General features: G+C 62.5%; 61 protein-coding genes, 2 tRNA genes and 1 pseudogene (3 of these 64 cut by a window edge). 22 read left to right on the top strand and 42 right to left on the bottom strand.

The features are described from left to right. On the top strand, positions 1–460 hold the final stretch of the coding sequence (locus tag NKI20_RS09585; protein ID WP_352830067.1) for an FAD-dependent monooxygenase. It extends 782 nt beyond the left edge of the window; 460 of the gene's 1242 nt are visible here — the last part of the coding sequence; the start codon falls outside the window, past its left edge; it ends in the stop codon at positions 458–460. Positions 461–578: 118 nt separating this feature from the next. Here NKI20_RS09585 and NKI20_RS09580 read toward each other — a convergent pair whose 3' ends face one another. The 7 genes from NKI20_RS09580 to NKI20_RS09550 form a co-directional block, all read right to left on the bottom strand. Then, the gene (locus tag NKI20_RS09580; RefSeq protein WP_352830106.1) at positions 579–1247 is read right to left on the bottom strand and encodes a TIGR02117 family protein; all 669 of its coding nucleotides are present in this window, start codon (positions 1245–1247) and stop codon (positions 579–581) included. A 119-nt stretch (positions 1248–1366) separates the two neighbouring features. Continuing rightward, positions 1367–2116 carry an amino acid ABC transporter ATP-binding protein gene (locus NKI20_RS09575; protein ID WP_031260969.1) on the bottom strand — a complete coding sequence of 250 codons (750 nt, stop codon included), beginning with the start codon at positions 2114–2116 and terminating at the stop codon, positions 1367–1369. A 78-nt stretch (positions 2117–2194) separates the two neighbouring features. Further along, positions 2195–3352, bottom strand: coding sequence for an amino acid ABC transporter permease (locus tag NKI20_RS09570; RefSeq protein ID WP_352599003.1), 1158 nt, complete (start codon positions 3350–3352; stop codon positions 2195–2197). A 9-nt stretch (positions 3353–3361) separates the two neighbouring features. Further along, the gene (locus tag NKI20_RS09565) at positions 3362–4549 is read right to left on the bottom strand and encodes an amino acid ABC transporter permease (RefSeq protein ID WP_352599005.1); all 1188 of its coding nucleotides are present in this window, start codon (positions 4547–4549) and stop codon (positions 3362–3364) included. 63 nt (positions 4550–4612) lie between these two features. Continuing rightward, positions 4613–5641 carry an amino acid ABC transporter substrate-binding protein gene (locus tag NKI20_RS09560; protein WP_352599007.1) on the bottom strand — a complete coding sequence of 343 codons (1029 nt, stop codon included), beginning with the start codon at positions 5639–5641 and terminating at the stop codon, positions 4613–4615. A gap of 400 nt (positions 5642–6041) precedes the next feature. Beyond that, entirely contained in the window at positions 6042–6890 is an 849-nt protein-coding gene (locus NKI20_RS09555) for a DUF2182 domain-containing protein (protein ID WP_352830065.1), read from the bottom strand. Positions 6891–6899: 9 nt separating this feature from the next. Further along, entirely contained in the window at positions 6900–7535 is a 636-nt protein-coding gene (locus NKI20_RS09550; RefSeq protein WP_023761946.1) for a DUF1326 domain-containing protein, read from the bottom strand. Between the two features lie 587 nt (positions 7536–8122). On the opposite strand from NKI20_RS09550, the gene NKI20_RS09545 reads away from it, so the two are divergent. The 5 genes from NKI20_RS09545 (at position 8123) to NKI20_RS09525 (ending at position 12275) form a co-directional block, all read left to right on the top strand. Beyond that, complete coding sequence (locus tag NKI20_RS09545; RefSeq protein WP_352830063.1) at positions 8123–9307, top strand: cystathionine beta-lyase; 1185 nt, start codon at positions 8123–8125, stop codon at positions 9305–9307. A gap of 143 nt (positions 9308–9450) precedes the next feature. After that, on the top strand, positions 9451–10539 hold the full coding sequence (locus NKI20_RS09540; protein WP_352830061.1) for an HPP family protein: 1089 nt from the start codon (positions 9451–9453) through the stop codon (positions 10537–10539). A 104-nt stretch (positions 10540–10643) separates the two neighbouring features. After that, positions 10644–11315: an RNA polymerase sigma factor gene (locus NKI20_RS09535; protein ID WP_352830059.1), complete on the top strand. Its 672-nt coding sequence runs from the start codon at positions 10644–10646 to the stop codon at positions 11313–11315. A 115-nt stretch (positions 11316–11430) separates the two neighbouring features. Continuing rightward, positions 11431–11955, top strand: coding sequence for a DUF4142 domain-containing protein (locus NKI20_RS09530; protein ID WP_023761942.1), 525 nt, complete (start codon positions 11431–11433; stop codon positions 11953–11955). 11 nt (positions 11956–11966) lie between these two features. After that, the gene (locus NKI20_RS09525; RefSeq protein WP_352830056.1) at positions 11967–12275 is read left to right on the top strand and encodes a cupredoxin domain-containing protein; all 309 of its coding nucleotides are present in this window, start codon (positions 11967–11969) and stop codon (positions 12273–12275) included. On the opposite strand, the pseudogene NKI20_RS09520 reads toward NKI20_RS09525, so the two are convergent. Then, positions 12236–12532 (bottom strand): annotated as a pseudogene (locus tag NKI20_RS09520) (enoyl-CoA hydratase); the annotation flags it as partial. The gene NKI20_RS09525 and the pseudogene NKI20_RS09520 overlap by 40 nt on opposite strands. Between NKI20_RS09520 and NKI20_RS09515 the strand changes: the two are divergent. Then, the gene (locus NKI20_RS09515; RefSeq protein ID WP_502898070.1) at positions 12515–12652 is read left to right on the top strand and encodes a hypothetical protein; all 138 of its coding nucleotides are present in this window, start codon (positions 12515–12517) and stop codon (positions 12650–12652) included. The pseudogene NKI20_RS09520 and the gene NKI20_RS09515 overlap by 18 nt on opposite strands. Here NKI20_RS09515 and NKI20_RS09510 read toward each other — a convergent pair. From NKI20_RS09510 to NKI20_RS09490, 5 genes are all read right to left on the bottom strand, one after another. Then, complete coding sequence (locus tag NKI20_RS09510) at positions 12649–13875, bottom strand: anion transporter (RefSeq protein WP_352830054.1); 1227 nt, start codon at positions 13873–13875, stop codon at positions 12649–12651. The two genes, NKI20_RS09515 and NKI20_RS09510, sit on opposite strands and share 4 nt — an antisense overlap. A 192-nt stretch (positions 13876–14067) precedes the next feature. Next, positions 14068–14856 carry a GGDEF domain-containing protein gene (locus tag NKI20_RS09505; RefSeq protein ID WP_352830052.1) on the bottom strand — a complete coding sequence of 263 codons (789 nt, stop codon included), beginning with the start codon at positions 14854–14856 and terminating at the stop codon, positions 14068–14070. Positions 14857–15010: 154 nt separating this feature from the next. Next, positions 15011–15235, bottom strand: coding sequence for a hypothetical protein (locus tag NKI20_RS09500; protein WP_023761937.1), 225 nt, complete (start codon positions 15233–15235; stop codon positions 15011–15013). Positions 15236–15518: 283 nt separating this feature from the next. Continuing rightward, a tRNA-Arg gene (locus NKI20_RS09495) sits at positions 15519–15595 on the bottom strand. A gap of 46 nt (positions 15596–15641) precedes the next feature. Continuing rightward, positions 15642–15947 carry an ETC complex I subunit gene (locus NKI20_RS09490; protein ID WP_352487619.1) on the bottom strand — a complete coding sequence of 102 codons (306 nt, stop codon included), beginning with the start codon at positions 15945–15947 and terminating at the stop codon, positions 15642–15644. A 124-nt stretch (positions 15948–16071) separates the two neighbouring features. Between NKI20_RS09490 and NKI20_RS09485 the strand changes: the two genes are divergently transcribed. Both NKI20_RS09485 and NKI20_RS09480 read left to right on the top strand, forming a co-directional pair. Further along, positions 16072–16148 (top strand) — tRNA-Pro (locus NKI20_RS09485). Between the two features lie 381 nt (positions 16149–16529). Beyond that, positions 16530–17876: an IS5 family transposase gene (locus NKI20_RS09480; RefSeq protein ID WP_352830049.1), complete on the top strand. Its 1347-nt coding sequence runs from the start codon at positions 16530–16532 to the stop codon at positions 17874–17876. 64 nt (positions 17877–17940) lie between these two features. On the opposite strand, the gene hdaA is transcribed toward NKI20_RS09480, so the two are convergent. The 4 genes from hdaA to NKI20_RS09460 all read right to left on the bottom strand — a co-directional run bounded on the left by hdaA (position 17941) and on the right by NKI20_RS09460 (position 21563). Beyond that, entirely contained in the window at positions 17941–18645 is a 705-nt protein-coding gene (gene hdaA, locus NKI20_RS09475) for a DnaA regulatory inactivator HdaA (protein ID WP_352830047.1), read from the bottom strand. A 1-nt stretch (position 18646) separates the two neighbouring features. Next, positions 18647–19855 carry an AI-2E family transporter gene (locus NKI20_RS09470; RefSeq protein WP_023761933.1) on the bottom strand — a complete coding sequence of 403 codons (1209 nt, stop codon included), beginning with the start codon at positions 19853–19855 and terminating at the stop codon, positions 18647–18649. Further along, positions 19827–20384: a CDP-alcohol phosphatidyltransferase family protein gene (locus NKI20_RS09465; protein WP_352830045.1), complete on the bottom strand. Its 558-nt coding sequence runs from the start codon at positions 20382–20384 to the stop codon at positions 19827–19829. The genes NKI20_RS09470 and NKI20_RS09465 overlap by 29 nt, the downstream gene beginning before the upstream one ends. A 189-nt stretch (positions 20385–20573) precedes the next feature. Further along, a complete protein-coding gene (locus tag NKI20_RS09460; RefSeq protein WP_352830043.1) occupies positions 20574–21563 on the bottom strand; it encodes a methyltransferase in 990 nt (329 codons plus the stop codon). A 247-nt stretch (positions 21564–21810) separates the two neighbouring features. Between NKI20_RS09460 and purM the strand changes: the two genes are divergently transcribed. Genes purM through NKI20_RS09445 form a run of 3 tightly spaced genes read left to right on the top strand, consistent with a single transcriptional unit; the run spans position 21811 to position 24169 of the window. After that, a complete protein-coding gene (gene purM / locus NKI20_RS09455; protein ID WP_352729896.1) occupies positions 21811–22932 on the top strand; it encodes a phosphoribosylformylglycinamidine cyclo-ligase in 1122 nt (373 codons plus the stop codon). Continuing rightward, positions 22929–23642, top strand: coding sequence for a phosphoribosylglycinamide formyltransferase (purN, locus tag NKI20_RS09450; protein WP_352729894.1), 714 nt, complete (start codon positions 22929–22931; stop codon positions 23640–23642). The genes purM and purN overlap by 4 nt, the downstream gene beginning before the upstream one ends. Before the next feature lie 17 nt (positions 23643–23659). Continuing rightward, positions 23660–24169 carry a SixA phosphatase family protein gene (locus NKI20_RS09445; RefSeq protein WP_023761928.1) on the top strand — a complete coding sequence of 170 codons (510 nt, stop codon included), beginning with the start codon at positions 23660–23662 and terminating at the stop codon, positions 24167–24169. A gap of 209 nt (positions 24170–24378) precedes the next feature. Here NKI20_RS09445 and NKI20_RS09440 read toward each other — a convergent pair whose 3' ends face one another. Continuing rightward, positions 24379–24636 carry a DUF680 domain-containing protein gene (locus NKI20_RS09440; RefSeq protein ID WP_352729892.1) on the bottom strand — a complete coding sequence of 86 codons (258 nt, stop codon included), beginning with the start codon at positions 24634–24636 and terminating at the stop codon, positions 24379–24381. A 582-nt stretch (positions 24637–25218) separates the two neighbouring features. Here NKI20_RS09440 and NKI20_RS09435 point away from each other — a divergent pair. Further along, the gene (locus tag NKI20_RS09435; RefSeq protein WP_352599055.1) at positions 25219–25896 is read left to right on the top strand and encodes a response regulator; all 678 of its coding nucleotides are present in this window, start codon (positions 25219–25221) and stop codon (positions 25894–25896) included. Beyond that, positions 25893–27245 (top strand): sensor histidine kinase, encoded by a 1353-nt coding sequence (locus tag NKI20_RS09430; protein ID WP_352830040.1) that lies wholly within the window; start codon positions 25893–25895, stop codon positions 27243–27245. The genes NKI20_RS09435 and NKI20_RS09430 overlap by 4 nt, the downstream gene beginning before the upstream one ends. Positions 27246–27265: 20 nt before the next feature. Here the strand turns inward: NKI20_RS09430 and NKI20_RS09425 are convergent, their stop codons facing one another. From NKI20_RS09425 to NKI20_RS09400, 6 genes are all read right to left on the bottom strand, one after another. After that, positions 27266–28144 carry an ABC transporter permease gene (locus NKI20_RS09425; protein ID WP_023761924.1) on the bottom strand — a complete coding sequence of 293 codons (879 nt, stop codon included), beginning with the start codon at positions 28142–28144 and terminating at the stop codon, positions 27266–27268. 100 nt (positions 28145–28244) lie between these two features. After that, positions 28245–29099 (bottom strand): ABC transporter ATP-binding protein, encoded by an 855-nt coding sequence (locus tag NKI20_RS09420; protein WP_352830038.1) that lies wholly within the window; start codon positions 29097–29099, stop codon positions 28245–28247. 160 nt (positions 29100–29259) lie between these two features. After that, positions 29260–30273: an ABC transporter substrate-binding protein gene (locus NKI20_RS09415; protein ID WP_023761922.1), complete on the bottom strand. Its 1014-nt coding sequence runs from the start codon at positions 30271–30273 to the stop codon at positions 29260–29262. Positions 30274–30423: 150 nt separating this feature from the next. Beyond that, positions 30424–31218 carry a 4-hydroxy-tetrahydrodipicolinate reductase gene (dapB, locus tag NKI20_RS09410; RefSeq protein WP_352830036.1) on the bottom strand — a complete coding sequence of 265 codons (795 nt, stop codon included), beginning with the start codon at positions 31216–31218 and terminating at the stop codon, positions 30424–30426. An 8-nt stretch (positions 31219–31226) separates the two neighbouring features. Further along, entirely contained in the window at positions 31227–33320 is a 2094-nt protein-coding gene (locus tag NKI20_RS09405) for an ATP-dependent helicase (protein WP_352830034.1), read from the bottom strand. A gap of 84 nt (positions 33321–33404) precedes the next feature. Further along, a complete protein-coding gene (locus NKI20_RS09400) occupies positions 33405–33578 on the bottom strand; it encodes a hypothetical protein (protein ID WP_352729883.1) in 174 nt (57 codons plus the stop codon). Between the two features lie 93 nt (positions 33579–33671). Here NKI20_RS09400 and NKI20_RS09395 point away from each other — a divergent pair, with 93 nt between their 5' ends. Then, positions 33672–33818 carry a hypothetical protein gene (locus tag NKI20_RS09395; protein WP_352830032.1) on the top strand — a complete coding sequence of 49 codons (147 nt, stop codon included), beginning with the start codon at positions 33672–33674 and terminating at the stop codon, positions 33816–33818. A 220-nt stretch (positions 33819–34038) separates the two neighbouring features. Continuing rightward, complete coding sequence (locus NKI20_RS09390; RefSeq protein WP_352830030.1) at positions 34039–34233, top strand: hypothetical protein; 195 nt, start codon at positions 34039–34041, stop codon at positions 34231–34233. Between the two features lie 24 nt (positions 34234–34257). Here the strand turns inward: NKI20_RS09390 and NKI20_RS09385 are convergent, their stop codons facing one another. The 6 genes from NKI20_RS09385 to NKI20_RS09360 form a co-directional block, all read right to left on the bottom strand. Continuing rightward, positions 34258–36366 (bottom strand): molybdopterin-containing oxidoreductase family protein, encoded by a 2109-nt coding sequence (locus NKI20_RS09385; RefSeq protein WP_352830028.1) that lies wholly within the window; start codon positions 36364–36366, stop codon positions 34258–34260. Positions 36367–36553: 187 nt separating this feature from the next. Then, complete coding sequence (locus tag NKI20_RS09380; protein ID WP_352830026.1) at positions 36554–38431, bottom strand: ABC-F family ATP-binding cassette domain-containing protein; 1878 nt, start codon at positions 38429–38431, stop codon at positions 36554–36556. 135 nt (positions 38432–38566) lie between these two features. Further along, complete coding sequence (locus NKI20_RS09375; protein ID WP_023761547.1) at positions 38567–39025, bottom strand: Ros/MucR family transcriptional regulator; 459 nt, start codon at positions 39023–39025, stop codon at positions 38567–38569. A 152-nt stretch (positions 39026–39177) separates the two neighbouring features. Beyond that, the gene (locus NKI20_RS09370; RefSeq protein WP_023761548.1) at positions 39178–39381 is read right to left on the bottom strand and encodes a hypothetical protein; all 204 of its coding nucleotides are present in this window, start codon (positions 39379–39381) and stop codon (positions 39178–39180) included. After that, positions 39374–40294: an EamA family transporter gene (locus NKI20_RS09365; RefSeq protein ID WP_031260803.1), complete on the bottom strand. Its 921-nt coding sequence runs from the start codon at positions 40292–40294 to the stop codon at positions 39374–39376. The genes NKI20_RS09370 and NKI20_RS09365 overlap by 8 nt, the downstream gene beginning before the upstream one ends. Before the next feature lie 45 nt (positions 40295–40339). Further along, positions 40340–41173 (bottom strand): hypothetical protein, encoded by an 834-nt coding sequence (locus NKI20_RS09360; RefSeq protein ID WP_352830023.1) that lies wholly within the window; start codon positions 41171–41173, stop codon positions 40340–40342. Between the two features lie 110 nt (positions 41174–41283). On the opposite strand from NKI20_RS09360, the gene NKI20_RS09355 reads away from it, so the two are divergent. Next, complete coding sequence (locus tag NKI20_RS09355) at positions 41284–42243, top strand: LysR substrate-binding domain-containing protein (RefSeq protein ID WP_023761551.1); 960 nt, start codon at positions 41284–41286, stop codon at positions 42241–42243. A gap of 159 nt (positions 42244–42402) precedes the next feature. Here the strand turns inward: NKI20_RS09355 and NKI20_RS09350 are convergent, their stop codons facing one another. Then, a complete protein-coding gene (locus tag NKI20_RS09350) occupies positions 42403–42915 on the bottom strand; it encodes a DinB family protein (RefSeq protein WP_352830021.1) in 513 nt (170 codons plus the stop codon). 61 nt (positions 42916–42976) lie between these two features. Here NKI20_RS09350 and NKI20_RS09345 point away from each other — a divergent pair, with 61 nt between their 5' ends. Then, positions 42977–43669: a glutathione S-transferase family protein gene (locus NKI20_RS09345; RefSeq protein ID WP_352830019.1), complete on the top strand. Its 693-nt coding sequence runs from the start codon at positions 42977–42979 to the stop codon at positions 43667–43669. A gap of 73 nt (positions 43670–43742) precedes the next feature. Here the strand turns inward: NKI20_RS09345 and NKI20_RS09340 are convergent, their stop codons facing one another. Then, entirely contained in the window at positions 43743–43997 is a 255-nt protein-coding gene (locus tag NKI20_RS09340; RefSeq protein ID WP_352830017.1) for a DUF2934 domain-containing protein, read from the bottom strand. Between the two features lie 291 nt (positions 43998–44288). On the opposite strand from NKI20_RS09340, the gene ndk reads away from it, so the two are divergent. Continuing rightward, positions 44289–44711: a nucleoside-diphosphate kinase gene (ndk, locus tag NKI20_RS09335; RefSeq protein ID WP_023761556.1), complete on the top strand. Its 423-nt coding sequence runs from the start codon at positions 44289–44291 to the stop codon at positions 44709–44711. Between the two features lie 110 nt (positions 44712–44821). Continuing rightward, positions 44822–44965, top strand: a complete 144-nt coding sequence (locus NKI20_RS09330; RefSeq protein WP_352830015.1) for a hypothetical protein — start codon at positions 44822–44824, stop codon at positions 44963–44965. A 30-nt stretch (positions 44966–44995) separates the two neighbouring features. On the opposite strand, the gene NKI20_RS09325 is transcribed toward NKI20_RS09330, so the two are convergent. The 7 genes from NKI20_RS09325 to NKI20_RS09295 form a co-directional block, all read right to left on the bottom strand. Further along, positions 44996–45265 carry a hypothetical protein gene (locus NKI20_RS09325; protein ID WP_352830013.1) on the bottom strand — a complete coding sequence of 90 codons (270 nt, stop codon included), beginning with the start codon at positions 45263–45265 and terminating at the stop codon, positions 44996–44998. Between the two features lie 163 nt (positions 45266–45428). Further along, the gene (locus NKI20_RS09320; RefSeq protein WP_352830011.1) at positions 45429–46193 is read right to left on the bottom strand and encodes a YbaY family lipoprotein; all 765 of its coding nucleotides are present in this window, start codon (positions 46191–46193) and stop codon (positions 45429–45431) included. A 63-nt stretch (positions 46194–46256) separates the two neighbouring features. Beyond that, positions 46257–46733 (bottom strand): molybdenum cofactor biosynthesis protein MoaE, encoded by a 477-nt coding sequence (locus NKI20_RS09315; protein ID WP_352599083.1) that lies wholly within the window; start codon positions 46731–46733, stop codon positions 46257–46259. 1 nt (position 46734) lies between these two features. Beyond that, a complete protein-coding gene (moaD, locus tag NKI20_RS09310) occupies positions 46735–46992 on the bottom strand; it encodes a molybdopterin converting factor subunit 1 (RefSeq protein WP_352599085.1) in 258 nt (85 codons plus the stop codon). 1 nt (position 46993) lies between these two features. Continuing rightward, positions 46994–47590 carry a CDP-diacylglycerol--glycerol-3-phosphate 3-phosphatidyltransferase gene (gene pgsA, locus NKI20_RS09305; RefSeq protein ID WP_023761562.1) on the bottom strand — a complete coding sequence of 199 codons (597 nt, stop codon included), beginning with the start codon at positions 47588–47590 and terminating at the stop codon, positions 46994–46996. Between the two features lie 101 nt (positions 47591–47691). Further along, complete coding sequence (gene uvrC / locus NKI20_RS09300; protein WP_352830009.1) at positions 47692–49755, bottom strand: excinuclease ABC subunit UvrC; 2064 nt, start codon at positions 49753–49755, stop codon at positions 47692–47694. Beyond that, a complete protein-coding gene (locus NKI20_RS09295; protein WP_352830007.1) occupies positions 49752–50516 on the bottom strand; it encodes an SDR family oxidoreductase in 765 nt (254 codons plus the stop codon). The genes uvrC and NKI20_RS09295 overlap by 4 nt, the downstream gene beginning before the upstream one ends. Before the next feature lie 411 nt (positions 50517–50927). Between NKI20_RS09295 and NKI20_RS09290 the strand changes: the two genes are divergently transcribed. Next, positions 50928–51587 carry an outer membrane protein gene (locus tag NKI20_RS09290; RefSeq protein ID WP_023761565.1) on the top strand — a complete coding sequence of 220 codons (660 nt, stop codon included), beginning with the start codon at positions 50928–50930 and terminating at the stop codon, positions 51585–51587. Positions 51588–51692: 105 nt separating this feature from the next. Here the strand turns inward: NKI20_RS09290 and NKI20_RS09285 are convergent, their stop codons facing one another. Further along, a complete protein-coding gene (locus NKI20_RS09285) occupies positions 51693–52289 on the bottom strand; it encodes a glutathione S-transferase family protein (RefSeq protein ID WP_352830005.1) in 597 nt (198 codons plus the stop codon). A gap of 304 nt (positions 52290–52593) precedes the next feature. After that, positions 52594–53058, bottom strand: a complete 465-nt coding sequence (locus NKI20_RS09280) for a hypothetical protein (RefSeq protein ID WP_352830004.1) — start codon at positions 53056–53058, stop codon at positions 52594–52596. Between the two features lie 561 nt (positions 53059–53619). On the opposite strand from NKI20_RS09280, the gene NKI20_RS09275 reads away from it, so the two are divergent. Further along, positions 53620–53907, top strand: the 5' portion of a protein-coding gene (locus NKI20_RS09275; protein ID WP_352830003.1) for a transcriptional regulator. It continues 24 nt past the right edge of the window; the window shows 288 of its 312 coding nt (coding positions 1–288); its start codon is at positions 53620–53622; its stop codon lies off the right edge, out of view. Continuing rightward, on the bottom strand, positions 53884–53907 hold the 3' end of the coding sequence (locus tag NKI20_RS09270; protein ID WP_352830001.1) for a hypothetical protein. Its footprint extends 180 nt past the window's final position; the window shows 24 of its 204 coding nt (coding positions 181–204); its start codon lies off the right edge, out of view; it ends in the stop codon at positions 53884–53886. The two genes, NKI20_RS09275 and NKI20_RS09270, sit on opposite strands and share 48 nt — an antisense overlap.

Raw genomic sequence — 53907 nt, 5'->3', positions numbered from 1 at the left:
CGGCATCCTCGCCGGCGCAGTGCGCGGCACCGCGCCGGGCCTTGCAAGACTGGTGGAAGGGGCTGGCCCGTGGCTGACCTGGCCGCTCCATACGGTCGACCAGAAGCGACCCTGGACAATGCCGGACGGCATCGCACTGATCGGCGACGCCGCACATGCGATGACGCCGTTCGCGGCGCAAGGCGCGGCCATGGCGATAGAGGATGCGGCGACGCTTGCCGGTATCATTGCCGACTCCCCTGCCGATCCGGCACAAAGCCTACAAATCTGGGAGAACCTGCGGCGGCCGCGCGTCGCCAGGGTCGCACGCCGCGGCGCCATCAACCGCCTTGCCTGGCATGCCGCGGGCCCAGTGGCGATCGCGCGCAATGTGTTCCTGAAAATCCGCTCGTCGGAAAAACTCGCGGCGGATTTGGACTGGCTCTATGGGTGGCGGGCTCAGAAGATCATTCGACGCTGAGCGTACAAGCACAATCGGTTGGTGGGACAGCACCCCCCTCTGTCCTGCCGGATATGTCCGGCTGTACAGAGGGGGGTGTGAAGGAACGCGACGCTTGCCAATTCGCGGAATGCCCACGCTAATTGTAAAGCCGCATCGACAGGCCAAGCGATACGGGCAGCGGGTTCCACCAGCCGGTGCGCAGGCCGGCGGCGCGCAAGGCAGCCGCCGTCCAGATGTTGCAGCCGACCAATGCGTTGAAATAGCCATTGGCTTCGTAGAAGCCGTCGAACCTGGAATTGGCCGCATCCGGCACAAGGATCGGACCCGTCGGACCCCGTTCAAAACTCGCGTCGATGAAATCGAGCAGCGCCGTGAAGCGCTTCTCGCCGATATCGAAGCCGGCAATGTCGGGACTTTTGATGATGTCGCCGGCGACCTCGACATGCATGACCGATGCATCGACGGTCAGTGCCTTTATCACCGGCACCGCCTTCAACTCAGACCATGTCGGCGTCTCCAGATAGAAGGCGCGGCCACCCCAGCCGAAGACGATGTAGCGCACCTCCGGGCTATCGGCGGGTATGCCGGCGTCGACCAGGAAGTGGAAGCGCTGGCGCACGGCATCGTCGATCGGAATGGCGATGTCGGTGTGGATCGGGTTCTTCAACACCAGGATGCGGTGGGTGGCGGCGGGTGCCGCCGCGGCGGCCGACCGCAACAGCGGCCGCGGCACCAACGCACCCAGCGCAGCCGTCAGCGTCACCACCGCAACCACCAGGCCGAGAAATCGCCGGAGCCGCTTCATCGACGGCAGCCCTGCGATGGCGCTCCTGCGCAACACATCTGCCCCACCTCCTGGCGATCCATACGAAAAAGAGCCCGGCCAAGGTTTCGGCCGGGCTTCTTGCGTCCGTGGAAAAACGATCAGTGCAGTATCTGTGACAGGAACAGCTTCGTGCGCTCGTGGCGCGGGTGGTCGAAGAACTCGGCCGGCGTGTTCTGCTCGACGATCTGGCCCTGGTCCATGAAGATCACGCGGTTGGCGACCTTGCGGGCAAAGCCCATTTCGTGGGTGACGCACAGCATGGTCATGCCTTCTTCGGCAAGGCCAACCATGGTCTCCAGCACTTCCTTGATCATTTCCGGATCGAGCGCCGAGGTTGGCTCATCGAACAGCATGATGCGGGGGTTCATGCACAGCGAGCGGGCGATGGCCACGCGCTGCTGCTGGCCGCCGGACAGCTGGCCGGGATATTTGTGGGCCTGTTCGGGGATCTTGACGCGCTTGAGGAAATGCATGGCGATTTCCTCGGCCTGTTTCTTCGGCGTCTTGCGCACCCAGATCGGCGCCAGCGTGCAGTTCTCGAGGATAGTCAGATGCGGGAACAGGTTGAAGTGCTGGAACACCATGCCAACCTCTCGGCGGACCTCGTCGATCTTCTTGAGATCGTTGGTCAGTTCCTTGCCGTCGACGATGATCTTGCCCTTCTGGTGCTCTTCCAAACGGTTGATGCAGCGGATCATCGTCGATTTGCCGGAGCCCGAAGGGCCACAGATGACGATACGCTCGCCGCGCATCACTTTCAGATTGATGTCCTTCAGCACATGGAATTCGCCATACCATTTGTGCATGGCGATGATGTCTATGGCGACATCGGTGGTCGAAATCTGCATCTTGGCGGCGTTGACCTTGATCTCTTCCGCGCTGACGGCATTTTCGGTGGCCATGACGGGTTCCCTTTGTTCTTTTGTTTAGCGTTTGTGGCCGGTGTCGAGCCGACGTTCTGTGAACATTGAATAGCGCGACATGCCGAAGCAGAACAGCCAGAAGATGAAGGCGGCGAAGATCAGGCCGGACCTGGCCGTCTGCGCCGTTGCCCAGTTCGGGTCGGAGAAGTTCTGCTTCACAATGCCGAGCAGGTCGAACATCGAGATGATGATGACCAGGCTGGTGTCCTTGAACATGCCGATAAAGGTGTTGACGATGCCCGGGATGACCAGTTTCAGTGCCTGTGGCATGACGATCAAATACATCTTTTGCCAATAGCCGAGGCCGAGCGAATCCGCACCTTCATACTGGCCCTTGGGGATTGCCTGCAGTCCGCCGCGCACCACTTCGGCCATATAGGCGGCGGCAAACAGCGACACGCCGATCAAAGCGCGCAGGAATTTGTCGAACGAGACGCCCTCCGGCAGGAACAGCGGCAGCATGACGCTGGCGAAGAACAGCACTGTGATCAGCGGGATGCCGCGCACCGTCTCGATGAAGATGACGCACAGCGTCTTGATGATCGGCATCTTGGACCGACGGCCGAGCGCCAGCACGATGCCAAGCGGCAGCGAAACTGCAATACCGACGAAGGACAGGCTGAGCGTCACCAGCAGCCCGCCCCACAGCGAGGTTTCGACATGCGGCAGGCCGAACATGCCGCCGACCAGCAGGATAAAGGCGACGATCGGCAGTGCAAAGAACAGCAGAATGGCATTCAGGCCTTTACGCGGCACCTTCGGGATGAGCATCGGCACCAGCAGCGCCACGAACAGGATAGCGACCAGAATCGGCCGCCAGCGCTCCTCGATCGGATAACGCCCGACCATGAACTGTCCGAATTTGGCATTGACGAAAGCCCAGCAGGCGCCAGTCCAGCCCTCCGGCTGGACGCCGCCTTGCGCCACGGTGGCGCATGCGGTCCGGTCCGGCCCGGTCCACACAGCATTGATGAACGCCCAATTGATGATTTGCGGCAGGATCATCACCACAAGGGCGATGCCGGCGATGGTCATGATGGTGTCGCCGGTAGAAGCGATCAGGTTCTTGCGCACCCACGCTTGGAAACCCGCAACGCCGGCAGGTGCTGGCTCAGCCAGCGCCATTTCGGTGCGCACCCAGGACATGTCATGTTCCTGCATGTCCTTACCTCACCTCTCCACCAGCGCCATCTTGGCGTTGAACCAGTTCATCACAAGCGAGGTCAGAAGGCTGATGGCCAGATAGATCACCATCATGATCACCACGCCCTCGACGGCCTGGCCGGTTTGGTTCAGCACCGTGCCGGCGGTGGCGGTCAGGTCCGGATAGCCGATGGCGATAGCCAGCGACGAGTTCTTGGTCAGGTTGAGATACTGGCTGGTCAGCGGCGGAATGACGATGCGCATGGCTTGCGGCACGACGACCAGCCGCAGGATCGATCCGGGCCGCAACCCCAACGCGCCGGCAGCTTCCGTCTGGCCCTTGCTGACGCCCCTGATGCCGGCGCGTACGATCTCGGCAATGAAGGCGGCGGTATAGCAGGACAGCGCCAGATACAGCGACAGGAACTCCGGCCTGACCTGGAAGCCGCCGGTCAGGTTGAAGGTCGATTGCTTGGGGTAATCGAAACTCAAGGGGAAGCCGCTCAGCGCATAGGCGAGCAGAGGCAGCCCGACGATCACCGCGGCGGACGTCCAAAACACCGGAAATTGCTGGCCGGTCGCCATCTGCCGTTGCCGCGCCTTGCGCGCGACGAACCACGCCATGGCGATGCCGACAAGCAGAGCGACGAAGATAAGCCAGGAGCCGTCGCCCCACACGGCGCGCGGAAAGTAGAAGCCGCGCTGGTTGAGGAAGGAGCCGAACGGCAAATTGATGCTCTCGCGCGGCGGCGGCAGCACGGCAAGCACGCCGGAATACCAGAAGAAGATGACCAGCAGCGGCGGGATGTTGCGGAACACCTCCACATAGACCGTGCAGATCTTCCTGATCAGCCAGTTTTGCGAAAGCCGGCCGATGCCGACAATGAAGCCGATGATTGTCGCGGTGATGATGCCGACGACGGCGACGATCACGGTGTTGAGGAAACCGACCAGGATGGCGCGGCCATAGGTCGAATCCGATGAATAGGCGATGGCGCTCTCGCTGATGTCGAAGCCGGCGCGGCCCTTGAGGAAGCCGAAGCCCGACGCGATGCGCAGCCGGGTCAGGTTGTCGATGACGTTATGGGCAATCCACCAGACGCCAGCCACCAACACAACGACGACCACCGCCTGGAAGAATATGCCCCGGACCCTTGGATCGTTGATGAAGGAACCTCGGCTGGGCTCCTCGCGAAGAACTTCCTGCGATGCCATTCGACCGTCCCCTGGAAAGAGAAACCGGGAAGCAGACGACCTGCCTCCCGGATCACATTTCGATCAGCGGATCGGCGGAGAGTACTGCAGGCCGCCCTTGGTCCACAGTGCGTTGATGCCGCGGGCGATCTTCAGCGGGCTGCCCGAACCGACATTGCGGTCGAACATTTCGCCATAATTGCCCACGGCCTTGACGATGTTGACGACCCAGTCGTTGGAGACGCCGAGATCGGTACCGATCTTGGTATCGGCTTCCTGGCCAAGCACGCGCTTGATCTCCGGGCTGGGCGAGTTCTTCATTTCGTCGACATTGGCCTTGGTGATGCCAAGCTCTTCCGCCTGCAACAGAGCGAAATAGGTCCACTTGACGATGTGGTACCACTGGTCGTCACCCTGGCGCACGGCCGGTCCGAGCGGCTCCTTGGAGATGATCTCGGGCAGCACGACGTGGTCGGCCGGCGAGTCCAGCGTCAGGCGGATGCCGTAGAGGCCCGACTGGTCGGTGGTGTAGACGTCGCAACGGCCGGCGTTATAGGCGGCGTTGACCTCTTCCAGCTTTTCGAAGACGACCGGACTGTACTCCATCTTGTTGGCCTTGAAATAGTCGGCCAGATTGAGCTCGGTGGTGGTGCCGCTCTGCACGCAGACGGCGGCGCCTGAAAGCTGCAGCGCGGAATTGACGCCGGGCAGTTTCTTGGCGTTGATCATGAAGCCCTGGCCGTCATAGTAGGTGGTACCGACGAAATTCAGGCCAAGTGCCGTGTCGCGATTGATGGTCCAGGTGGTGTTGCGCGACAGGATGTCGACCTCGCCTGACTGCAGCGCTGTAAAACGCTCCTTGGCGCTGAGCGGCGTGAACTTGACCTTGGTGCCGTCACCAAACACGGCGGCCGCGACAGCGCGGCAGAAATCCGCATCGATGCCTTGCCAGTCACCCTTGTCGTCCGGCGCCGAGAAGCCGGCCAGGCCTGTCGAGACGCCGCACTGGATGAAACCCTTCGCCTTGACGGTGTCGAGCGTGGCCGCCGACGCCGCCGACGCCATCAACCCAAGCGTGGCGGCGCCAAGAATGCCGATAGCAATATGTTTCATGACCCACAGACCCTTTTCTCTGTTTTCAGGGCAAACCCTGACTTTTTTCCCGTGTGAATGCTGTTCCCGTTCCGGCCCATTCCCGGCACCCCGCATCGTAACCGACGCGCCACCTCCCATTCACGAATGTCATCGAAGGCGATAATTCCTGTGAGGTCAAGGGAAATGACCTAAACCGAAAGAGTTTGAAACCGATTGCCGCAAATGCCTGAATTGCAGACAACGCGCCCGCGAATTAGTCAGCAGCGCAAACAAGCCGGCAAAGCTCATGCAACGCAAATGCAGGCCGCGGCAGCCGCAATTCATCCCAGGCAATACCTAGGCGTTACTGACTCGGCGCAACGGTATCCAACACATACTGGGCGGTCGCCAGCCAACACAGCCTTGAGACAAGACCGTTTCAAAGCGCCCGAAAAACGAGCCAGGTTCCGATAGCAGCCATCGACGCGCCGGAAACGCGCGGAATCAACTGGCCGGTCGGGACCGTTTTCTCCAGCAAGACAAGGATGGCGATGCCGGCGATCCACAGCACGTTCATGACGCCGCCGACGAACAGCAGAGCCATCAGCGCCCAGCAGCAACCCAGACAATAGGCGCCATGATCGACGCCGAGCTGAAGCGCGCCGAGCGGAGCGGAGCGGAACCCGCAATGGCTGGCCAGGAACGCGATCGGCGCCTGACATTGACGCAGGCAGACGCCCTTCATCGCTGTCCATTGATAGAGGCCAGCGGCGATCAGGACGAAGCCACCGAGGATCGCGCTGTCGGTCGCCATCGACGGATCGAGCAGGGCAAAACGGGCGAGCAGCCATTGCGCGCCGGTCGCCACAATGCTGAACACGACCCAGACGGAGAGGTAGCCGGCAAAAAACCACCCCGTCGAAGCGATGGGCCGGCCGTCCGCCCGAGCCTTGCGAGCGACGCCGGCATAGAGCAGCAGCATTGGCGCGACCGAAGGCGTCATCATGCCGACCATCATCACCGCCCACATTGTGAAGATGAAAGCGAAATCCGCCAGTGCCCAGGCCCGGAAACCGGGCGCCACGGTGGCGCCCATGCCGCCCATGTTCGACATGTCCACTCCGGCGATGTCACTGCCTGCACCGTCCGGCAATGGGGAGCCGGGCATGACCATGTGGGCGGCGAGCCACAGCACGTAGGCCCAGGCAAGCACGGCAATCACGACGAGCGCGGCCGTCACGACCGCGCGGTCGCGCCGCAGCACCGCCTCAAGGGCCGTGTCGGTCATCGGATCAGCTCAATGCACGATGCCGCTCTGCGTGAGATGCAGATTGGCGAAATGGCTGTGCGAATCGGCCAGTTCGAACTTGATCGGGCCCGTCGTCTTGGTCCAGCCACGCCCGACTTCGGCGATCGCGTATTCGAAACCGTGCGGCAGGTCGATGCGCGCCCGGTGTTCCGCGCCGGTGACCGGATTCTTGATCGGCTCGCCATGGCCATCGGTCACACCCTTGACGTGCAACCGCCCGGTTCGCGCCTCGACGTCGACGTTGAAATCGATCGGGGCGAAGATCGGATCGTGGAATTTTTCCAGCGTGGTCGAAAAGACCTGGAATATCGTCGCACCCGGTTCGGTGTCCATACCGCCCAATATGCGAAGCAGCGCTCCGCGCTGGGCTTCAGTTGCCCTCTCGTCGATAACCACCGCGGCTTCGCCCCTGCCCTGGTGTATGGCGCCGGGCCAGCGGAAAATCCCGACGAACCGCAATCCGTCGAGCTTGGTGTCGCCGTGATGGCCGCTCTCGATTTCCATGCCAGCAACGGCCTCGCAGAAACCGTATGTCGGCATGGCGTTGAACTGGCACGGGCAGCCATAAGCGCAATTGCAGTTGATGAACTCGCGCGCCTTCATGGTCCATTTGACGTCGGGCATGGCATTCCTCCCCTTGCCGCGCTCACGCTTCATGAGCGCGATCCGGATCGTGGAGGACCAGAAGTCCAACCGGCAACAACCATCCGGCAGCATCTGATCGAAGCAATCCGGCGATTAATATTAGCAGACAATTATATATCTTTGGCAGCCGCCCACAATAGGCCGATCGGCGGAGATAGGGCTCCGAACTCAGGTTAGCAAAAGACCTGACGACAGCCAGTTGGGCGGTGTCGGCACGTTTTGTGTCGGCAACTTTTCACGATAGGAATTTTTTCTTGATTCCGTGACCTCAGCTATGGTATATGTTTATCTATGGTGCCGATTTGCGCCAGTGACCCGCCGCGCAGGCGGGTTTTTCGTTTGATGCTCTGTCAGCCAACGCGCCGGCGAAGGAACCCGTTGGCCCGAGTTCGTAGCCCTGTCGGCGGAGAACGGCGCATCTAGCGGCAACGCACCGCCGGGTCGCGGCGCATCTTTTGCCGCGACGAATTGGCATATTCGAAGTCCATCCCCTGGCGGCCGGTGGCTGTTGCACGGTCCATGACGCCGCACTATGGCTAGCGGCTTGTCAAACAAGGCGACGCAGAATGGCGAAAGACGGCAGCGGGCACGTTAGCGGCGAGATGGGCATCAACACGCGGCTTGCCCATTCAGGCAACAATCCGCATGACTATTTCGGCTTCGTCAATCCGCCGGTGGTGCATGCCTCGACCGTGCTCTATCGAGACGCGGCGTCGATGGCGGCACGCAGCCAGAAATACACCTACGGCACGCGCGGCACGCCGACGACAGATGCCCTTGCCCACGCCATAGACGCGCTGGAAGGCTCGGCCGGCACGATCGTGGTGCCGTCGGGCCTTGCGGCGGTAACCGTGCCGCTGCTCGCCTTCGTGTCGGCTGGCGACCATCTGCTGATCGTCGATAGCGTCTATCACCCGACCCGCAACTTCGCCGACACGATGCTGAAGCGGCTGGGCGTCGAGGTCGAGTACTATGCCCCCGAAGTCGGCGCCGGCATCGCGGCGTTGATCAAGCCCAACACCAAGGTGGTGTTCACGGAATCGCCAGCGTCCAACACGTTCGAGGTGCAGGACATCCCGGCCATCGTCAAGGCGGCGCACGCCGCAGGCGCTATCGTCATGATGGACAACACCTGGGCGACGCCGCTGTATTTCCGTCCGCTCGACCATGGCGTCGACATTTCGATCCATGCAGCGACGAAGTACCCGGCCGGCCATTCCGACGTGCTGCTTGGCACGGTGTCGGCCAAAGAGAGCTGCTGGAAGCATCTTTATGAGAGCTTCTGCACGCTTGGCTGCTGCGCCGGGCCCGACGATGTCTACCAGGTGCTGCGCGGCCTGCGCACCATGGGCGTGCGTCTGGAGCACCATCAGCGCAGCACACTCGCCATCGCCTCCTGGCTCGAAGGCCAGGAAGGCGTGGCGCGCGTGCTCCACCCTGCCCTTCCCAGCCACCCGGACCACGCTTTGTGGAAGCGCGACTTCTCCGGCTCCAGCGGCATCTTTTCCATCGTGCTTGCCGGCGGCGGCCAAAAGCAGCAGCACGCCTTTCTCGACGCGCTGCGGATCTTTGGCCTCGGTTATTCCTGGGGCGGCTATGAGAGCCTCGCGGTGCCGGTCTGGCTCGGCGACCGCGTTGTCGCGAAAGCGCCCTATGAAGGCCCGTTGATCCGCCTGCAGATCGGCCTCGAGGATGTCGACGACTTGAAAGCCGACATTTCGCGCGGCCTGACCGCCGCGGCGACAGCCTGAACGATCAGAAGTCACGGAATTCTATTCCCACAAAACGCAACTTCGCGGATCGATTTGGCTTTCAAATCCCATGAGATCGCGCCATTGCGTTGCGATCAGCACGATTTCTACTTCCCCTGGAATACGGCAGAGTTTTCGACGTCATGGCGTTCCGCCTCTTTGTTCCCATTCTTGCCGGCGCGACGCTGCGCGAACGCCTCGTCGCCTGTATCGGCGCGACGGTCGGCATTGCGCTCACCGGTGTCATCGCCAGCCTAGTGCTCGGCAACGGTCCGCACGTGCCGCTGCTGGTGGCGCCGATGGGAGCGTCAGCCGTGCTCCTGTTCGCCGTGCCCGCCAGCCCGCTGGCGCAGCCATGGTCGATCATCGGCGGCAACACGATATCGGCACTGGTCGGCGTGATCGTGGCGCATTTCATCCACGAAACCGCCCTTGCCACCGGCATCGCGGTGGCACTGGCCATCGCCGCCATGTCGTTCACGCGTTGTCTGCATCCGCCGGGCGGAGCGGCCGCCCTGACCGCGGTGCTGGGAGGGCCGGCCGTCCTCAGCGCCGGCTTCCTGTTTCCGTTTGTGCCGGTGGCGTTGAACTCGATCCTGCTGGTGGCGCTCGGCTACGGCTTCCACAGACTGGCCCGGCGCAATTATCCGCATGTGCCGGTTGCAGCACCGACGAACAGCCACGGCACCGGCGATCCGCCGGCACAATCGCGCGTCGGCTTTCGGTCCGAAGACATCGATGCCGCGCTTGGCGCACTCGACGAGACGTTCGATATCGATCGCAACGATCTCGACCGGCTGCTGCGGCAAGTCGAATTGCAGGCGATGGTGCGCGCGCACAAGACCGTTCTGTGCGAGGACATCATGTCGCGCGATGTGATTTCGGTCGACGCACACACCTCAGCCGAGGCGGCGCGCCAATTGCTGCTTGACCACAACATCCGCACCTTGCCGGTCGTCAACGCGGAGGCAAGGCTGGCGGGCACCGTGGGATTGCGGGAACTGACCCAGGCCTGCGGTTCGATTGCATCCGTGATATCGCCCGCCGCGACCGCCGGCGCCGATTTCGCCGCCATGGGCCTGCTGCCGGTGCTCACCGACGGCCGCAGCCACGCGGTGATCATCGTCGACGACGACGAGCGGATTCTTGGGCTGATCACCCAGACCGATCTCCTGGCGGCAACGGCGCGCCTGCAGGCTGCTGACAAGCCTTCATTGGATGCGGTAGCTTAACCCCACCGGACCCGGAGAAAGATAGTCGGGAACCTTTTGCCGGCAACAGCGTCCAATCTCTCAATCGAGGTTCCGGTCCAGAGATCGGGTTGAGGAAACTGGCCATGCCTGCTGTTTTGACGGCCGTGTCTTCTGCATCAGGCGACGTGCAACTCGTGCGACGCGCCCTGGCGCGCGAGGGCGATGCCTTCCGCACCATCATCAAGACGCACAATCAACGGCTCTACAGGATCGCGCGTGGCGTCGTGCGCAATGACAGCGAGGCCGAGGACATCGTGCAGGAGGCCTATGTCAGGGCGTTCGCCCATCTCGATGCCTTTCGCGGCGACTCTTCGCTGGCCACATGGCTGTCGCGCATCGTCATCAACGAGGCGCTCGGCCGTCTGCGCAAGAGGCGCCGAACGGTAGCAATGCCGGAAAACCCGCAAGCCGAGATCATCCGGTTCCCCCTCAACCCCAGCGACGATCCGGAACGGACGATGGCGCAACGGCAGATCCTCCAACTGGTCGAACAGGCCACCGACAGCCTTCCCGATGTCTACCGGACTGTGTTCGTGGCACGTGTGATCGAGGGGCTGAGCATCGAAGAGACCGCCGATCTGCTCGGCGTGCGGCCGCAAACCGTCAAGACAAGGCTGCACCGCGCCCGTGCCCTGGTGCGCAAGGCGCTGGACGACCAGATCGGGCCGGTGCTGCTCGATGCCTTCCCCTTCGCCGGCCGGCGTTGCGAAAGGCTTACCAGCGCGGTCATGCGGCGGCTCGGGCTGGAGAGCTGACCCCGGCGGATTCAGTTTATTTTGACGGGAACGTTTGCCGCCGTCCCGCATCCAATGATCGTCAACCGAAAAACACTGTCCGGCGCGACCCCTGCGTCCGGGCGAAGGAGATACCATGCTAATCCGATATACCGCTGCGCTGGCCGCCCTGCTGCTGCTTGGCACTGCCCCATTTGCGCAAGCCGCCGACAAGCCGACCGACCCGCAGATCGCCCATATCGCCTACACCGCCGGCGTGCTCGATGTGGAGGCCGCCAAGCAGGCGATCAAGAAATCCAAGAACAAGGAAGTCGTGGACTTCGCCAAGGACATGATCCGCGACCATGAGGCGGTGAACGTGCAGGCGCTCGATCTGGTCAAGAAACTCAAGGTCACGCCGGAAAACAACGCTACCAGCAAGGCGTTGACCAAAGCGGCGGAGGAGGAGCGGGCGAAACTCGCCAAGCTCAAGGGCGCGGCCTTCGACAAGGCTTATGTCGACAATGAGGTGGCCTATCACAAGCAGGTCGACGGCGCTCTTGAAACGCTGCTCATCCCGTCGGCGCAGAATGCCGAATTGAAGAGCCTGCTGGAAACCGGGCTGAAGATTTTCCAGGGCCATGAGCAGCATGCCGAACACGTCGCAGGCATGCTGAAGTAAGGGCCGGGTGCATGCCGAAACGCCCTCCGTGGATTGCGTTGATGCTGGCCGTCGGTATCATTCCGGCGCAAGCGGAAACCATCCGGGTCACCATCGACAAACTGGTGTTCTCGCCGGCCACCGTCGAGGCGAAGATCGGCGACACGATCGAGTGGGTGAACAAGGATATGTTCGCCCACACAGCCACGGTGAAAGACGGCTGGGAGGTGATGATCCCGCCGAAGAAATCCGCGAGCCTGACATTGAAGGCGGCGGGATCGGTCGACTATTTCTGCCGCTTTCACCCCAACATGAAAGGCCGCTTGGTGGTGGCGCCCTGATCCTGCGCCAACAAGGTCCGCCTGGCCTCGTCGGGGCGCGCGACATGCGTCCATGAGCCGTCATAGCTCGGCGCGCGCCGCTTGATCCAGGCATCGAGCCCTTCGCGTAAATCGGCGGTCGAGGCCATGCGGGCGAACTGCTCGGCCTCGACCAGCAGGCTGTCGGCGATGCTCTGGTCGAGGCCGCGCGCCACCGCCGTTAGGATGCTGGCGATCGCCGGTTCGGAGTGCCGCAAGCCTTGGCATGCGAGGTCGTGCTCCTGATCGACGGCTCGTTTTCGATCATGCTGATCCACCGCAACCCCGATTATATCGAGGCGGCCGGCCGCGCCGCAGCGACGCTTGTGCGGGCGCGGATTTCAGGCAGCCAGGTTTAGAACCCAAACGCCAGCCATGCCGTGCCCATACCAAGCGTTATCAACGTCAATGGCAAGCCGATCTTGAAGAAGGCGCCGAACGACAGCGGCGTGCCGGCGGCCCGTGCCTGTTCGGCGACGATAAGGTTGGCGACCGAGCCCAGCAGCGTGAAATTGCCGGCCAGCGTCGAGCTCATGGCGACGACCAGCCAGGCGCGCTCGGGATTTTCGAGGCCGGGTATGAAAGGCCGCAGCGCCAGCACGGCCGGGACATTGCTCATGATGTTGGAGAGCACTGCGGTGAAACCGGACAGGCGCCAGACATCGTCCAGCCCAAGGTTCTTTGCCGAGGCGATCATGTCTGATGTCAGCAGCGTCTTTTCGGCGCCGGCGACGACAATGAACAGGCCGGCGAACATGAACAGCAGCGGACCGTCGATCTCGCGGTAGATGCGTTCCGGCTTGATGGCACGGGTGAGCAAGAGGATCGCGCCGCCGATGAGGGCTGCCTTGGCGACGGGCACGCCGGCGAAGAAGGCAATTGCCAGTCCGATGCAGACCACCACCGCCTTCAGCACCTGCCCCTTATGCATGCGGCCGCGCGAGACCTCGGGCGTCAGTTGGACCGTGCGTGCGAATTCGGCCCGGTAGACGACGCGGACGATGACGACCACCGCGACGAGGCCGAACAACGCGACCGGAGCGAGTGCTGCCGAAAAGGCCGGATAGGAAATGCCCGACAGCGCGCCGATGACCATGTTTTGCGGATTGCCGGTGATGGTGGCGACGCTGCCGCAATTCGACGCGGTGGCGGTGGCGATCAGATAGGGGATCGGGTTGCGCTTGATGATGCGGGTGACGTGGACGACGATCGGCGCCATGACGAGGCAGATGGCGTCGTTGACCAGGAAGGCCGACAGCACGCCGGTCAGCAGCGTCACCATCACCAAAAGCATGAAGGGCGCATGCGCATGCTCGATGGCGATGGCGCCAAGACCGCGAAAGGCGCCTGACACCTTCAGATGCGCGACCACGATCATCATGCCGAGCAGAAGCGTGATGGTGTCGAAATTGATCGCCCGGTAGGCGTCCTCCATGCTGAGCGCGCCGATGGCGATCATCGCGGCCCCGCCGAGCAGCGCGATCCCCGCACGGTCGAGGCGCAGGCCAGGGAAGCGGCCAATGGCGACACCGGCGTAAGTCAGGACAAGGATCAGCAGAGCCGCCGCGCTCATCAATGTCATGCGAAGGAGGCCCTGCTCGATTCGTCCAGCCCCGGCAGGGCTGCGGACACTTTAGCGCGATGTCGGCAAAGCGAAAGCGCCGTCTACGTCGAAGCCTTCACAAATCAGTGGGGTGTCCGAGGTTCTTGTGCACAATTGTGACAGGACGCGACGGTTTCTAGGTTGCGATGACCACCCATGATCGGGCTAATCTCAATGCACGGTGGTGACGCTGGGTTGAGGCACCGGGGCGGCCCCCGCCGGATCGAAGCTGACCTGATCGCGCCCGTTCGACTTGGCCGTGTAAAGCCTTCTGTCGGCGGCGGAGAAAATTTCCTCATAGGTGATCGGGCCGGTAAAACTCGCGCCGCCGATGCTGACGGAAAGCGGGCAAGGTCTGCCGCCGGGCGAAAAGTCCATCTCCCTGATACGTCGGCGGATGCTTTCGGCAACCATCCAGGATTGCGAGGGATCCACGCCGGGAAGAAACACGCCGAATTCTTCGCCGCCGATGCGGCCGACAATATCGCCGCCACGCAATTGCCCCTTGATCGCCTGCGCTATCAGCTTGAGCGCCTGATCGCCGCAGTCGTGGCCCAGGCGATCGTTGATCAACTTGAAATGGTCGGCGTCGATGATCAGCAGTGCCCCCGAACGGGTCTGCTCCTCCTTGCGGGTCTGCTCCAAATAGGCCTCGACCAGCATCGAGAAGGCACCACGGTTCAACACCGCCGTCAGGCTGTCGGTCGCGGCAATGACGCTCAGGTCGCGCTGCGCGATAGCCAGCTGGCGTATCTTCCACATGAGGAAAAACAGGAAGGATCCGCCCAGCGCCAAAGGCAGCAGCAGGTCCGTCATCTGTGCCCGCCACACGGCTTCGCGCGACAGATAGGGGAAATTAAAGGAATCGACGAAGAACGCCACGGCAATGAAGAATGCCGTACCGGCCGTGGTCACAGCGATCACCCTGCCCCAACTCGTCGGCGACAGATCGATCCTCATCGCGTTCAACTCCGTTAGTCGACGCGACTATGACCGACCAACGCAAACAAATTGATAAGACTTTCCCTCCAATTCAATCCCGGGGCGGCAACGGCCGCCGACGGCGGCCGTGCTCGCTCTCACGATAAGAATTTCGGGCTGGTGCAGGGAAATGTCAGCGGTTGGAGGCCTGTTCGCCCAGCGTCTCGAGGACGAAGGATGCCGCGATTAGATCGTCGGCATCCAGCCGTAGGGAGCCGTCGCCAGGCCCCATGATGGCGGCGACCTTGTGAAACGTTTTCATCTCATGGTCGGAAATTTCCGCATCCCGCATTCTCGCCTTAAGTTCAGCGATACGCCGCCCCAACGAAGGGGACGTTCCAATTTCACGTTTCGACATAACCTGGATTCTCCTACCCCAACCCGCGCTTGTTTTGCCCCCAGCCCATTCGCCGGCCCGCACATTGCCTTTTTATGAGGCACCGCGAATACAAGGCCCCGAACGCGTTATGGGAGCTAAGGTTCCAACCCTGCCAGATCACGAAATAATTCCGCATCGCCGCGCCCAGTCGGCGGCAGGTCCAGACTAGCCTCCCTGCTGCATGGAGTTGCGGCGCTGGCAGTCGCTGGATGCCGGGACTTGCGGCATAGATCAGGCCACCGCCACAAGTCTTTGAAATTATTGGCGATCCCGACAGGATTCGAACCTGTGACCATCGGCTTAGAAGGCCGGTGCTCTATCCAGCTGAGCTACGGGACCGCTGGCCGGCCGTTGGGCCGGCTGGATACTTGACCCTGGCTGCCGTTCAATGCGTCCAGGGCGTCCTGCGGTCATAGCGGAAATTCTCCGCATAGGAAATCTGGCGGCGCTTGGTCTCTTTCGGCTCCTCGACGCGGTAAGCGAGCCCTTCCTTTTCGGCATAAGCCACCGCCTCTTCGCGTGTATCGAAGGTGAGTCTGATCTGGCTTCTCATGTCTCGCGACGTCGTATAGCCCATCAGCGGGTCGATCTTCTTGCGCGTCTCGGGGTCGAATTCCAGCACCCAGTAGCCGGTCTTGGCCGTGCCGGACTGCATCGCGGTTTTGGCAGGGCTGAAAATGCGCGCGGACATGGCCACCTCGTTATTGTGCAAGGCAGCATCGCCGCCCTTCGACCGTCATTACTGCGCAATGCGCATGGCGGCAAGGTTTTTGCACTTGCCATGCTCCACTGAAATGAATAGGCAACAGACCGTTCGGAGTGTAGCGCAGCCTGGTAGCGCATCTGGTTTGGGACCAGAGGGTCGGGAGTTCGAATCTCTCCACTCCGACCACTCCCTGAAAAATTGCAAATGCCCCGCGCGCAAATGCGTGTTCGCCCTGCGCCGACTCCGGCAGTCGGCCTTGTCGCAACAGCTTGCCGGTGCAAGTCTGAGGGCAGCAATGCGGGTGCCATTGCCCGATCGAACTTCGGCAAACAGGGAATTTCAGATGCTTGGGATCGATGCTTGGGTGTCGCTGTTTGGACCGGCCTAGTCGACCGTGAACTATCCGCAAGCCGTTGATCTAGCATGTTGATTGAGGCGGATAGCGACTTTTGGATTGCAGGATTAGCGGTTTATGGGGGCTGTTTTCCTGCAATTCGTTTTGCGATTCCCTTGTGCTGCGGAGCGTGATTCACTGGGTTCGGCGGCGGCGAATCGAGGGGACCGCGGATGTCCAGGCCACGCGAGAAGCGCGAGACGGGAAAGCAGGATCTGTTCCGCTCCAGGCTCGATCAGATCATCAATATGAAGCACGAGCTGGTGCGGCTGGCGCAGGCGATCGACTGGCCGGTGCTGGAGGAGCGTTTCGGCGCCGTCTATTCGGACGGCCCCGGCATGCCGCCGCTGCCGACCCGGCTGATGGCGGGGCTGGCCATCCTCAAGCACACTTTCAACCTGTCGGATGAGGTGCTGTGCGAGCGCTGGGTGGAGAACCCCTACTTCCAGTATCTTTGCGGCGAGGAATTCTTCTGCCACGCGCTGCCGTTCGATCGCTCGTCGATGACGCGCTGGCGCAGCCGCATGGGCGAGGAGCGGATCATGGCGCTGTTGCAGGAAAGCCTCAGCCTCGCGGTCAAGACCGGGGCGATGAAGCCGTCCGACACGCGCCAGGTGATCGTCGACACCACCGTGCAGCCGAAGAACGTGATGTTCCCGACCGACGCCAAGCTCATCCACCGGGCGCGCGAGCGGCTGGTGCGGCTGGCCAAGAGGACGGGGCTCAATTTGCGCCAGAGCTATGTGCGGGTCGGCAAGCTGGCGCTGATCAAGCACCAGCGCTATGCCCACGCCAAGCAGTTCAAGCGGGCCAACAAGGCGATGCGCAGGCTTAAGACCTACCTCGGCCGGACCATTCGCGACATCGGTCGCCAGGTCGCCGGCGATGCGAGGCTGGACGCGCTCTTCAAATGGCCGCTCTACCAGGCCGCCACCGTTCTCGAGCAGCGTCAGCGCCAGCGCGGCCGCAAGATCTACAGCCTGCACGCGCACGAGGTGGAATGCATCGGCAAGGGCAAGGCGCACATGCCCTACGAGTTCGGAGTGAAGGTGTCGGTGGCCACCACGCTGAAGCGCTCCAAGGGCGGCCAATTCGCCCTGCATGCAAAAGCACTGCCTGGCAATCCCTATGACGGCCATACGCTGGCAAGCGTCATCCCCGACATGGAAGAGACCATCGGCAACCAGATCGGCCGCATCCTCGCCGACGCCGGCTATCGCGGCCACAACGCACCCCAGAGCCACAGGTTCAGGGTCTTCACCAGCGGCCAGAAACGCCGCGTCACCCCGGCCATCAAACGCCAGATGCGGCGGCGGTCGGCGGTCGAACCGGTGATCGGCCACATCAAGGCCGAGCACCGCATGGGCCGCAACTACCTCGCCGGTCAGCACGGCGACGCCGTCAACGCCATCCTGGCCGCCGCCGGCTACAACTTCTCTCTCCTGCTCAGGTGGCTGAAGGTTTTTTTGTCGCTCTTGATCGCTCTCTTCCAACTCCGGCCCAAGCCGGTCGCCGCTTAGGGGCCGGATTGTTCACGGTCGACGGCCTACTTTGCCTATGCTGTGAGATCAGCCTGCCAAAAGCCTAAATCTCGAACTCGCCCTGCCCTTCATCCATGGCACTGACGGTTTCTGCGGCGAGCGTGCGCGTGATCGGCGTCTTGCGCTCGAGCGCGGTGCGGTCCAGCCTTTCCACCACGCGCATCGCTGTCGCCAGCGAGCGCTCGATTCGGCGCACCAGATATTGCACTACATGCGGTTCGACTTCGACCTGGCGGTCGGCGAACAGCTTGGTGATGACGCCGGCGAGCAAGAGATCGTCGGGCTCATGGATCTCGACCGTCGCCGCCGCCTTCAACCGTGAGGAAAGGTCAGGCAGCCTGACACCCCAGGCCGACGGAAAGCGGCGCGCCGTCAGGAGCAGTGTCGAACCGGCACCGCGCACCGCGTTGATCAGATGGAACAAGCCTTGTTCATCAATCGCTCCTTTATCGACGTCGTCGATCAGTGCCGCGCGGGCGCCGAGATTGTCGATGCTGTCACCGATACGCTTGGCGTCGACCGCCACCGCGTCGGCACGTTTGCGCCATATGGAGGCCAGATGTGTCTTGCCCGAACCGGCGGGACCGGCCAGCACCACAACCTGCGAAGGCCAGTCCGGCCAGCGATCGACCAAACCTACAGCCTGGTTGTTGGTGCCGGAGACGACGAGCTCGTCGCGTGTATAGCCGGTGCCATGGCCGAGATCGAGCGGCAACTGGCGCGGCGGGTCGGTTGGCGGGGCAGTCACTTCAGCGACGCGGTTGCGTGCGGTGGCCGCCGCCGCGATCTTCCGGAAGCTGCGGCACAGGCGCCGCGCCGTGGCCCTTGTAAAGCGGCGATTCGAGATAGCGGGCGATGGCAAACCGCACCAGCACGGCAACGGCAGCAGAAGCCGGCACCGCGATCAACAAGCCGACGAAGCCGAACAGCGCGCCGAACGCAAACAGCGAAAACATCAACCACACCGGATGGAGGCCGACGCTTTTGCCGACCAGTCGCGGCTGCAGGATGTTGCCTTCGATGAACTGGCCGATGAAGAACACCACCGCGACGGCGACGATCATCGTCCAGTCCGGCCAGAACTGGACGAAGGCTACGCCGACGGCGAGCACCAGTCCGGTGAGCGAACCGACATAGGGAATGAAGGAGATCAGCCCGGCGAACAGGCCGATGAGAATGCCGAAATTCAGCCCGGTCAGCGTCAGCCCGGTGGCATACATGGCGCCCAGCACCAGGCACAGCGTGCCCTGGCCGCGCACGAAGCCGGCGGTGGCGGTGTTGATGTCCTTGGCGATGGCGCGCACCGTCGCGACATTGTCGCGCGGCACCCAGCTGTCGATGACCGCCACCATGCGGTCCCAGTCGAGCAGCATGTAGAAGGCGACCACCGGCGTCACCACGAACAGGCTGACCACCGAAACCAGCGCCACGCCGGAACTCCATATCGAGGTGAAGACCGTGGTGAGCAGGCCGAAGCCGGAGGTCAGCAGCGAATTCAACCCGTCGCGCAGGCCATTGGCGTTGACACCGAATTTCTGTTCCAGCCATTTCGGATCGAAAGACGTGATCAGGCTCTGCAGCCGGGTCAGGTATTCCGGCAATTTGCCGGCGAAATCGGCCATCTGCGTCGCCAGCACCGGAATAAGGATGACGAAGGCCAGCACCAGCACGATGAGGAAGGCGATGAGGATGACTACCGTCGCCATGAAGCGGGACAGGCCGAGCCGCTGCAGCCGGTCAGCGACCGGATCGAGGAAGTAGGCCAGGACCATGCCGGCGACGAACGGCAAAAGGATGCCTGAGAAGACGTAGAGGAACACTGCCAGCAGGACGGCGCTGATCAGCCAGAAGCGGATCTGGCGGCGAAACGCCAGAGACGCAGTTTCGCCTGCCGCCGCGGCCTCGGCGGCCGCTTCGATTGATTCCTGGTCAGGTGTCCGGTTTGGAGCCTTCGCCATAGCCGCTCATATGCCTCAGCCAAGCCACGAGATAGGCCGCGGCCGAAGCCACGGTCAAGACCCCGGACAGCAATATGAGGACTGGCCTTAGCGGGTCGAGGTGAACCGACAGGGCAAGTTCGCCGAGCACCACCGAGGCGAGCACGATCTGGATGGCGGTGTTGGCCTTCGACACGAAAAGCGGCTTCATCTCGACCGGGTGAGCCATGACGGAGGACAATAGGACCGCGCAGACGATCAACGCATCGCGCGACACCATGGTGATGACCAGCCATAGCGGCAATTGCCCGATAAAGCCCATGACGACGAAGACCGAAACCAGCAGCAACTTGTCGGCCATCGGGTCGAGATAGGCGCCGAGCCTCGACTGCTGGTCGAACCGGCGGGCGATAAAACCGTCGACGCCATCGGAAATGCCGGCAACGAGAAACCCGGCAAAGGCCCAGTCCCAGCTTGCCTGCAGCATTGCCAGCACCACCGCCGGCACCAGAACAAAGCGCAGGATGGTGATCAGATTGGGGATGGTCAAAGCGTGCCTGCCGGGTTTGCTTCTGATACATGATGGAGACGGAGGAGGATCGCAAGGGAGCAGCGCGCCAGACATGGCAAAGGTCTGTGTGTGAACCACCCCTGCGCCCTGCCGGTCGGCCATCTCGACAGTCTCGCGTATGCGATGTCCCTAACCTTCACGGAAAAGGTGCGGCGACACTTTGCTTGATCAGACCGCAGACGCCTCGAGGATGGAAATGGGTCCTCGGGTCTGGATCACTCGTTCAAGGCGTAGCCCGGCGGCGTCGAACAAGCTTGCATATTGGGTCCGCGTTCTCTCCAGGCCGCCAGTGACGGCGAGCATGACCACGTCGATACCCTTGATCTGGTTCGGTTCGTCGCCTGGCGGCACGAGCGTCTCGGCCACAAGCACCTTCCCGTTCGGCAGCATTGCCTTGCGGCAATTTCGCAGGATCTCCGCGGCACGCCCATCATCCCAATCGTGAACGACCTTCTTGATGATGTAGACGTCACCGGTGGAAACACTTTCAAAGAAATTACCGGCGACAAATTCGGTGCGCGGCAGGTCGCCTCCGGCACCCTGGCGCGCTGCCGCGACGCCCGAAGGCAAATCGAAAAGCACGCCGTCCAGGTGAGGGTTGCGCGCCAGGATCGCCGAGAGAAGCTGGCCATGTCCGCCGCCAACGTCGACGATCCGCGTGAACGGCTTGAAATCATAGGCTTCGGCAACGGCCTCGTTACTGCCTTGGCTCAAGGCGACCATGGCACGCTGAAACAAGGCAGCCTGCTCCGGATGTTCCGACAGCCAGTCAAACCTTGGGCTCCCGAAAACCTTGTCGAAGGCCGGCTTTCCGGTGCGAACAGAATGCAGGAGCTGTTCGAAGGCAAGATAGGCTTCGCTGTTGATCATACGGATGAAGTCACGGGGACCCGGCCGATCGGAGCGCAGCACCGCACCAACCTCCGTCAACTCGAAATGACGGGGCAGCACTTCGCTAAACACCCCTTCAGGCGCGAGAAGTCGCATTACACGATAAAGCGAGTCAGCATCCGATTGAGTGGCAGCCGCCAGTTCATCTACCGACCGCTCGCTGGCAGCCAGGAGATCGGGGATGCCGAGTTCGATAATGACGCGCAGCGCCTGTGACACGGCGAATCCGAGGCCTAGCCTCATGATCTGTTGCGAAGGATTGAGCATGGCCTGTTCCCCGATGCCTGATGACTGGCAACAGAGCACCAACAACAACTACTTACAAGGATGCAAAGGGGTGAGGCGAAATGGAGACGCGAGGTTTTGCCTCCGATGAGAAACGAGGGCGGAGGAGATTTTGCACAAGGCGCCATCGCCTCGCTTTTATCGGGGGCAAAAGCCAACCATTCCGTCGTCATCCTTGCGAGGCGCAGCCGTTCATGCGAAGAGCCCGCAAACGAGCAGGAAAATTGCGATGAGCAAGCGCGACACAAGCCAGCCCAAAACGGGCCAGCCCAAAACGAGCAAGCGCAGGAACGGGCTCACCAACGGGCTCACCTATGCAGAGGCCGGCGTCGATATCGACGCGGGCAATCTCATGGTCGAGAAGATCAAGCCGCTGGTGCGGGCGACGCGCCGGCCGGGCGCCGATGGCGAGATCGGCGGTTTTGGCGGCCTGTTCGACCTCAAGGCCGCCGGCTTTATCGATCCGGTGCTGGTGGCCGCCAATGACGGCGTCGGCACCAAGCTCAAGATCGCCATCGATGCCGGCAAGCACGATACGATCGGTATCGATCTCGTCGCCATGTGCGTCAACGACATCGTCGTGCAGGGTGCCGAGCCGCTGTTCTTCCTCGACTATTTCGCCACCGGCAAGCTCGATCCCGACCAGGGTGCCGCGATCGTCGGCGGCATTGCCGAGGGCTGCCGCCAGGCCGGCTGCGCGCTGATCGGCGGCGAGACGGCCGAGATGCCCGGCATGTACCACGGCAACGACTACGACCTTGCCGGCTTTGCAGTGGGCGCGGCAGAACGCGGCCAGCTCTTGCCCACCGACGACATCGTCGAAGGCGACGTGCTGCTGGGCCTCGCTTCCTCGGGCCTGCATTCGAACGGATATTCTCTGGTGCGCCGCATCGTCGCCGTCAGCGGCCTGGCGTGGGGCGATCCGGCGCCATTCAACGACGAGGCCACGCTTGCCGAGGCGCTGCTTGAGCCGACCCGCATCTACGTCAAGTCTATCCTCAAGGCTATCCGCAACACGCATGGTATCAAGGCGCTCGCTCACATCACCGGCGGCGGCTTCCCGGAAAACATTCCGCGCGTGCTGCCCAAGGATTTTTCGGCCGAGCTCGACCTCGAGGCGATCGATGTCCCTTCAGTGTTCTCGTGGCTGGCCAAGACCGGCGGCGTGGCGCCGGAAGAGATGATGCGCACCTTCAATTGCGGCATCGGCATGATTTTGGCGGTCGCGTCCGGCCAGGCGGCGCAGGTTGCCGCCGTGCTGCAGGAGGCCGGCGAGACGGTGACGCCGATCGGCCGCATCGTGCCGCGCCGAGATGCCGGCGTCATCTATCGGGGCTCGATCGGCCTATGAGCGCGCAGAAGAAACGCACCGTTGTCCTGATCTCGGGACGCGGCTCCAACATGACCGCGCTGATCGCGGCAGCCAGCGACCCGGCCTTCCCGGCCGAGATCGTCGGCGTCATTTCCGACAAGGCCGACGCTGCCGGCCTCGGCATCGCCAGGGCGCGCGGCATCGCCACGCAGGTCATTCCGCGCGCCGATCACGGCAGCAAGCAGGCTCATGACGCCGCCATCGACGCAGCGCTCGCGGCATTCAACGCCGAGATCGTGGCGCTGGCCGGCTACATGCGCATCCTCACCCCCGGCTTCGTCCAGAAATGGCAGGGCCGCATGATCAACATCCACCCTGCCCTGCTGCCTGCTTTCAAGGGGCTCGATACTCATGCGCGTGCACTCGCCGCCGGCATACGCATCCATGGCTGCACCGTGCATTTCGTCACCTCCGAGATGGATGACGGCCCGATCATCGCCCAGGCGGCCGTGCCGGTGATGATCGGCGACACCGCGGATACACTGGCTGCCCGCGTACTGAAGACGGAGCATCGGCTCTATCCGCTGGCGCTGGGGCTGGTCGCCGAGGGCAAGGCGCGCATGGAGGCCGGCCGCACCGTGCTTGCCCATTTTGCCGACGATGCCGACAACAGCACCTCGGTGGTGATGGCCCCCGACCCGCTGCGCGAGGAAGCCGACCTCGAGCATCTGGCGCGCATCACGCCGTGAGTATCGAGAGCGTGGCGATGAAACAGCTTCTCCTGCTTCGCCACGCCAAATCGAGCTGGGACGATCCGGCACTCGATGATTTCGACCGTCCACTCACCGATCGCGGATTGAAGGCAGCACATTTGATGGGGCGTGAGCTTGCGGCGCGCGACTGGCTGCCGGAACTGGCGCTGGTGTCGCCGGCATTGCGCACCCGCGACACCTGGCGGCTGGTGGCGGCGGAACTGCCTGCGCATCCCAAGGTCGCATTCGCCAAGGCGCTCTACGACGCTTCAGCGGCGGATATTCTAAGCCAGATTCGTCAGGTCGATCCGTCGGACGGCAGCTTGCTCGTGGTGGGACACAATCCGGGTCTGGAAGATCTGGCCAACCAGCTTGCCGGGCCAGGATCGGAGGCCAAGGCGCGCAAGAAGCTCGAGGAAAAATTCCCGACAGCGGCCCTCGTGCGCTTCGTTTTCGAGGGCGACTGGTCGGCCTTGTCTTGCGCCCGGCTGACACATTGTCTGCGGCCGAAGGATCTGGGCTAGAATCCAGGCGCGGCAGACCGAGCCTGCCATGCAGCGGACCCCAGCCAATCCAATTTTATTTTTGGCCGAGAACTGTTTGTTGCCGACAGCGAAGATTGGCCGCTTGGGCCAGCGCCCCCGGCTGGTGCTACTCTGCGCAAAAAACAAGAGCGGCGGGCCAAGCCCACCGCTCTTTGTAGTCAAGACTTGGTAGTCAAGACTTGCCTGGATTAGCGGCCCCAGATGCCCCGGCCAGACTCAGCCGGCACCTTGGCGTTGGCGTCGCCCTGTGCCTTCGAGGGCTTCAGGATCGAGCCGGTGCGCGTGGTGTCGATGTTGAAAGTCGACTGGCCCGAAATCGACTGGCTCGAAGTCGACTGGTTGGGAACCGGCTGGTTGGCGTTGTAAGATCCGTAATTGTCGCTGCCGGCAAAAGCAGTGCTCGTGGCCACAAGGATGGCTGCGGCAGTGAGTGCGATCTTGGTCATTTTATTTACTCCAATGGTTCTCTGTTCTGTCCGTCTAATGCGTGCCCTTGGGAGGAATTTCGCGTCGCTCGGACCTCCCCGAGATGGGTTTGCCCTGCCGCGGATTCCAATCACGAAGATGTTCCAAAGATTGTGAGATTTCGGTCCTTGAAACTCGACAAATGGCCTTGGCAATCATAATTTTATCGTTCAAAATCAAGTTGTTAACAGACGTCACCACCGCAGGCGCGACCGTGCAGCGAGCCGGTCGTTCACCAAGGGCTGCACGGTCCGTCAACGGAAAACGAACCGATCGGTTCGATTTGTCTGGATCGACTGGTTCCAGCGTTCTCTTCTGAGCGCCGAAAGGGTTCCAATTGTGTGGGCCTGACCTACGCCGGATGACAGCCGGCTGTGTTTTTGCGGCTTCCAATCTGTTGGTTTGGAGGCTGCGGTTCACGGTGCCCGTCGGCCGTGCATTTGCCTTGGCGTCAGATCGATATTATCGCTTGTGCACGACCATCAATCCGACGCGACCTTGGCTGTGCCGGTCGAAGAACGGGCGGAATTCCGGGTGACCTGCTTTCCAGGAAAGTGATAGAAATGCGGCTGCTGCTCGTCGAGGACAATCGCGAACTGGCTGACTGGCTGGGCAAGACTCTGCGTCAGGCGAATTATGTCGTCGACATCGTTCATGACGGCGAGGATGTCGAGCACGCGCTCGCCGCCGGCGACCACGCGCTTGTCATCCTGGACTTGGCGCTGCCGCGCATGGGTGGGCTGGAAGTGCTGCGCATGCTGCGGGCGCGCGGCAACCGAGTGCCGGTGATCGTGCTGACCGCCAATGCCAGCCTCGACGGCCGCGTCAAGGGCCTCAATGAAGGCGCCGACGACTATCTGGCAAAGCCGTTCCAGATCGAGGAGCTGGAGGCTCGCATCCGCGTGCAGCTGCGCCGCGCCAATGACCGCACCGCGCCTGTCGTTGCCTGCGGCGATCTCGTCTTCGACACCAATACCCGGCTGTTTTCGCTCGCTGGCGAGACATTGGCGCTGACGCCGCGCGAACACGCAGTGCTGGAGCAATTGATGGTCAAGGCCGGACGCACAGTGAGCAAGGCGGCGTTGTTGGCCGCGATCTATGATTTCGAGACCGACGCCGACCCCAGCGCCATCGAGATCTATGTGCACCGTGTACGCAAGAAGCTAGAAGGATCTCGTGTCCAGATCGCCACCTTGCGTGGCCTCGGCTATCTCTTGCGTCATGATGATTTGGCGCCATGAGGATTAGCAGCCTCCGTTTGCAGTTGCTGGCCTGGGTGGTGTTGCCGCTCGCCGGGCTCGCCACCATTAACCTGTGGACCAGCCACCGCGGCGCGCAGGCGACCGCCGATCTGGTCACGGACCGGATGCTGTTGGGTTCCGCACGCGCCATCGCCGAGCAGGTCGCCATCGTCGACGGCGTGCTCGACGCCACGGTGCCGCCGGCGGCGATCGAGATGTTCGACACCGGCGATCGCGACAGCGTCTATTATCGTGTCGAGACGGCTGGCGGGCGTTTGCTGACCGGCTACCCCGACCTGCCCGAAGGTCCGAGGCAGCCCAGCACAGAAGGGGTCTATCGCGGCCACGCGCTGCGGCTGCTGACATTCAATCATGCGGTGGTCGGCGCCGGCGCTGACTCGCCAATATCCGTCACCGTTGGTGTCACGCCGGCCGGGCATGATGCGATGGTGAAACGGCTGTGGCTGAGCGCCTTTGCCCAGCAACTGGCGCTGGTGGCCATTGCCGGCATCTTCGTGCTGCTCGGGCTGCGTCGCGGTCTGGCGCCGCTGATCCGGCTGCGCGACGCGGTGCGCTCGCCAGGCCGCAGCAAGCTTGACCCGATCGAAGTGCCGGGGGCGCAAAGCGAGATTCAGCCGCTGATCGATGCGTTGAACGCCTACATGGAGCGGGTGCGCGCGCAGATGGCGGCGCAACGCCGCTTCATCGCCAATGCGGCGCACCAGTTGCGCACACCGCTGGCGCTGCTGTCGACACAGGCAAGCTACGCGCTTCGCGAAAGTGCTACGGAGGCGCGCCAGGAAGCCCTGGTGGCGCTGCAGGCAAGCTCCGGCAAGCTGGCGCGGCTGGCCGAACAGTTGCTGACCTTATCGCGAGCCGAACCCGGTAGCCGGCGGCCGCGCGCCGACCGCATCGACCTGACCGACGCCGCCCGGCACGTGCTGGAAACCCAGGCGCCGGCCGCGATCGCTCGCAGGATCGATCTCGGCTTCGAGGAGGCTGGCCCCGTACCGGTCATCGGCGACGGCACCATGCTGCGCGAGATGATCGTCAATCTTGTCGACAATGCGCTTCGCTATTCGGCCGCTGGCGGCAGCGTCACGGTGAAACTGGCGGCCACAGACGGCGAAGCCGTGCTGACGGTCGCCGATGATGGGCCCGGCATTCCGGCGGACGAGCGAGACCATGTGTTCGAACGCTTCTACCGCATTGCCGGTTCGACCGAGGAAGGCAGCGGGCTTGGCCTCGCCATCGTGCGCGAGGTCATCGAAAATGCCGGCGGCCGCGTCATCCTCGGAGATAGCGCGACCGGTGGCCTGGTGGTTGAAGTAAGATTGCCTTTGGCCTGATCGCGGCATGCCGAAGTGGATCAGGTCCCCTGCTCGTTGAACGGCGCCGGCCGCCATTTGACGACATAGTTCTCGAAGCGGGTGATGATGAACTCCACCACCAGCGCCATCACCGCCAGGATGATCATGGCGGCAAAGACACCATTGGCGTTGAAGGCGCCCTGCGCCGTCGAGATCAGCAGGCCCATGCCTTGCTTGGCGCCGAGGAATTCGCCGACCACCGCGCCGACCAGGGCAAAGCCGAAGCTGACATGCAGGCTGGCCAGGATCCAGCTCATCGCCGACGGGATGATGACGGTGCGGGTGATCTGGAATGGCGACGCGCCGAGGATCTGGGCGTTGGCGATCATCGCCCGGTCGGCCTCGCGCACGCCCTGGAAGGCGTTGGCGAAAACGACGAAGAACACCATCACCACGGCGAGAGCCACCTTGGAGGCCATGCCTAGGCCGAGCGCGATGATGAACACCGAGCCCAGCACGACGCGCGGCACCGAGTTGGCGATCTTGATGTAGATCGAAAAGACGTCCGCCAGCAGCCGGTTGCGGCCGAGGATGATGCCCGCGGCGATGCCTCCGACGGCGCCGATGACGAAGCCGAGGAAGGTTTCCTCGAGTGTCACATAAATTTGCACCCAGAGCGGACCTTGCGACGTGCCCTCGGTGACCCACACCCAGATCTGGTCCCAGATACCGGACGGGCTGGCGAAGAAGAACGGATCGATGATGTTGTGGTCGGCACCGAGTTCCCATAGGCCGAGGAAGACGACCAGGATAGCCAGGCGTAGGCCGATGACCAGCGCATGCCGGCGGCGCAGCCGCGCCTTTGCCCGGCCTTCGGCAACGGCGATGGAGGCATCGCGGACGGCGGCCTGGGAAGTGGTGGGAGATATGGCGGTCATGGCAGCGTCTCCTCTCAGAGCAATTCCAGGAAAAGTGCCAAGCGGTTTTCCGTCCGGAATTGCGAAAAACAAAACCATTAGAGCGGGTCGGCGACCCGCTCTAATGGCCGGTTTGCAAGGTGCGGGTCTGGCCGAGTTGCACTTCCTCGCGCAGGTCGTTCCAGATCACCTTGGCGATCTCGACGAATTTCGGGTCGTAGCGAATGTCGGCCATGACGCGTGGACGCGGCAGGTCGATGCGGTAGACGCTCTTGACCGTGCCCGGCCCGGCCGTCAGCACATAAACCTTGTCAGCCAGTGCCACTGCCTCCTCCAGGTCGTGAGTGACGAACACGACGGAAGACTTCTGCTGCGACCACAGACCCAGCAGCTCGTCCTGCATGGCGGTGCGCGTCTGCATGTCGAGCGCGCTGAACGGCTCGTCCATCAGCAGGATCTTGGGCTGGTTGATGAAGGTCTGAGCGAGCGCGACGCGCTTGCGCATGCCGCCGGACAGCTGGTGCGGATAGTGCTTTTCGAAGCGGCCGAGGCCGACACGGGCGATCCAGTCACGCGCCAGCTCATAGGCCTGCGCCTTTGGCATGCCGCGATAGAGCGGGCCGGCGGCGACATTGTCGATGACACTGCGCCAGGGAAACAGCGCGTCAGCCTGGAAGACGAAGCCGATGTCGCGGCTGATATCGGTGACAGGGCTGCCCATGACACGGACATTGCCAGTCGTCGGCCGCAGCAGCCCGGTGACGAGATTGAGCGTCGTCGACTTGCCGCAGCCGGTCGGCCCGACGACGCAAGCGAATTCGCCGCGCGCCACCGTCATGGTGAAATCGCGGATCGCCGTCATCATGTGGCCGTCCGGCGTGACGAAGCGCAACGTCACGTCGTCGATGGCGATCGCCGCATCGGCTGGCAGTGCGGCCTGAGACAGCTTCTCGGCCGCCATGGGTTGCAGTTGCATGACACACTCCTGTCGCGATGGGCAAGGGAGCCCGCAACGCTGCCGCGGGTCTCCTGGTGGTCCGGCAAGGGCCGTGCCGCTGCCGGCTAGATTCAAGCAAGCGGCGCAAGCCGTTGTTCTTCAACGAGCGGAGACGGGAAGCCGTGCCCGTCGGGCGACGCTACTTGGCGGCGTCGACGAACGTCGTCGTATAGGTCTTCGACAGGTCGATCTGCTTGCCCTGCAGACTCTTGGAGAATGTCGAAAGGACCTTGAGCACGGTTGGCGGGCCGTCGGCCGGCATGCGGCCGTCCGGCGTGAACATCGCCTTGCCGCCGGCCAGCCCCTGCACGTAGAGGTCCCTGTTGCCAGCGTAGTAGTCCTTCGGCATCTTGTCGGCGATCTCCTCGGCCGAATGCGTGGCGATGAACTTCATCGTCATGACGAAGGCATTGGCGAGTTTCTGTGCCTCATCCTTGTGGTCTTCGAGCCAGGCGGACTGGACGTAGAAGGACGCCGCCGGATAGGGGCCGCCCAGCGCTTCCTTGGTCTTTTCAGGGGTACGCATGTCGACCAGGACACTGGCCTCACCGGTCTTCAGCAATCGGCCAATCGTCGGCTCGGTGGTCATGCCGGCCTGGATCTGATCCTGCTTGACGGCGGCAATGAAGGTGTTGCCGGCGCCGACTGGCAGCAGCGTATAGTCGCCGGGCTTCAGGCCGTTGCGCACGGCCAGATACTGACTGAGGAAATCGGTCGACGAGCCGAGGCCGGTGACGCCGAGCGTGGCGCCCTTGAAGTCGGCCGGCGATTTGATTTCGGGATGCTTGGCGGAGACCAGCTCGACCTCGCCCGGCGCCTGGCTGAACTGGACGATCGACTGGATGTATTTGCCCTTCGACTGCAGGTCGACGGTGTGGTCGTAAAAGCCGACGACGCCCTGAACGGCGCCTGCCAGCAATTCATTCTCGGCCTCGACGCCGGCGCGCGAATTGACCAGTTCGACATCGAGTCCCTGGTCCTTGAAGTAGCCGAGCTGCTGGGTGAGTACGGCCGGCAGATAGATCTGTTTTTCCATGCCGCCGACGATGATGGTGATCTTGTCGGCCGCCGATGCCGCCGTGGCGCCTGCCGCAGCGATGACAAGGGTTAGCGCCGCTGTGCGCAAGGCGCACTTCGAGATGAAACCGGTCACGAAACTTCCTCCACTTGGGCGACGCGCCGTGAAGCTGCGCCGCATTCTCCTCCTCGCCGGCCGCTTGAGGACCGGTCATGCGGTGACACCGCGACCCTGTCATGGCACGCCCAAGCTTTCAGCTGGCTTTCAGCCACTGGGCGAAAAAGATTAGCCGCAATGCCGTCCCGGGGCGCCCAGTCCCAGCACGTCGCGCATGTCATATTCGCCGGGTGGGCGCCCCGCCACCCAGAGTGCGGCGGCGATGGCGCCGCGGGCGAACATGACACGGTCGCCGGCCGCATGCGACAGGGTCACGGTCTCGCCCTCGGCGCAGAAGCCGACGCTGTGTTCGCCAATGATGCTGCCGCCGCGCATCACCGCAAAGCCGATCTCGCCTGCTGGGCGCGGGCCGGTGACGCCATTGCGGACCCGCCTTGCGACCGTCTCCAGATCGACACCGCGTCCGCCGGCTGCGGCTTGCCCCAGCATCAGGGCGGTGCCCGAGGGCGCATCGATCTTGTGGCGATGATGCGCCTCGACAATCTCGACATCCCAGTCGTCGGGATCGAGCGCTTTCGCCGCCTGCTCGACCAATCCGGCCAGCATGTTGAGCCCAAGCGAGTAGCTGCCGGAGCGCACGATGGCGACGCTCTTCGCGGCGGCCGCAATAACGGCAAGCTCGGCGGCGTGGAACCCGGTCGAACCGATCACAAGTGCTGGCCCGCTACGCGCGGCGCAGGCTTCGGCGAGCGCGGCGGACGCAGCCGGCGTGGTGAAATCGATCACCACATCGGCCATGGCAAGCGCCTCGTCGCGGCTCACCAGACCTTCGCCGACCATGCCCGGCCGGTGGAATCGGGCGGCAAGCGCCAGCCGCGCATCTGCCTGCACCGCGTCCGTCATCTGCCGACCCATGCGGCCCAGCGCGCCGGCGAGGGCTATCCTGATCGGTGGCTGGAGCATTGCCGCGACTATTTCCACATGCCCCGCATGCGCGCACCGATGTCGACGCGGACCTCCGGCCGGGCCGCCCTGCCCTGTGCCGCCTGCGCGCTCGGCCAAGATACTTGTTGGAATGCCGCAAGGATCGAAGCCGGGATGAAGCGCGTGCGCGAGGCATAGAGATGGCGGTCGCCGCGCGCCGCCTGGCCGTGCGGAAAGAAGCGTTGCGGCATGACCAGGTTGAGATTGTCCTTGGCGCGTGTCATCGCCACGTAGAGCAGCCGGCGCTCCTCATCGATATCTTCCTTGGTGCCGACGCCGAGATCGGCCGGGATGCAGCCGTCGACCGTGTTCAGGACGAAGACATTCTTCCATTCCTGGCCCTTGGCCGAGTGGATGGTCGAGAGGATCAGATAGTCCTCGTCGCGATGCGGAGGGCCGGCCTGGTCGCTGGTCGCGTCCGGCGGGTCGAGCGTCAGTTCGGTGAGAAAGCGTTCGCGCGAGACATAGCCCGAACCGATCTGCTCAAGCTGCAACAGGTCGGCGCGCCTGGTCGTCGCGTCCTCGTGGATGCGCTCCAGATGGGGCTCGTACCACCGCCTGATCTGTTCGAGATCGGCCGGCCATTTGGCGCCGGCCCGCAGGCCGGAATAGAGCGAGACGAAACGCGGCCAGTCATCGGCCGCGCGTTGCGGCGGGCGCCAACCGGCCAGACCCATCGCTTCGTCGAGCGCCGTCGTCATCGTCTCGACTATCTGCGCGGCGGCCGAAGGGCCGATGCCCGGCATCAGTTGCAGCACACGGAAGCCGGCGACGCGGTCGCGCGGGTTTTCGGCGAAGCGCAACACCGCCAGCACGTCCTTGACGTGAGCGGCATCGAGGAACTTCAGGCCGCCGAACTTGACGAAGGGAATGTTGCGACGGGTCAGCTCGATTTCCAGCGGCCCGCTGTGATGCGAGGTGCGAAACAGCACCGCCTGGGATTTCAACGCCGTGCCGGCCTCGCGCTCGGCCAGGATCGTATCGCAGACGAAATTGGCCTGCTCGACCTCGTCGCGCACGGTCACCAGCCTCGGTCTGTCGGTCGACTTGCGCTCCGACCATAGGTTTTTGGTGAAGCGCTCCGAGGCCTCGCCGATCACGGCATTGGCTGCGGCGAGAATGGTTTCGGTCGAGCGGTAGTTGCGCTCCAGCATCACCACGTCGGCGGCCTGCGCGAACTGTTTGGGGAAGTCGAGGATGTTGCGCACCTCGGCGGCACGGAACGAATAGATCGACTGGGCATCGTCGCCCACCACAGTCAGCCCGGCGCCGTCGGGTTTCAGCGCCAGCAGGATCGAGGACTGCAAGCGGTTGGTGTCCTGATACTCATCGACCAGCACATGGTCGAAACGGCCGCTCAGATGGGCCGCCATTTCAGGCTCGGCCGCCATCTGCGCCCAATAGAGCAGCAAATCGTCATAATCGAGCACGTTCTGCTCCTGCTTGGCCTCGACATAACCGGCGAACAATTGCTTCAGTTGCTCCGCCCAGCCGGCGCACCAGGGAAAGGCAGACCCCAATACCTCGTTGAGCGGCGCCTGTGCATTGACGGCACGGGAATAGATGGCAAGGCAGGTGCCCTTGGTGGGGAAACGCGCTTCCGTCTTCGAGAAACCCAGTTCGTGGCGGACCAGATTCATCAGGTCGGCGGAGTCCTCGCGGTCATGGATGGTGAAGGCCGGGTGGAGGCCGATCTCCAGCGCATAGTCGCGTAGCAGCCGCGCGCCGATGCCGTGAAAGGTGCCGGCCCAGGTCAGCGCATCGGTGATGACCGCGGCATCGCGGCCGAGCACTTCGCCGGCAATGCGTTCGACGCGCTTGGCCATTTCGGATGCGGCGCGGCGCGAGAAGGTCATCAGCAGGATGCGGCGCGGGTCGGCACCCTTGACGATCAGATGAGCGACGCGATGGGCCAGCGTGTTGGTCTTGCCCGAACCAGCGCCGGCGATAACCAGCAGCGGGCCGGCGATCCTGCCGTCGCCATGCTCGACGGCCTGGCGTTGGGCATCGTTCAGCCGGGCGAGATAGGCAGGCTGGACGGTCGGTTCCCGGAAGGTCGAATCAGCGGTGGCGAGGTTCATCGCCCATCAAGCATCGTTTCTGCTTTGTTCGCAACGTTGATGCGAAGCAGACATAGCCTAACGGACCGAGGAAACGTGTCACCGCTAGCGCTGGGGATCGACGCCCATGGCGGCTGACTGTCGGCGCAAGGTCTCGCGATCATATTTCAACGGCGGCAACAGCAGCGGGTCGACTGTATTGGGCACGTCTTCGACCATCTTCCTGACGATGCGATAGGCGACATAGGCCAAGGCGCCGGCAACAAGCAGACGGAACATGGTTGCAACACTCCTTTGGAGCAGGACCAACCGAGGAGACGGCATTTGGTTCCCTGCCGATTATCCACGCGCGATCAACGATCGAAGGCGGCGATGGCTTCGCTGGCGCTTTCCGATGCATTTCTCGAAGCACTGCAGGCGGAACTTGGCGTTGCGAAATTCGTGTCCTGCCTCATGCCGCCTGTGGCGTCCGAAGCTGAGGTCGTCATCAGCTCGCACTCCAGTTCGGCAGGCTCTTGAGGAAGAAGGCCGGCGCCGCTTGGGAGGATGGGAGCGCCGGCCAAGCGGATAATGAGGTCCGCCGCGCAGCAGAAGGTAGCTGAGTCTTTCCCCAGCGTCATCGGGGGATTGTCTTCGTTAAAAGCGTACCAACAACCAAGGCGCCCGTTTTGCCGACGGCAGGCACGGCGAGTTCGATGCGATCATCTTCGCCACAGGCTTCCGGCCGCGCTATGCCAGATTGTTGCACTCCGGCATCCAGCCGGGCCGCAGCGCCGTCAATGCGAGGGCTTCGGAGCTCGGCCTTTATCTCATCGGCTTTCACAATCCGGTCACCGGACTGCTGCGCGAAATCTTGATCGAGGCAGAGCAGATCGCCGACGACATCAGCTACCGAGGAAACCGAAGGAAGGCTGCCGAAATCCTGCCGGTATGATTTGGCGCGTGAGGAACTGAGTTCTCAGCCTGCCGCGCGCAGCCAGACCTTGTTGTCGTGGAAGGCAGCACCGCCATAGGGTGCCGGCGCATCGGCGCCTGTCAGCACGTTGATACCCTCGCCACGCTCATGCGTGCTGTTTGGCCAGATGCCTTCGGCGATGACCACGCCGCGCTTGATGCCGTCGAAGAGTTTTGCGTGCAGCACGACTTCGCCACGCTGATTGCCGACTTCGACGCGATCGCCGTCGGCAAGCCCATGTTCCGCGGCATCGTCGGGATGCAACAAGAGTTCCGGCCGGCCTTCCCTGGCCTTCGATACCGGCGTCTCCGAGAATGTAGAGTTGAGGAAGTTGCGCGCCGGCGACGTCGCCAGCCGGAACGGATGCGCCTCGTCGGCGACCTCGATCAAGTCGACATGGTCGGGAAACTCCGGCAGCCGCGCCACTGGGCCGAACAGGCCCATGCTTTTCGGCGGCCGGTTGGGTGCCGCCTGCCCGGTCCAGTCGGCGCGGAAGCGGAATTTTCCGTCCGCATGGCCAAATCCCTTGATGAAATGCGCGGTTTCGAAATCCGGCTGCAGATCGACCCATTTGTCTTGCTTCAAGCTGTCGAAGCTGCCCAGTCCGCGCTTGCCCAGGATGATGTCGATATGCTGCTGCTCGGTGAGACCGAAACCCGGGCGGTCGGCGACCCCGAGACGCTCAGCCAATTCCTCGATGACGAAATGGTTGGTGCGCGGCCCTTCCGGCGGCTCGATCAATTTAGGGCCAAGCGTGATGTGCTGGTTGCCGCCGCCCTTGTAGACGTCATCATGTTCAAGGAACATCGTCGCAGGCAGCACGACATCGGCGAGCTTGGCCGTGTCGGTCATGAATTGCTCATGCACGCAGGTGAACAGGTCGTTGCGCATAAAACCTTGCTTCACCAGCCGCTGTTCCGGCGCGACATTAACTGGATTGGTGTTCTGGATCAGCATCGCCGTCACCGGCGGGCCGCCATAAAGTGCATCGCTGGCGCCGGTCAACACCGGGCCGATGCGTGAATGGTCGAGATGACGGATCGAGGGGTCGCGCATCTTCGTGCCTTCGAGCACATCCTGGTTGAGCTTGAAGATGCCGGAATTGGAGTGGAAGGCGCCGCCGCCCTCATATTGCCAGCTGCCGGTGACAGCCGCGATACAAGATGCGGCATGCATGTTGACGGCGCCATTGCGCTGACGCGCGAAGCCATAGCCGAGGCGGAAATAGGTTTTCTTGGTCGTGCCGACTATCCGGGCGAAGGCCTCGATCTCGGCGACCGTCAAACCTGTGATATCAGCCGCCCACTCCGGCGTGCGCGTCCGCAGATGGGCCTCAAGCCCTTTCGGGTCGTCGGTGTATTTTTCGAGATAGGCGCGGTCAGCGAGGCCGTCGCGGAACAGCACATGCATGATCGCGCAGGCCAGCGCGCCATCGGTGCCTGGCTTCAGCACCAGGCCGAGATCGGCCTGCTTCATCGTCGCGTTCTCGTAGACATCTATGACGACGATCTTCGCGCCGCGCTCCTTGCGCGCCTTGATGGCGTGGGTCATGACGTTGACTTGGGTCACCACCGCATTGGTGCCCCAGATCACCACGCAGTCGGATTTCGCCATCTCGCGCGGATCGGGACCACGCAGCGCGCCTGCCCCCATCATCCAGCCGGTCCAGGCCAGATTGGTGCAGATCGAACCGAAGAAGCCGGAATATTTCTTGGCATGGCGCAGCCGGTCAATGCCGTCGCGCTGCACCAGTCCCATCGTGCCGGCATAGTAATAAGGCCAGACCGTCTCCGAGCCGAATTTTTCCTCCGATGCGATGAACTTCTCGGCGACCAGATCGAGCGCGGCCTCCCAGCTCGCTTCCTTCCAGGCGCCATCGCCCTTGGCACCGGCGCGGATCAGCGGCTTCAGAAGCCGGTCGGGATGATGGACGCGGTCGGCATAGCGCGCGACCTTGGCGCAGACGACACCGGCCGTATAGCTGTTGGACTTGGCGCCATGGACGCGGCCGATGCGGTTGCCGTCGAGCAGTTCGACTTCGAGCGCGCAGGTCGACGGACAATCATGCGGGCAGGCCGAATGGCCGATGCGGAGGTTGGCGTTCTGGTTCATGAACTGAGGTTAGCCGGTTCCAGACGTAGCGTGTAGGGCCAGATTTGCCCATAAGCTGCCTTTGGGAGATGTCTTTTCCACCTGATATGGTGCGGCGGTGGTTCACCCTCCCCTTGATGGGGAGGCCGCGCTGCCCCCACCCTGCTCCGCTTCGCGGATCGACCCTCCCCACAAGGGGGAGGGTAAATCACTCGGCCGTGCCTTCCTCGTATTCGGCCGACATGGTCAGCCATTTCTCCTCATGGCCGGCCAGCGTCTGGGCGAGTTGCGAGCGCTCCTTGGCCAGTCGGGTCGCTGTCGACGGATCCTTCTCGTAGACAGCCGGATTCGACAGCTCGTCCTCGATGCCGTCGATGCGCTTTCGGATGCGGTCCATCAGCGCTTCGGTGGCGCGGATCTCCTTCGCCAGCGGCTCAAAAGCGGCGCGGCGCGCTGCCGCATCGCGGCGGCGATCGGCTTTTGACGCCTTGTCGGCCTCGCGCTTGCCGCGGCGGTCGCCTGATACGCCGGTGACCAGCGTCTTGTAGTCTTCCAGGTCGCCATCATACGGGTTGACCGCGCCGTCCTTGACCAGCCACAGCCGGTCGGCGGTCGCTTCCAGCAGATGCCGGTCGTGCGAGATCAGGATGACGGCGCCGGGAAACTCGTTCAGCGCATGGATCAGCGATTCGCGGCTGTCGATGTCGAGATGGTTGGTCGGTTCGTCGAGGATGAACAGGTTCGGACCCTCGAAGGCCGACAGCCCCATCAACAGCCGCGCCTTCTCGCCGCCGGATAGATCCTTGGCGGCGGTGTTCATCTTCTCGGTGGTGAGGCCGAACTGCGCGACACGACCGCGCACCTTCGATTCCGGGGCCTCCGGCATCAGCCGGCGGACATGCTCATAGGCGTTCTCTTCCGGCCTGAGATCGTCGAGTTGATGCTGGGCAAAGATCGCCACCTTCAGCCCGGGCGCCACCGTCATGGTGCCGCTCTCTTGCTTCAGCCGGCCGGACAGCAATTTGGCGAACGTCGACTTGCCGTTGCCATTGGCGCCGAGCAGCGCGATGCGATCGTCGGCGTCGATGCGCAACGTCATCTTTTTCAGGATCGGCTGCCCCTCGGTGTAGCCGACATTGACGTTGTTGAGCGCCACGATCGGTGAGGCCACCGTCTTCACCGGTTCGGGGAATGAGAATGGCCGCACCGAATCGTTCACGATTGCCGCGATCGGCTTCATCTTCTCCAGTGCCTTGATGCGCGACTGTGCCTGCCTCGCCTTGGAGGCCTTGGCGCGGAAGCGTTCAACGAAGGATTCCATGTGCTTGCGGGCGGCCTCCTGCTTGACGCGGCCCTTCTCCTGCAACTCCTTCTGCTCGGTGTACTGGCGCTCGAACTGGTCGTAGCCACCGCGCCAGAAGGTCAGCTTCTTCTGGTCGAGGTGAACGATCGAGTTGACGGCGCGGTTGAGCAGGTCGCGATCGTGCGAGATCAAGAGCACTGTGTGCGGATATTTCGACACATAGTTTTCCAGCCACAGCGTGCCTTCGAGGTCGAGATAGTTGGTCGGCTCGTCGAGCAGCAGAAGGTCGGGCTCGGCAAACAGCACGGCGGCGAGTGCCACGCGCATGCGCCAGCCGCCGGAAAAGGACGAGGCCGGTCGCCGCTGCGCGGCGTCATCGAAGCCAAGACCGGCAAGAATGGTGGCGGCGCGTGATTCGGCGGAATGCGCGTCGATGTCAGCCAGCCGCATGTGGATGTCGGCGATACGGTGGGGATCGGTTGCCGTCTTTTCCTCTTCGAGCAGCGCCGTGCGTTCGAGATCGGCCTTGAGCACGATCTCGATGAGCGCGTCCTCGGTACCCGGAGCTTCCTGCGCCACCTGGCCGATGCGGGTGCTCTTCGGCAGACCGATCGAGCCTGTCTCCGAGGGAAAATCCCCGGTGATAGCTTTGAACAGCGTCGTCTTGCCGGTGCCGTTGCGGCCGACAAGGCCGGCCTTGGTGCCGGCCGGCAAGGTCAGCGAGGCATGGTCAAGAAGCAGGCGTCCGGCCATCCGGAGCGAAAGGTCGTTGATGATCAGCATGGCCGCGCTTTTGCACCGGACATCAATGCTTCGCAAGACCTTGCGGGCCAGTTGGCGGCACAAGGCCTGGAAACGACGCCCGCGAGGGCGTCGTCGAAGCAGTCGATCACGGCTCGCCTACCGGCCAGGCAGGATTCAGACAGTCGCCTTGCGCTTCGTCGCCTTGGCCGCTGCGGCCGGCGCTGCTGCCGGCTTGCGGCCAAGTCCTGTCGACTTTGCCAGCGCCGACCGCGTCGCCGAGTAGTTTGGCGCAACCATCGGATAGTCCGGCGGCAGACCCCATTTGGCGCGGTAGTCGTCCGGGCTCAGGCCGTGGTCGGTCCGTAGATGCCGCTTGAGAGACTTGAACTTCTTCCCGTCCTCAAGACAGATGATGTAGTCAGGAAACACCGACTTCTTCGGATTCACTGCCGGAACAAGATTTGGCGTTTCCGTGACAACTGCACCGGCGAGCTTGCGAACCGAAGCACTGACGCTAGCAATCAACTCAGGCAAGCCAGAAGCCGGAAGTGGATTGTTGCCTACATAGGCCGAGACAATATCGGCCGTTAGCTCGATAACGGTCTTATCATCGATATTTGACAATTCTTTCATCCTATTTGCGACAAAATCCTCCACCCCAGCGAAGACTTACGTCGATGTATCTCTTTAACCGCGTCCCCCAACGGACCGCCAATCTCAACAAGGAGCAAAGAATCGGCAAAAGTAGCTTTCATCCGAAATCGACGTCACGCAACTTAGAAAATCTAATACTTCGAACCAGCAGATTTCACGGCGGGGCCATCGGCCAATATCTCTAAAATACGCCTCCAGAGTGCGCAACGCCTGAAATCCTTCTGTTCTATCGCCTTTTCGGCCTTCATCGCGGCATAGAGCGGCGCCTCCGCGCCGAATTCCTTGATCAGCCAAAGCGCTTCCCGAACGGCCAGGCGTTCATTTTCGTCAAACATGGTTTTCGGCCTCCGATCGTTCCACGCCGACCGTGACGCAGCTGCCGATGACCAGGACGGCTCCGACAATGGCCGTCATCGTCAGCCGTTCACCGGACAGCGTCAGCAGCAGGGTCGAAGCGACCGGCGTGAGATAAGCGACGACCGCGACCTTGCCGCTACCTTCGAGCTTCAGGGCGCGAGACCAGAAATAGTAGCCCAACCCCATCGGGCCGGCGCCCAGATAGAGGCCGAGGGCCAGGTCCGTACCGAAGGGCCAGGTGAAACCGTCTCGAACACACCACAGAAACGTCATGGCGACGCCGATCAGCGCCGATGGCAGCAACAGACGATCCGGTGAGGTGGCAACCCGGCCCACCATGATCGAATAGAATGCCATGCACAGTGCGGATCCGAATGCGGTGAGATAGCCGACGAGATCGCCCTGGAGCCAGGATTGGTTGAGCCCTCCCGAAATCACCAAAGCAACGCCAATAAAACCCACCACCGCGGCAACGCCAAGCAGAGCCGGGCGCCGCGGATTTTCCAAAATGATGACCGCCGCCGCGACCATCAACGGCCAGGTGTAGGCCAGCAGATTGGCCTCGATCACCGGCATCGACGAGAAGGCTATGTATTGCAGCACCATGGTGCCGACCAGGCCGATGAAGCCGACCGCGAGAGCCATGGGTGCGGCTCCGGCCGCGACCGGCGCGGCGTTTTCCCGGCTCATCAACCGGATGGCGGCAAAGACGATTGCGGCGCCTGCAAACTGCAGGAACTGCACCTGCGACACTGGGTGGCTGGCCAGCAGGGATTTGCCGACCAGCGCGTTGGTCGACCATAACGCCACCGCGCCGGCGGCGAAAACCAGCGCGGATATCGAGCCCGATCCATGCCTGAACAATCGGCATCGAGCACTATGCTCAACCATGGTCCTGCCCGAAAACCGGTTCCCATTTTTCAGAATCATGGCTAATCACCATGATTCCCTGGCTCCACCCGGAACCGGCGCGTCGACGGCGGCAGGCACTGGATGCTCTGCCTCGAACCGGCGATAGGCCGGCAGCTGCTTGGTCCAGACATCTTCGGCCAGTTCGCCGACCCACTCACGGTCGTGGTCGTTGTCGGCGGCGAGATAGAACATTCGGTTATCGTCGACATAGGGTTTGGCCACCGAGCGCTGGTTGAGCACCAGAGTGACGCGCTCGCCGAACCGGATCGGGGCGGTGCGATGCAGTACGCCCAGGAACTGCCCCAGCGTCGCGTAGTTCATCTTGTGATCGATGCGCATGACACGGTTGCGGGGAATCTCGCGGCCGGATTCGAGGATAGCGCGGCCGGTTTCGGAGTCGTCGCAGTAGATTTCGAGATGGCCGCCGACCAGCGGATTGCTGATCGACAGTGGAATGAGTTCGGTGACAGGAACACCATCGCAATGCCATTCCACGGCGCCGTCCTTTGGATTCATGAAAGTAACCGTCGAGCCGACGATCGACAGCGGATAGGGCTCCAGCTTGGTGCCCATCATGTCCGACAGCCGCTCCAGGCGCAGCTTGTCATGCAGCAGTTCCTTGATCTCGGGGATGAAACGGTCTGCCCCGGTGATGAAGGTCAGATCGAGGTGCTTGTGCACGGCATGGCTGGCCTTGAGCTTCAGAGCAGCCTCCTCGATCGCGGCAAGCAGTCCCGGATCGTAACCATGCAGATATTGCGCGACGCCGAAATTCGACACTTTCCAGGCGGTTTCGTGACCGATGATGGCCTCGCGGCTCATCGCATAGCGCAATTCGGGTATGGTATGGGCGTTCATTGTACTTCTCCAAGTGAGGGTAATCACTTAGTTAGCAGTCGATTAAATTAGCACCCCCTGTAAAATTAGGAATGCTGGTGCTAGTGTAAGCTCAGCTTAAGGTCGAAACCGTGCGTCTGCTCAGTCAGGTCAACCTCAATTCGCTGAAAATCGTGGAAAGTGCTGCGAGGCACGGAAATTTCACGCGCGCCGGCGAAGAACAGTTTATCACCGCTTCAGCGGTCAGCCAGCGCGTCAAAAGCCTTGAGGATCAGCTGCGATTCAAGATCTTCCAGCGCGGCGGCAATGCGGTGTCGCTGACGCCGGAGGGCGAGACCTATGTCTCGCGCGTTCGAGAGGCGCTGGAGCGAATCGTCGCCGCCAGCATGGAAGCGACAGGGCAATCCCAGGAACACGTATTGAAGATATCGGTGCTGCCGACCTTTGCGGCACGCTGGCTGTTTCCGCGCCTGCCGCTGTTCCAGCAGCAATATCCCGATATCGTGATGCGGGTCTCGACCTCCTATGCGACGCATGAGTTCACGACCTCCGAGTTCGATCTTGAAATCCGATATGGCGACGATCATTTTCACGGGCTGCAATCGGATCTGCTGTTTCGGGAAGACCTGACACCGGTGTGCAGCCGCAAGCTGTTCCATGAAGTTCTCGGCGACAAGCAGTTGTCGAAGGTGACACCGGACGATCTCAGGCACTTCACGCTGCTGCATTCCGATACCTGCACCCAGAACTGGCAATCCTGGCTTGGTTTCGCTGGCGCCAGCTTCGTGCTCAGCAAGGCCAAAAGCATCTATTTCGACTCGTGCATGATGTCCTACGAGGCAGCGAATTCGGGGATGGGTTTTGCGGTGGCCAACCGTGCCTATATGGCCAGCGATATCCGCGCCGAAAGGCTTGTGGCTCCGTTCGCCGTCCATCATCCGAACACGGCCGGCTGGTATTTTGTTTCTCCCCCACAACGCCTTGCCACACGCAAGGTTGTGCTTTTCAAGCAATGGGTGATGGCGGAAGCGGCTCTGACGCAGCGCCAGCTCGACAGCGAAACCAGCGGCGAGGCCGCGATGGCTGTCTGACACCATTTCGTTGTCTGCCGATGAGATCCGACCAGCAAGAGTCCGTTGAGAGCCACTGGTTAGTGGCCTGACGTAAGGACGATGCTGCAGGACAAAATGCAGCGATAGCAAGCGAGGGCCCTCAGGCTTCGGACTCACAACCGCCAAACATCGCCAGGATCAGGCGAAAGACCTGCCTTCCTCACTTCGCTGGAAGAGCATCAGGTCCAACCCCAGGCTTGGCCGTCCCAGAATGGTCAGAATTGCATGCGCTTGGCCGCGATGGTGAGTCTGATGATTGAAGACATGGTCCAGCGCCGGCGCCAGCCTTTGCGAAACCGTGCGCATGTCCGAGACTGTCATGTAGGTGAAGCGGCCCGTCAAAGCCTTGTCATTGAGGCCGCCGACCCAATCGATGATCCTCCTGTCCTCGGCTTCACGCGCCATCCGCAGACCGGGCAAGCCCCGATGCAGGATGGCGTCCAGCGTCGTCGGCGCGTCGCCCTCACCGGTGAAGCGCTTCATCCAGATGCGGTCGGCTGTCAGCAGGTGGTTGAGCGTGCCCATCATCGAGCCGAAAAAGGCGCCGACATTGCGGTTGAATTCCTCTTCGTCGAGTTCCGCGGCGGCATCATAGATGCGGTTGTTGGCCCATTGATTATAGGCCGCAAACATCATGAAATGCTGTCTCATGGCTTCCCTTCGGCTCGCGTCGATAAGGAGGCCTACCTAACCCGCGAGAGGGCTGCCGCCAATGACCATTCTGCTCTATGACCTCGTCGGACGCGACACCGCACGTCCGTTCAGCCCGCATTGCTGGAAGGTGGCGATGGCGCTTGCCCATAAGGGGCTCGACACAGCAACCGCGCCGACGCGCTTTCTCGAGGTGCCCGCTGTCGAGGGCGGCGTTTCGAAAACCGTTCCGGTGATCCGCGACGGCGAGACGGTCGTTTCGGATTCCTTCGCAATCGCTCTCTATCTGGATGAAGCCTATCCGAACCGGCCGACGCTGTTTGGCGGTGAAGGCGGCAAGGCGATGGCGCGTTTCATCGAACGCTGGTCGCAACTGACCATTCATCCCTATGTGACCACCGCGGCGATCGTCGACCTGCATGCCATGCAGGACGCGGAGAACGCCGCCTATTTCCGCCAGAGCAGGGAGCAGCGTCTCGGCAAGCGGCTGGAAGACGTGATGGCAGCCCGGGAGGCCGGGCTCGGCACCTTCAGGGCCTCGCTGGAACCCTTGCGTTCAATGCTCGGCTATCAGCCTTTCATCGGCGGTGCATCGCCGCTGTTTGCAGACTATATCGTCTTCGGCGCGCTGCAATGGGCGCGCATAGCCTCGCCCTACCAACTGCTCGACAACGGCGACGTGGTGGCGCAATGGTTCGCCCGCTGCCTCGACCTGCATGGCGGGCTGGGACGAAAGGTGGCCGCGGCAGCGTGACGCCGAACGCCTGCCGCAAGACAGCACGAAGGCCGCCGATGTCCGGCAGAAAAGCTCGGCAGCGAGGAGAGCTTTACTTGGCCGACGCCTTCTTTGGCTTGCTGGCCTTGGTGGCAGCCTTTGCTTCCTTGGGGGCGGCTTTTGCCTTGCCGGCGCCAGCTGCCTTCCTGGTTGGCTTTTTGGCCGTCGACGCCCTCGCGGCATCCTCCTGGTCGACATCGGCCGTCGCCTGACGCCAATGGCGCTCATGGTGTCCAGCCGGCTGTCCCTCTTGCAGCCAGATCTGATGCGCGCGGTTGCGAATGCGTTCCTGACGATCGTCTGCCATGGTCGTGTTATCTCCATGCGGGCCGACTTCAGCGCGGCGCCGACAGGTGACTATAGCAAGCAAAGCGTTGCTGTGCAGCCATCCGATCTCGCCTCCGGCCTGCCATCGGCGCCCCGCTTTGGCCTCACCCCCAACCTCCAGTGGCTCGCGATGAAACCGGACAACTCGTCTGCTACCTAATCCAGACAACTCGTCTGCTTACGACACTGTCGGTCTCGCCCCTTGGCAATGGGCCGGACGGCTTGTATAGAGCCCGCCACCCTCAATTCCATTCTCAGACAAGGACGACCCATGGCGCTCGAACGCACATTTTCCATGATCAAGCCGGACGCAACCCGGCGCAACCTCACCGGCGCCATCACCAAGATGCTGGAAGAGGCCGGCCTGCGCGTCATCGCCTCGCGCCGGGTCTGGATGAGCCGCCGTGAGGCGGAAGGCTTTTACGCCGTGCACAAGGACCGCCCGTTCTTCGGCGAACTGGTTGAATTCATGTCGTCGGCACCGACCGTCGTGCAGGTGCTGGAAGGCGAAAACGCCATTGCCCGGAACCGCGAAGTGATGGGCGCCACCAACCCGGCCAATGCCGCCGAAGGCACGATCCGCAAAGTGCATGCCCTGTCGATCGGCGAAAACTCGGTGCACGGCTCCGATGCGCCGGAGACCGCGGCGGAAGAGATCAAGTACTGGTTCTCGGATACCGAGATCGTCGGCTGAGCCGATAGTCCAAAGCGTGATCACGTAAAAAGGCTGGCGTTTCGCCGGCCTTTTTCATGGCCGAACAGTCAGTCAGCCCTGCGTGCGAACTGCATGTACTTGGATGAGACATGGAGCCGGACCGAGGACCGAAATTGAGGCTGTCTCCGGAACAGAGCGTGGCGGCCGCCGAGGCGGGTGGACTCAGGCTTGCCAACCTGGTCGAGGTGCCGCCCTATCACTATGGCGCCGTATTCGAACAAACGACGGCTTGAGAGGCCCGCCGCCGCCACGGCGGGTTCTGGTCACTTCGGCTGGCGATCTTTCACGTTCGCATGGGCGTTCGCTGCCTCCGTATCGGTGGCCGGTGTCTGGGTATCGGCACCCGCGAATGGACTACCCTGCCCAGGCGCGAGATCGCCGCTGTGGCCGGCCTTGTTGGTGTGGAACGGCTGGCCATCGGCGCTGAGACCATGCTCAAGGGCATTGACCAAATGATCGTCCGCCGACGCAAGGCCGGTAAGAGCAAGGAGCGATACGCCTGCGGCAGCGAGGATAAGCGTGTGCGTTTTCATCTCTGGAGTCCTTTGAGTTTAGCCAGAACGAGCCGCCAGCAGGTCTGGCGGCTTCAACCAAGGGATATTCGAAATATCCCCTTTGCCTTGCCCGCCATGTCTGGGAAAGAAACGCTTCTCTTGCCCGAATTATTCCGAAAAAGTTTTGGCAATGAGATTTGCGCTAGCTCGCGGCGCTGAAGCGCAGGATCTCGCGGCCATCCTTGTCGGCAATGATGAGCTTGCCAGCAGCGACATTGTATGACGCAGCCTTGGCCAACGCATCGAACAGCGCCTTTTCCTCAGCCATCACCTCGGGCGCACAGGCCTTGTAGGTCGAGCCGATATCGCTGAGCGCGATCGTCCGGCCATCGATCTTGGCGGTGGCGAAATAGGTGTTGCAGGGGCCCTTGCCGCCTGCCTTGCCTGCCTCGCTGACGCTGAACGTCGCCTGCGGCGCGGTGCTGGCGCCGATGCCGTCGACATAGTCGACCAGCCAGAGCTGGTCAAAGACTGAACCCGTTGGCTCGGCGCTCGGCGTGACCATCTTCAGCATGATCGTCTGCGGCACGTCGGTCAGCGGGTCGACCTGATGACGGACATCGGAGATGAACAGGAGCCTGTCGTCTACGGAAATGCGGGCTTGCAACGCATAAGTCATCTGCGACCGGATGACGGAAGGGTCGAATTTAATCTCGAAGCTGATCGGCACCTGGCCGGCCGGCCTGACTTTCTGCTCGCCGATGATAGTGGCCGGCGCATCGGCTCGCGACACGTCGGCAAGTTGTACGGAGAGTACGGCACTCGGCGGCAAGGCGATGCGCTCGCGATAGATCACTTCGCCTCTCACGGACTTTCCAGCGGCAGCAGACGGTTCCGGCACGGCCAACATGCCGACGACCAGAGGCACGAAGCCGAAGACGAAGAACTCCGCGATCCTGTCCAGCATGACCATCTCCCCTTGCGGTCAATTGGCCAAAGGATTGCGGTCAATACATGGCTGCGGCGGGATTTATTCGGACGGTTTCCAGCGTTGTGCGGCGCTGGCGTCGGCTTCCTTGGCCTCGACCCAGCCGCCCTCGGAACCATCGGCGCGATGCTCTTTCTTCCAGAACGGCGCACGCGATTTCAAATAGTCCATGAGAAAATTCGCCGCCTCGAATGCCGCCTGGCGATGCGCCGAGGCGGCCACCACCAGCACGATGTTGTCGCCGGGCGCGATCTTGCCGTGGCGGTGGATCGCGGTGAGACCCTGCAGCGGCCACCGCTGAACCGCTTCAGCGGCAATGCGGCTGATCTCGGCTTCCGCCATGCCGGGATAGTGTTCGAGCTCGAGCGCTGAGAGCGTGCCCTGCTCGTCGCGGCAAAGACCGGAGAAGGTGACGACGGCGCCGATATCGGCGCGGCCTTGCGTCAGTCTGGCGATCTCGGCGGCGACGTCAAAATCCTGCGCCTGAATGCGCACGACAGGTACGACCGCGCCGGTCATCTCAGCCCCCGGTCATCGGCGGGAACAGCGCAATCTCGCGCGCGCCTGATATCTTCTCGCGGTGCTCGACATGTTCCTGGTTGATGGCGACGCGGATCACATCGGGATATTGCAGCGCGTGCTCGTAGCTTTCGCCGCGCGATTTCAGCCAGCGCAGGAGGTCTGCGACCGTCTCGATGTCAGCAGGCAAGTCGACGTCTTCCTCGGGCACGCCGATGCGTTCGCGCACCCAGGCAAAATAAATGAGCCGGGTCGTCATCTCACTCGTCCATGATGTGTTTGAGGCCGGCGCGGAAATAATCGTAGCCAGTGTAGAGCGTGACCAAGGCCGCGATCCACAGCAGCACCAGCCCGGTCTGGGTGGTCAGCGGGAAGATCTTGTCGCCGGCCGGCCCGGCCAGCAGGAAGGCGATAGCGACCATCTGGATGGCGGTCTTCCATTTTGCCAGCTGCGTCACCGGCACCGAGACCTTGAGCGCCGCCAGATACTCGCGCAGGCCGGAGACGAGGATTTCGCGGCACAGGATGATGATCGCCGCCCACAGCGACCAACCGGCAATGCCCGCATGGCGATCGGTGTCGGCGGCCAGCAGCAGCAGGCAGGTGGCGACCAACAATTTGTCCGCGATCGGGTCAAGCATCTTGCCGATATTGGAGGTCTGCTGCCAGGCGCGCGCCAGGTAGCCATCCAGATAATCGGTGATAGAGGCGAGCAGGAAGATGACCAGCGCCGACCAGCGGGCGAAGTCGCTCGACTTCAGATGCCCTTCAAGAAAAAAGCACAGCACCACCAGCGGCACCGCGATAATGCGGGCGTAGGTAAGTATATTGGGCAGGTTGAAAGCGCGCTGGGCCATATCTGGGAAAACTCTTTCTGCCTGCCTACTCAAATCAGATGCCAATGCAGGGGGTCAACAGCCGACAATCGATTGGCCAGACAAAAATGGGACCCTGGCCGTCAGCTCTCGTGGAAATGATTGTAGACCAGTTTCGCCACCCGCTCGGAAATACCGTCGACTTTGCGCAGGTCCTCGATCGCGGCGCGGCTGACCGCCTTGGCGGTGCCGAAGGCCAGCAGCAGGGCGCGCTTGCGGCCTGGACCGATGCCGCTGATCTCGTCGAGCGGGCTCTTGACCATCTCCTTCTTGCGGCGCGCACGGTGCGAACCGATGGCGAAACGGTGGACCTCATCGCGCAAGCGCTGGACAAAATAAAGGACGGGGTCGCGGACCGGCAGCGAAAATGAGTCCCTGCCCCTGACGAAGAAGCGCTCGCGGCCGGCGTCGCGATCCTGGCCCTTGGCGATGCCGATCGCCACCACGCGATCTTCGATGCCGAGATCCGAAAGGATCTTGCGCACCGCCGTCATCTGGCCCTGGCCGCCGTCGACCAGGATGGCATCTGGCCAGGCCGGGAAGCTGCCGGAGATATCATCCTCGACATCGTCGCCCGCCTCGCCCGCATCGCCGGCAACGGCAACATCGCCATGTTCCTTGAGCAGCCGCGAAAACCGCCGCTCCATCACCTCGCGCATCATGCCGAAATCGTCGCCAGGAGTGATGTCGGTCGAGCGGATGTTGAATTTTCTGTATTGGTTCTTCACAAAACCTTCCGGCCCGGCGACCACCATGGCACCGACCGCATTGGTGCCCATGATGTGCGAATTGTCGTAGACTTCGATGCGCACCGGCGGCTTGGCCAGGCCGAAGGTTTCGGCGAAACCGGCAAGCAGGCGTCCCTGTGTGGAGGTTTCGGCCAGCCGCCTGCCAAGCGCCTCGCGGGCATTCTGCAGCGCGTTGTCGGTCAGATCCTTCTTCTCGCCGCGCTGCGGCACAGAGATCGCGACCTTGCGACCGGCGCAGGTGGAGAGCGCCTCGGCCAGCAATTCCTGGTCCTGGACACTCTGCGACAGAAGAATGTTCCGCGGCGTTGGCTTGTCGTCATAGAACTGCGCCAGGAAAGAACCCAGCACCTCCGATCCCTCCAGCGCCGGATCGGCCTTGGGGAAATAGGCGCGGTTGCCCCAATTCTGGCCGGTGCGGAAGAAGAACACCTGAATGCAGACCTGGCCGCCTTCCTGATGGATGGCGAAGACATCGGCCTCGTCGACGGTCGCCGGATTGATGCCCTGGTGACTCTGCACATGCGACAGGGCGGCCAGTCGATCCCGGTAGATCGCGGCGCGCTCGAAATCGAGAGCTTCAGACGCCTGCTGCATGGCGGCCGAGATTTCCGTCTTCACCTTCTGGCTGCGGCCGGACAGGAAGTCTTTCGCTTCGGCAACCAGCTTCGCATAGTCCTGGTGCGAGATCTCTCCGGTGCAGGGGCCGGCGCAGCGCTTGATCTGATAAAGCAGGCACGGCCGCGTGCGGTTCTCATAGAAAGAGTTGGTGCAGCTGCGCAGCAAAAAGGCGCGCTGCAGAGAGTTGATTGTGCGACCCACCGCGCCGGCGGAGGCGAAGGGGCCGAAATAGTCGCCTTTGCGCGAACGCGCGCCGCGATGTTTGTAGATGCCGGGCGAGATATGGTCGCCGGTCAACAGGATATAAGGAAACGACTTGTCGTCACGCATCAACACGTTGAATCGCGGCCGCAAGCGCTTGATAAGATTGGCTTCGAGCAGCAGCGCTTCGATCTCGGTGCGGGTGACGACGAACTCCATCGTCGATGTCTCGCGCACCATGCGGCCGATGCGGGTGGTGTGGAAGCGGCCTTGCGCGTAGCTGGTGACGCGCTTCTTCAGGCTGCGCGCCTTGCCGACATAGAGCACGTCGCCGGCGGCATTCATCATGCGGTAGACGCCGGGCGCGTTGGGCAGCCGCTTGACCAGCGTCTGGATCACCTCGGCGCCGACCATGCCTTCGGCGTCGCCTGCATGCGGCGTCCAGTCGATGGCGGTGAAGGCAACATCGGGATCCGCAGGTTCGACGATCTCCTCGACCACCTCGTCCTCGAGGTCGATATCGGGGGGCAGATCATCGGCGCCGCCGCGCGGCTTGTTCTTGTGATCCAAAGGACTCATTCCATCATGCCTGTCACATCGGGCGTCTGCCATGCAAGATGCTGGCCGCCATCGAGCGCGATCATCTGGCCGGTGACCGAGCGCGCGGCCCAGAGATAACGGATCGTGGCGCCGAATTCCGGCAATTCCGGGCCGCGCTTGAGGATCAAGCCGTCGACTTGGGCGGCAAAATCGCCGTCGTCCTGGCGTGTGTTCTTCAAGGTCGGCCCCGGACCGATGGCGTTGACACGGATGCGGGGACCGAGCGCCTGTGCCATCATCTGCGTTGCCGCCCACAGCGTCGACTTGGACAGGGCATAGGAGAAATAGCGCGGCGTCGGCCGCCAGACGCGCTGGTCGATGATGTTGACGATCAGGCCCTCCTGCCCCTCAGGCAACGCCCGGGCGAAGTTCTGCGCCAGCAGCGCGGGTGCCTTCACATGCACTGCAAAGTGCCGATCCCAGGCCCGCCAGTCGAAATCCAGAACCGAATCGTCGACGAACAGCGACGCATTGTTGACCAGCAGCGAGATCGGCCCGAGCGCTGCTTGCGCCTGGCCGACGAGGTCGCCGACGGCATCCATATCGGTCAGGTCGGCGGCGATCACGACGGCGCGGCCACCGCCGGCATTGATTCCGGCAGCCAACGCATCGGCCTCGGTACGCGAGCGGTTACAATTGATGGCGACGGCAAACCCGTGGGCGGCGAGATCCTCGACGATTGCCCTACCAATCCGTTTTGCCCCACCCGTCACCAGCGCCGTGGCCGTGGCTTTGCTCATATCGTGTCAATCCTCAATTTCGGCCCGAAAAACGGTGCCGGCGAAATATGGCCCGGCATGCGTTAAATGGCGTTCGCACCTTGGGCAGCATTGTGGCGAAACGGCCTTTTCGGCGTCTCGACTCGCTCGGACTCGGAGCCGCCCGACCGGAATATAGGGCGCTGGACTCCTTGCACCAAGCGGTGTGCAGCGCAGCACGGGATGGCTCCTGCCATTTCGCTGTTGCGAAGATGCAACGTCAAGTTTCTGCCTCATTCGTGCCGGGGAATGACCCAAGTTCAGGTTCGGTTCAGCCGCATTTTGACACGACATTTGGAACCGGCGAACGCCAGATCCGTTTCACCCCCCGGACGGGTAGATGGCGATCGTGAGAAACAAGCCTGTGTCCTGTGGCTTAAGGAGTAAAGAACAATGCAAGCCAATTTCAAATTCGCACGGCCGCTGGCCGTGGCGCTCGGGCTCTTCGCCCTCAGCGGAACTGCCTATGCCGCGGACGTCGTCCAGGAAGAGCCGCCGGCACCCGCGCCGGTCGCCGAACTTCCGGTCGCTTCGTGGGCCGGCCCCTATGCCGGTCTCAACGTCGGCTATGGCTTCAGCGGCCGTACGAAGGAAAAGGATTTCGGCGTTGAGACCGATACCAAGGGTTTCGTCGGCAGCGTCTTCGGCGGCTACCAGTGGCAGCAGGAGAACTTCGTTTACGGTGCTGAAGCCGAACTCGGCTACAACGGCGTGAAGGGTGACGATAACGGCATCGACTCCAAGGCCGGCTTCGAAGGCTCGCTGCGTGCCCGTCTCGGCTACGCTGTGACCCCGGAAATCCTGCTCTATGGCACCGGCGGCCTCGCCGGCAGAAGCCTGAAGGTGGAAGACACCGTGCTTGGCACCAGCGACACCGCAACCATGCTCGGCTGGACCGCCGGCCTCGGTACAGACATCAAGCTGACCGACAATGTGTTCGGCCGCGTCGAATATCGTTACACCGACTTCGGAAGCAAGGACTTCGGCGGCGGCATTGGCAATGTCAAGGCCACCGACAACCGCGTCACCTTCGGCGTTGGTATGAAGTTCTAAGTCGTTCAAGCCACGACACGAAAAAGCCGGGCCTCGCGCCCGGCTTTTTTTGTTCGGATGGTCACGCGGCTGATCGAGGCGGTCACCCCGGGGTGATCAAGGCGATCACCCGGGAATGCAGGGCTTCAGTTCTGGAAATTTCTCGTCGAAACGCGCTGCCCAGCGCGTCAGCCGGGCGCGGCCCTTTTCCCATTTTCCGGCGAAGCGCAAAGAGAGATAGCCAAGACAGGCGCGCAGCGCCATTTGGCCGGCAGTGATTTTCTTCGGCAGCTTCGGCGGGTTGGCGTTGAGCAGATCGAGTGCTGCCGTGATCTTTCCCCATTGGCGGTCGAGCCAGGGCTGGTGGACCATCTCGTCAGGCCGCGTGCGCCGCTCATAGACCATCGACAGCGCACAGTCGCAAATGCCGTCCGCCAATGCCTCCAGCACTTCCGCCTCGAGCCGCTTGTCGGGATTGCGCGGAAAAAGCGCGCTCTTCGACAAACGGTTGAGGTGCTGGATGATGGCGCGGCTGTCATGGATGGAGCGGCCGTCATCGAGCACCAGAACCGGGATCTTGCCGAGCGGGTTGGCGATCAACAAGTCGGCTGGCTTCTCCTCAGTCTTGATCGGCACCAGATCGACGGCGATGCCGGCATAGGCTGCTGCCATTCGCACCTTGGAACTGTATGGAGAAGACGACGCGTAGAGCAGCTTCGGCATGGATCGGTTTCCTGTTTTGCGGCGGGCAGTGTTGACCGATCAGGCGCGATCGAGCAATGGCCAGAAGCGGAAAACCCGACGGCCGGCGGCAAGACCGAAAAGCCTCACGGCAACCTTTGACCCGCATCGTTGACACAGAAAAAGCTCCACCGGACTCCGCCCTACGGCGAAGTCCTGGGAGCTGCGAAAAGATATCCTCCGTCCGCCTCTGTTCTCGCCTTCCGAGTGCCGAAGCAACAAGCGGGGCGCCTGTCGGCACCCACCCTTGACTGTCTCGATACTGCCCCCGGCGAGGGAGACGCGATTACTTCTTGCCGGACTTCGCGGGTGCTGCCTTCGGCTTGGCCGCGGGTGCCGCTTTCTTCACCGGCGCTGAAGATTTCGCTGCCGCCGCCTTCTTTGCCGGCGCAGCCTTGGCTGCCGGTTTCTTGGCAGGTGCTGCCTTCGCAGCCGGCTTCTTGGCAGGCGCTGCCTTCTTCACAGCGGGTTTTGCCGCAGCCTTTGCAACCGGCTTCTTGGCCGGCGCCGCCTTCGCAGCCGGCTTAGCCGCTGCCTTGGCAGGAGCTGCCTTCTTCACTGCAGGTTTTGCCGCTGCCTTTGCCGCCGGCTTCTTGGCCGGCGCTGCTTTTGCCTTGGGCGCGGCCGCCTTCGGCTTGGCAGCAGGTGCTGCTTTCTTCACTGCAGTTGCGACCTTCGCCGTCGCTGCTTTTACGGGTGCTTTCTTTGCCGGTGCCTTGGACGCCGGCGCTTTGGATGACTGCTTAGCCATGCGATGCCCCTTCCGTTGTGCCGACGGCCGTAATGACCCGGCGCGCTCATGCATATCTGACTCGCGGCTTGCTAGCCAGCGAAGCAATAGACTGATTTTCGCAGCTTAAATTTTGGTTACGGTTGGCACATGATCGTGCTGATCATCGTAGAAATCCGCTGCTGATCTTCAACCATTGCCCAAAGTGTACGGCTGACACTCTCCACACGCTGCAACCGTGGAGCTGTGAAGATCAGCCTCCAGCTTTGCGCGCCGATCTCCGGCCACGGTTACGATGACCTGCAGCTTCAACGGCGCGATCATCTCGTGCAAGCTGGCGATCTACACGCATCATGACGGCCAATCGACGCGTCACCTTGTCAAGCATGATACCGGCGTTCGCTCTTAGGTCAGTTGACAGATAACTCTACGTCACGGAGTATTCTGCGCGAGCTATGCGAGTGCTTCAATGTTGATCACACAGGCGCAAGGGGCGATGTCGCTGTTCGAGATTGGCGCGACGGCGCCTCCTGGCGGCCGCACCGTTGGTGGTCTCCGGCGTCGCCGCATTGGAGCTGACTGATGAGTGCCGACGAAATCATCCACCAGAGCACTCGGCTCAGGATCATGGCCACCCTGAACATGCTGGAAAGGCGGGAAACGTTGGACTTCAGCCAATTGAAGGCCATCCTGGACGTCACCGACGGCAATCTCGGCGCGCATCTCGATACGCTGGCCAGGGCCGGCTATGTCGATATCGAAAAGCTGTTCGTCGGACGCCGGCCGCAGACGCGCGTCAGGGCGACGACGAGCGGACGGCGCGCGTTCCGCAGCCACGCCGCTTTCCTACGCAAAATCCTCGATCATGCC

It is taken from the genome of Mesorhizobium sp. M0830 (genome assembly GCF_040319965.1).
Lineage (GTDB): Bacteria > Pseudomonadota > Alphaproteobacteria > Rhizobiales > Rhizobiaceae > Mesorhizobium.
Note: the sequence above shows the minus strand (reverse complement) of the source record. Positions and strands in the feature narration are given on the sequence as shown.

What these genes read in the sequence shown, in the direction of transcription:
- NKI20_RS09580 (WP_352830106.1), bottom strand. Translation starts at nt 1,247, where the DNA reads ATGAAGCGGCTCCGGCGATTTCTCGGCCTGGTGGTTGCGGTGGTGACG.
- NKI20_RS09575 (WP_031260969.1), bottom strand. Translation starts at nt 2,116, where the DNA reads ATGCAGATTTCGACCACCGATGTCGCCATAGACATCATCGCCATGCAC.
- NKI20_RS09570 (WP_352599003.1), bottom strand. Translation starts at nt 3,352, where the DNA reads ATGCAGGAACATGACATGTCCTGGGTGCGCACCGAAATGGCGCTGGCT.
- NKI20_RS09565 (WP_352599005.1), bottom strand. Translation starts at nt 4,549, where the DNA reads ATGGCATCGCAGGAAGTTCTTCGCGAGGAGCCCAGCCGAGGTTCCTTC.
- NKI20_RS09560 (WP_352599007.1), bottom strand. Translation starts at nt 5,641, where the DNA reads ATGAAACATATTGCTATCGGCATTCTTGGCGCCGCCACGCTTGGGTTG.
- NKI20_RS09555 (WP_352830065.1), bottom strand. Translation starts at nt 6,890, where the DNA reads ATGACCGACACGGCCCTTGAGGCGGTGCTGCGGCGCGACCGCGCGGTC.
- NKI20_RS09550 (WP_023761946.1), bottom strand. Translation starts at nt 7,535, where the DNA reads ATGCCCGACGTCAAATGGACCATGAAGGCGCGCGAGTTCATCAACTGC.
- NKI20_RS09545 (WP_352830063.1), top strand. Translation starts at nt 8,123, where the DNA reads ATGGCGAAAGACGGCAGCGGGCACGTTAGCGGCGAGATGGGCATCAAC.
- NKI20_RS09540 (WP_352830061.1), top strand. Translation starts at nt 9,451, where the DNA reads ATGGCGTTCCGCCTCTTTGTTCCCATTCTTGCCGGCGCGACGCTGCGC.
- NKI20_RS09535 (WP_352830059.1), top strand. Translation starts at nt 10,644, where the DNA reads ATGCCTGCTGTTTTGACGGCCGTGTCTTCTGCATCAGGCGACGTGCAA.
- NKI20_RS09530 (WP_023761942.1), top strand. Translation starts at nt 11,431, where the DNA reads ATGCTAATCCGATATACCGCTGCGCTGGCCGCCCTGCTGCTGCTTGGC.
- NKI20_RS09525 (WP_352830056.1), top strand. Translation starts at nt 11,967, where the DNA reads ATGCCGAAACGCCCTCCGTGGATTGCGTTGATGCTGGCCGTCGGTATC.
- NKI20_RS09510 (WP_352830054.1), bottom strand. Translation starts at nt 13,875, where the DNA reads ATGACATTGATGAGCGCGGCGGCTCTGCTGATCCTTGTCCTGACTTAC.
- NKI20_RS09505 (WP_352830052.1), bottom strand. Translation starts at nt 14,856, where the DNA reads ATGAGGATCGATCTGTCGCCGACGAGTTGGGGCAGGGTGATCGCTGTG.
- NKI20_RS09500 (WP_023761937.1), bottom strand. Translation starts at nt 15,235, where the DNA reads ATGTCGAAACGTGAAATTGGAACGTCCCCTTCGTTGGGGCGGCGTATC.
- NKI20_RS09490 (WP_352487619.1), bottom strand. Translation starts at nt 15,947, where the DNA reads ATGTCCGCGCGCATTTTCAGCCCTGCCAAAACCGCGATGCAGTCCGGC.
- NKI20_RS09480 (WP_352830049.1), top strand. Translation starts at nt 16,530, where the DNA reads ATGTCCAGGCCACGCGAGAAGCGCGAGACGGGAAAGCAGGATCTGTTC.
- NKI20_RS09470 (WP_023761933.1), bottom strand. Translation starts at nt 19,855, where the DNA reads ATGGCGAAGGCTCCAAACCGGACACCTGACCAGGAATCAATCGAAGCG.
- NKI20_RS09460 (WP_352830043.1), bottom strand. Translation starts at nt 21,563, where the DNA reads ATGCTCAATCCTTCGCAACAGATCATGAGGCTAGGCCTCGGATTCGCC.
- purM (WP_352729896.1), top strand. Translation starts at nt 21,811, where the DNA reads ATGAGCAAGCGCGACACAAGCCAGCCCAAAACGGGCCAGCCCAAAACG.
- purN (WP_352729894.1), top strand. Translation starts at nt 22,929, where the DNA reads ATGAGCGCGCAGAAGAAACGCACCGTTGTCCTGATCTCGGGACGCGGC.
- NKI20_RS09445 (WP_023761928.1), top strand. Translation starts at nt 23,660, where the DNA reads ATGAAACAGCTTCTCCTGCTTCGCCACGCCAAATCGAGCTGGGACGAT.
- NKI20_RS09440 (WP_352729892.1), bottom strand. Translation starts at nt 24,636, where the DNA reads ATGACCAAGATCGCACTCACTGCCGCAGCCATCCTTGTGGCCACGAGC.
- NKI20_RS09435 (WP_352599055.1), top strand. Translation starts at nt 25,219, where the DNA reads ATGCGGCTGCTGCTCGTCGAGGACAATCGCGAACTGGCTGACTGGCTG.
- NKI20_RS09430 (WP_352830040.1), top strand. Translation starts at nt 25,893, where the DNA reads ATGAGGATTAGCAGCCTCCGTTTGCAGTTGCTGGCCTGGGTGGTGTTG.
- NKI20_RS09425 (WP_023761924.1), bottom strand. Translation starts at nt 28,144, where the DNA reads ATGACCGCCATATCTCCCACCACTTCCCAGGCCGCCGTCCGCGATGCC.
- NKI20_RS09420 (WP_352830038.1), bottom strand. Translation starts at nt 29,099, where the DNA reads ATGCAACTGCAACCCATGGCGGCCGAGAAGCTGTCTCAGGCCGCACTG.
- dapB (WP_352830036.1), bottom strand. Translation starts at nt 31,218, where the DNA reads ATGCTCCAGCCACCGATCAGGATAGCCCTCGCCGGCGCGCTGGGCCGC.
- NKI20_RS09405 (WP_352830034.1), bottom strand. Translation starts at nt 33,320, where the DNA reads ATGAACCTCGCCACCGCTGATTCGACCTTCCGGGAACCGACCGTCCAG.
- NKI20_RS09400 (WP_352729883.1), bottom strand. Translation starts at nt 33,578, where the DNA reads ATGTTCCGTCTGCTTGTTGCCGGCGCCTTGGCCTATGTCGCCTATCGC.
- NKI20_RS09395 (WP_352830032.1), top strand. Translation starts at nt 33,672, where the DNA reads ATGGCTTCGCTGGCGCTTTCCGATGCATTTCTCGAAGCACTGCAGGCG.
- NKI20_RS09385 (WP_352830028.1), bottom strand. Translation starts at nt 36,366, where the DNA reads ATGAACCAGAACGCCAACCTCCGCATCGGCCATTCGGCCTGCCCGCAT.
- NKI20_RS09380 (WP_352830026.1), bottom strand. Translation starts at nt 38,431, where the DNA reads ATGCTGATCATCAACGACCTTTCGCTCCGGATGGCCGGACGCCTGCTT.
- NKI20_RS09375 (WP_023761547.1), bottom strand. Translation starts at nt 39,025, where the DNA reads ATGAAAGAATTGTCAAATATCGATGATAAGACCGTTATCGAGCTAACG.
- NKI20_RS09370 (WP_023761548.1), bottom strand. Translation starts at nt 39,381, where the DNA reads ATGTTTGACGAAAATGAACGCCTGGCCGTTCGGGAAGCGCTTTGGCTG.
- NKI20_RS09365 (WP_031260803.1), bottom strand. Translation starts at nt 40,294, where the DNA reads ATGGTTGAGCATAGTGCTCGATGCCGATTGTTCAGGCATGGATCGGGC.
- NKI20_RS09360 (WP_352830023.1), bottom strand. Translation starts at nt 41,173, where the DNA reads ATGAACGCCCATACCATACCCGAATTGCGCTATGCGATGAGCCGCGAG.
- NKI20_RS09350 (WP_352830021.1), bottom strand. Translation starts at nt 42,915, where the DNA reads ATGAGACAGCATTTCATGATGTTTGCGGCCTATAATCAATGGGCCAAC.
- NKI20_RS09345 (WP_352830019.1), top strand. Translation starts at nt 42,977, where the DNA reads ATGACCATTCTGCTCTATGACCTCGTCGGACGCGACACCGCACGTCCG.
- NKI20_RS09340 (WP_352830017.1), bottom strand. Translation starts at nt 43,997, where the DNA reads ATGGCAGACGATCGTCAGGAACGCATTCGCAACCGCGCGCATCAGATC.
- ndk (WP_023761556.1), top strand. Translation starts at nt 44,289, where the DNA reads ATGGCGCTCGAACGCACATTTTCCATGATCAAGCCGGACGCAACCCGG.
- NKI20_RS09330 (WP_352830015.1), top strand. Translation starts at nt 44,822, where the DNA reads ATGGAGCCGGACCGAGGACCGAAATTGAGGCTGTCTCCGGAACAGAGC.
- NKI20_RS09325 (WP_352830013.1), bottom strand. Translation starts at nt 45,265, where the DNA reads ATGAAAACGCACACGCTTATCCTCGCTGCCGCAGGCGTATCGCTCCTT.
- NKI20_RS09320 (WP_352830011.1), bottom strand. Translation starts at nt 46,193, where the DNA reads ATGCTGGACAGGATCGCGGAGTTCTTCGTCTTCGGCTTCGTGCCTCTG.
- NKI20_RS09315 (WP_352599083.1), bottom strand. Translation starts at nt 46,733, where the DNA reads ATGACCGGCGCGGTCGTACCTGTCGTGCGCATTCAGGCGCAGGATTTT.
- moaD (WP_352599085.1), bottom strand. Translation starts at nt 46,992, where the DNA reads ATGACGACCCGGCTCATTTATTTTGCCTGGGTGCGCGAACGCATCGGC.
- pgsA (WP_023761562.1), bottom strand. Translation starts at nt 47,590, where the DNA reads ATGGCCCAGCGCGCTTTCAACCTGCCCAATATACTTACCTACGCCCGC.
- uvrC (WP_352830009.1), bottom strand. Translation starts at nt 49,755, where the DNA reads ATGAGTCCTTTGGATCACAAGAACAAGCCGCGCGGCGGCGCCGATGAT.
- NKI20_RS09295 (WP_352830007.1), bottom strand. Translation starts at nt 50,516, where the DNA reads ATGAGCAAAGCCACGGCCACGGCGCTGGTGACGGGTGGGGCAAAACGG.
- NKI20_RS09290 (WP_023761565.1), top strand. Translation starts at nt 50,928, where the DNA reads ATGCAAGCCAATTTCAAATTCGCACGGCCGCTGGCCGTGGCGCTCGGG.
- NKI20_RS09285 (WP_352830005.1), bottom strand. Translation starts at nt 52,289, where the DNA reads ATGCCGAAGCTGCTCTACGCGTCGTCTTCTCCATACAGTTCCAAGGTG.
- NKI20_RS09280 (WP_352830004.1), bottom strand. Translation starts at nt 53,058, where the DNA reads ATGGCTAAGCAGTCATCCAAAGCGCCGGCGTCCAAGGCACCGGCAAAG.